This window comes from Luteimonas deserti (genome assembly GCF_013425765.1).
Lineage (GTDB): Bacteria > Pseudomonadota > Gammaproteobacteria > Xanthomonadales > Xanthomonadaceae > Luteimonas > Luteimonas deserti.
Genome location: NZ_JACCJZ010000004.1, coordinates 173015 through 230084 on the forward strand (window position 1 = coordinate 173015; position 57070 = coordinate 230084).

Annotated in this window: 48 protein-coding genes, 1 pseudogene and 1 riboswitch (2 of these 50 cut by a window edge); of the genes and pseudogenes, 14 read left to right on the forward strand and 35 right to left on the reverse strand. The window is 70.2% G+C overall.

The window, feature by feature from the left end; translation table 11 throughout:
- Both H0E82_RS01405 and H0E82_RS01410 read right to left on the reverse strand, forming a co-directional pair.
- Positions 1-1397, reverse strand: the 5' portion of a protein-coding gene (locus H0E82_RS01405; protein WP_180543187.1) for an NHL repeat-containing protein. The gene continues 715 nt to the left of window position 1, outside the view; the window shows 1397 of its 2112 coding nt (coding positions 1-1397); its start codon is at positions 1395-1397; the stop codon falls past the left edge of the window.
- A gap of 9 nt (positions 1398-1406) precedes the next feature.
- A complete protein-coding gene (locus tag H0E82_RS01410) occupies positions 1407-2576 on the reverse strand; it encodes a class I SAM-dependent rRNA methyltransferase (protein ID WP_180543188.1) in 1170 nt (389 codons plus the stop codon).
- 239 nt (positions 2577-2815) lie between these two features.
- On the opposite strand from H0E82_RS01410, the gene H0E82_RS01415 reads away from it, so the two are divergent.
- The gene (locus tag H0E82_RS01415; RefSeq protein WP_180543189.1) at positions 2816-3775 is read left to right on the forward strand and encodes a TerC family protein; all 960 of its coding nucleotides are present in this window, start codon (positions 2816-2818) and stop codon (positions 3773-3775) included.
- Between the two features lie 24 nt (positions 3776-3799).
- Here the strand turns inward: H0E82_RS01415 and H0E82_RS01420 are convergent, their stop codons facing one another.
- Positions 3800-5005 (reverse strand): GGDEF domain-containing protein, encoded by a 1206-nt coding sequence (locus tag H0E82_RS01420; protein WP_180543190.1) that lies wholly within the window; start codon positions 5003-5005, stop codon positions 3800-3802.
- Between the two features lie 131 nt (positions 5006-5136).
- Between H0E82_RS01420 and H0E82_RS01425 the strand changes: the two genes are divergently transcribed.
- The 3 genes from H0E82_RS01425 to H0E82_RS01435 are packed head-to-tail and all read left to right on the forward strand — an operon-like array spanning position 5137 to position 8293.
- Positions 5137-5925 (forward strand): rhomboid family intramembrane serine protease, encoded by a 789-nt coding sequence (locus H0E82_RS01425; RefSeq protein ID WP_180543191.1) that lies wholly within the window; start codon positions 5137-5139, stop codon positions 5923-5925.
- 48 nt (positions 5926-5973) lie between these two features.
- Positions 5974-6564, forward strand: a complete 591-nt coding sequence (locus H0E82_RS01430; protein WP_180543192.1) for a DUF4234 domain-containing protein — start codon at positions 5974-5976, stop codon at positions 6562-6564.
- A gap of 52 nt (positions 6565-6616) precedes the next feature.
- Complete coding sequence (locus tag H0E82_RS01435; protein ID WP_180543193.1) at positions 6617-8293, forward strand: M28 family metallopeptidase; 1677 nt, start codon at positions 6617-6619, stop codon at positions 8291-8293.
- Between the two features lie 7 nt (positions 8294-8300).
- Here H0E82_RS01435 and H0E82_RS01440 read toward each other — a convergent pair whose 3' ends face one another.
- The 3 genes from H0E82_RS01440 to H0E82_RS01450 all read right to left on the reverse strand — a co-directional run bounded on the left by H0E82_RS01440 (position 8301) and on the right by H0E82_RS01450 (position 11087).
- Entirely contained in the window at positions 8301-9431 is a 1131-nt protein-coding gene (locus H0E82_RS01440) for a hybrid sensor histidine kinase/response regulator (RefSeq protein ID WP_180543194.1), read from the reverse strand.
- 109 nt (positions 9432-9540) lie between these two features.
- Entirely contained in the window at positions 9541-10083 is a 543-nt protein-coding gene (locus H0E82_RS01445) for a pseudouridine synthase (RefSeq protein WP_180543344.1), read from the reverse strand.
- Positions 10084-10238: 155 nt separating this feature from the next.
- The gene (locus tag H0E82_RS01450) at positions 10239-11087 is read right to left on the reverse strand and encodes a class I SAM-dependent methyltransferase (RefSeq protein WP_180543195.1); all 849 of its coding nucleotides are present in this window, start codon (positions 11085-11087) and stop codon (positions 10239-10241) included.
- A 175-nt stretch (positions 11088-11262) separates the two neighbouring features.
- Here H0E82_RS01450 and H0E82_RS01455 point away from each other — a divergent pair, with 175 nt between their 5' ends.
- Positions 11263-12216, forward strand: coding sequence for an aldo/keto reductase (locus H0E82_RS01455; protein WP_180543196.1), 954 nt, complete (start codon positions 11263-11265; stop codon positions 12214-12216).
- A gap of 65 nt (positions 12217-12281) precedes the next feature.
- Entirely contained in the window at positions 12282-13307 is a 1026-nt protein-coding gene (locus H0E82_RS01460; RefSeq protein WP_180543197.1) for an NADP-dependent oxidoreductase, read from the forward strand.
- Positions 13308-14189: 882 nt separating this feature from the next.
- Here H0E82_RS01460 and H0E82_RS01465 read toward each other — a convergent pair.
- The 5 genes from H0E82_RS01465 to H0E82_RS01485 form a co-directional block, all read right to left on the reverse strand.
- Positions 14190-16421: an NADP-dependent isocitrate dehydrogenase gene (locus H0E82_RS01465; protein ID WP_180543198.1), complete on the reverse strand. Its 2232-nt coding sequence runs from the start codon at positions 16419-16421 to the stop codon at positions 14190-14192.
- Between the two features lie 242 nt (positions 16422-16663).
- Positions 16664-17131 carry a hypothetical protein gene (locus H0E82_RS01470; RefSeq protein ID WP_180543199.1) on the reverse strand — a complete coding sequence of 156 codons (468 nt, stop codon included), beginning with the start codon at positions 17129-17131 and terminating at the stop codon, positions 16664-16666.
- A gap of 299 nt (positions 17132-17430) precedes the next feature.
- Positions 17431-18252 carry an NADPH-dependent 7-cyano-7-deazaguanine reductase QueF gene (gene queF, locus H0E82_RS01475; protein WP_180543200.1) on the reverse strand — a complete coding sequence of 274 codons (822 nt, stop codon included), beginning with the start codon at positions 18250-18252 and terminating at the stop codon, positions 17431-17433.
- A gap of 102 nt (positions 18253-18354) precedes the next feature.
- Positions 18355-18864 (reverse strand): hypothetical protein, encoded by a 510-nt coding sequence (locus H0E82_RS01480; protein ID WP_180543201.1) that lies wholly within the window; start codon positions 18862-18864, stop codon positions 18355-18357.
- Between the two features lie 54 nt (positions 18865-18918).
- Entirely contained in the window at positions 18919-20247 is a 1329-nt protein-coding gene (locus H0E82_RS01485) for an amidohydrolase (protein ID WP_180543202.1), read from the reverse strand.
- A 132-nt stretch (positions 20248-20379) separates the two neighbouring features.
- Here H0E82_RS01485 and H0E82_RS01490 point away from each other — a divergent pair, with 132 nt between their 5' ends.
- The 3 genes from H0E82_RS01490 to H0E82_RS01500 are packed head-to-tail and all read left to right on the forward strand — an operon-like array spanning position 20380 to position 22366.
- On the forward strand, positions 20380-21351 hold the full coding sequence (locus H0E82_RS01490) for a transaldolase (protein WP_180543203.1): 972 nt from the start codon (positions 20380-20382) through the stop codon (positions 21349-21351).
- Positions 21348-22199: an acid phosphatase gene (locus tag H0E82_RS01495; protein WP_180543204.1), complete on the forward strand. Its 852-nt coding sequence runs from the start codon at positions 21348-21350 to the stop codon at positions 22197-22199. The genes H0E82_RS01490 and H0E82_RS01495 overlap by 4 nt, the downstream gene beginning before the upstream one ends.
- A complete protein-coding gene (locus tag H0E82_RS01500; protein ID WP_180543205.1) occupies positions 22196-22366 on the forward strand; it encodes an oxidoreductase-like domain-containing protein in 171 nt (56 codons plus the stop codon). The genes H0E82_RS01495 and H0E82_RS01500 overlap by 4 nt, the downstream gene beginning before the upstream one ends.
- A gap of 15 nt (positions 22367-22381) precedes the next feature.
- Here the strand turns inward: H0E82_RS01500 and H0E82_RS01505 are convergent, their stop codons facing one another.
- On the reverse strand, positions 22382-22789 hold the full coding sequence (locus H0E82_RS01505) for a hypothetical protein (protein ID WP_180543206.1): 408 nt from the start codon (positions 22787-22789) through the stop codon (positions 22382-22384).
- Between the two features lie 138 nt (positions 22790-22927).
- Positions 22928-23518 (reverse strand): hypothetical protein, encoded by a 591-nt coding sequence (locus tag H0E82_RS01510; protein ID WP_180543207.1) that lies wholly within the window; start codon positions 23516-23518, stop codon positions 22928-22930.
- Between the two features lie 1073 nt (positions 23519-24591).
- Here H0E82_RS01510 and H0E82_RS01515 point away from each other — a divergent pair.
- Both H0E82_RS01515 and H0E82_RS01520 read left to right on the forward strand, forming a co-directional pair.
- Positions 24592-25296, forward strand: coding sequence for a superoxide dismutase (locus H0E82_RS01515; protein WP_180543208.1), 705 nt, complete (start codon positions 24592-24594; stop codon positions 25294-25296).
- A gap of 86 nt (positions 25297-25382) precedes the next feature.
- Positions 25383-26276, forward strand: a complete 894-nt coding sequence (locus tag H0E82_RS01520) for a fructose bisphosphate aldolase (protein ID WP_328796924.1) — start codon at positions 25383-25385, stop codon at positions 26274-26276.
- 809 nt (positions 26277-27085) lie between these two features.
- Here the strand turns inward: H0E82_RS01520 and mntR are convergent.
- From mntR to H0E82_RS01605, 17 genes and pseudogenes are all read right to left on the reverse strand, one after another.
- Positions 27086-27583: a manganese-binding transcriptional regulator MntR gene (mntR, locus tag H0E82_RS01525; protein WP_180543209.1), complete on the reverse strand. Its 498-nt coding sequence runs from the start codon at positions 27581-27583 to the stop codon at positions 27086-27088.
- A 186-nt stretch (positions 27584-27769) separates the two neighbouring features.
- Positions 27770-27931 (reverse strand): annotated as a pseudogene (locus H0E82_RS01530) (acyl-CoA thioesterase); the annotation flags it as partial.
- A 46-nt stretch (positions 27932-27977) separates the two neighbouring features.
- On the reverse strand, positions 27978-28520 hold the full coding sequence (locus H0E82_RS01535; RefSeq protein WP_180543210.1) for a hypothetical protein: 543 nt from the start codon (positions 28518-28520) through the stop codon (positions 27978-27980).
- Positions 28521-28708: 188 nt separating this feature from the next.
- The gene (locus H0E82_RS01540; protein ID WP_180543211.1) at positions 28709-29113 is read right to left on the reverse strand and encodes an acyl-CoA thioesterase; all 405 of its coding nucleotides are present in this window, start codon (positions 29111-29113) and stop codon (positions 28709-28711) included.
- On the reverse strand, positions 29113-29457 hold the full coding sequence (locus H0E82_RS01545) for a thioredoxin family protein (RefSeq protein ID WP_180543212.1): 345 nt from the start codon (positions 29455-29457) through the stop codon (positions 29113-29115). The genes H0E82_RS01540 and H0E82_RS01545 overlap by 1 nt, the downstream gene beginning before the upstream one ends.
- Positions 29429-29923, reverse strand: a complete 495-nt coding sequence (locus H0E82_RS01550; protein ID WP_180543213.1) for a flavodoxin — start codon at positions 29921-29923, stop codon at positions 29429-29431. Before H0E82_RS01550 ends, H0E82_RS01545 begins: the two co-directional genes overlap by 29 nt.
- Before the next feature lie 35 nt (positions 29924-29958).
- On the reverse strand, positions 29959-31206 hold the full coding sequence (locus H0E82_RS01555; protein WP_180543214.1) for a hypothetical protein: 1248 nt from the start codon (positions 31204-31206) through the stop codon (positions 29959-29961).
- Between the two features lie 60 nt (positions 31207-31266).
- Positions 31267-32316: a ribonucleotide-diphosphate reductase subunit beta gene (locus H0E82_RS01560; protein WP_180543215.1), complete on the reverse strand. Its 1050-nt coding sequence runs from the start codon at positions 32314-32316 to the stop codon at positions 31267-31269.
- A 331-nt stretch (positions 32317-32647) separates the two neighbouring features.
- Positions 32648-35143, reverse strand: a complete 2496-nt coding sequence (locus H0E82_RS01565) for a ribonucleoside-diphosphate reductase subunit alpha (protein WP_180543216.1) — start codon at positions 35141-35143, stop codon at positions 32648-32650.
- Positions 35144-35334: 191 nt separating this feature from the next.
- Positions 35335-35546, reverse strand: a riboswitch (cobalamin riboswitch).
- A gap of 184 nt (positions 35547-35730) precedes the next feature.
- Positions 35731-36330: an FMN-binding negative transcriptional regulator gene (locus tag H0E82_RS01570; RefSeq protein ID WP_180543217.1), complete on the reverse strand. Its 600-nt coding sequence runs from the start codon at positions 36328-36330 to the stop codon at positions 35731-35733.
- 410 nt (positions 36331-36740) lie between these two features.
- Positions 36741-37928, reverse strand: coding sequence for a cell division protein ZapE (gene zapE, locus H0E82_RS01575; RefSeq protein ID WP_180543218.1), 1188 nt, complete (start codon positions 37926-37928; stop codon positions 36741-36743).
- A gap of 73 nt (positions 37929-38001) precedes the next feature.
- A complete protein-coding gene (locus H0E82_RS01580) occupies positions 38002-38670 on the reverse strand; it encodes an alpha/beta hydrolase (protein ID WP_180543219.1) in 669 nt (222 codons plus the stop codon).
- A 25-nt stretch (positions 38671-38695) separates the two neighbouring features.
- Positions 38696-40414, reverse strand: coding sequence for an ExeM/NucH family extracellular endonuclease (locus H0E82_RS01585; protein WP_180543220.1), 1719 nt, complete (start codon positions 40412-40414; stop codon positions 38696-38698).
- A gap of 89 nt (positions 40415-40503) precedes the next feature.
- Positions 40504-41019, reverse strand: a complete 516-nt coding sequence (locus tag H0E82_RS01590; RefSeq protein WP_180543221.1) for a c-type cytochrome — start codon at positions 41017-41019, stop codon at positions 40504-40506.
- A gap of 369 nt (positions 41020-41388) precedes the next feature.
- Entirely contained in the window at positions 41389-43074 is a 1686-nt protein-coding gene (locus H0E82_RS01595; RefSeq protein ID WP_180543222.1) for an electron transfer flavoprotein-ubiquinone oxidoreductase, read from the reverse strand.
- A 106-nt stretch (positions 43075-43180) separates the two neighbouring features.
- Positions 43181-43504, reverse strand: a complete 324-nt coding sequence (locus tag H0E82_RS01600; protein ID WP_180543223.1) for a DUF1820 family protein — start codon at positions 43502-43504, stop codon at positions 43181-43183.
- Positions 43505-43588: 84 nt separating this feature from the next.
- Complete coding sequence (locus H0E82_RS01605; protein WP_180543224.1) at positions 43589-44287, reverse strand: rhomboid family intramembrane serine protease; 699 nt, start codon at positions 44285-44287, stop codon at positions 43589-43591.
- A gap of 216 nt (positions 44288-44503) precedes the next feature.
- Between H0E82_RS01605 and H0E82_RS01610 the strand changes: the two genes are divergently transcribed.
- Together H0E82_RS01610 and H0E82_RS01615 are read left to right on the forward strand one after the other, a co-directional pair.
- The gene (locus H0E82_RS01610) at positions 44504-45832 is read left to right on the forward strand and encodes an OmpP1/FadL family transporter (RefSeq protein WP_180543225.1); all 1329 of its coding nucleotides are present in this window, start codon (positions 44504-44506) and stop codon (positions 45830-45832) included.
- 562 nt (positions 45833-46394) lie between these two features.
- Entirely contained in the window at positions 46395-46949 is a 555-nt protein-coding gene (locus H0E82_RS01615; RefSeq protein WP_180543226.1) for a hypothetical protein, read from the forward strand.
- A 48-nt stretch (positions 46950-46997) separates the two neighbouring features.
- On the opposite strand, the gene H0E82_RS01620 is transcribed toward H0E82_RS01615, so the two are convergent.
- The 5 genes from H0E82_RS01620 to putA all read right to left on the reverse strand — a co-directional run bounded on the left by H0E82_RS01620 (position 46998) and on the right by putA (position 56367).
- Entirely contained in the window at positions 46998-48842 is a 1845-nt protein-coding gene (locus H0E82_RS01620; protein WP_180543227.1) for a putative bifunctional diguanylate cyclase/phosphodiesterase, read from the reverse strand.
- Positions 48839-49321 carry a YfiR family protein gene (locus H0E82_RS01625; RefSeq protein ID WP_180543228.1) on the reverse strand — a complete coding sequence of 161 codons (483 nt, stop codon included), beginning with the start codon at positions 49319-49321 and terminating at the stop codon, positions 48839-48841. The genes H0E82_RS01620 and H0E82_RS01625 overlap by 4 nt, the downstream gene beginning before the upstream one ends.
- Before the next feature lie 35 nt (positions 49322-49356).
- Positions 49357-51315 (reverse strand): TonB-dependent receptor plug domain-containing protein, encoded by a 1959-nt coding sequence (locus H0E82_RS01630; protein WP_180543229.1) that lies wholly within the window; start codon positions 51313-51315, stop codon positions 49357-49359.
- A gap of 179 nt (positions 51316-51494) precedes the next feature.
- A complete protein-coding gene (locus H0E82_RS01635) occupies positions 51495-52412 on the reverse strand; it encodes an AEC family transporter (protein ID WP_180543230.1) in 918 nt (305 codons plus the stop codon).
- Between the two features lie 736 nt (positions 52413-53148).
- Entirely contained in the window at positions 53149-56367 is a 3219-nt protein-coding gene (gene putA / locus H0E82_RS01640; protein ID WP_235974123.1) for a bifunctional proline dehydrogenase/L-glutamate gamma-semialdehyde dehydrogenase PutA, read from the reverse strand.
- Positions 56368-56676: 309 nt separating this feature from the next.
- On the opposite strand from putA, the gene coxB reads away from it, so the two are divergent.
- Positions 56677-57070, forward strand: partial view of a cytochrome c oxidase subunit II gene (gene coxB / locus H0E82_RS01645; protein WP_328796925.1) — the 5' portion only. Its footprint extends 536 nt past the window's final position; only the first 394 of its 930 coding nucleotides appear in the window; the start codon lies at positions 56677-56679; the stop codon falls past the right edge of the window.

A 57070-nucleotide genomic window follows, 5' to 3' on the forward strand; every position in this document is an offset into this window, starting at 1 on the left:
CGGCCGACGCGGATGTGCATGTAGGTCAGCGCGTCGATCGCGACGTTCTCGGCCTGGTCGCCGAAACGGCCCGCGGCCAGGGGGCTCGTGACCTTTGCGTCGGCGATCGCCAACACCGGCGTGCCGACGTCGGCGCGGACGTCGAAGCCGTCGTGCAGATGGCTGCGGCTCTCGCCGCTGAAGTTGCCGCGCACCTCGCCCATCGTGCCGACGACCTCGTGCCAGCCGTCCTGGGGCGCCAGCGGCCAGCGGCCGCGGGTGTCGGGAAGCGGTGCATCGGGCGCCGGCCCGACGGCCGCGTCTCGCAGGTTCTGCTTCATGCCGGCGCGGTGGACGTGGGCGATGCGGTGGACGCGGTGCGCAGCGGCGTCGGTGAGCCACAGTGCGCCACGGGCGTCCAGCGCCATGCCGGCAGGACGCGCCAGGCGCTGGGCCATGTCGCGGCCGGTGAACACGTGCAGACGGCCGTCCGGCGCGCGCTGGAGCACGCGCCCACGGGCCAGTTCGCCGATGTAGAGGGTGCCGTCGCCGGCCACGGCCAGGGCCAGTGGCGCGCGCGGCGTGTCGTCCGGATCGCCGGGCTGCAGCAGCGGCGTCGACACCCCGTGGACATCCAGCAGGCGCACCGCGCCGTTGCCGGTGTCGGCGATCCACAGGCGTCCCGCGCGATTCGTCGCCAGGCCGGTCGGCGTGTCGAAGCGCGCTTCGCCGCCGGGGCCGTCGACGAAGCCCGGCCTGTCGCCACCGGCCAGCGTGGTCACCCGGCCGTCGCGGATCGCACGGATGCGGTCGTTGTGGCTGTCGGCGACGAACACCGTGCCGTCGGTCCCGACGGCGATGCCGATCGGGGCGTGGAAGCGGGCCAGATGCGCGGGCCCGTCGACGAAGCCCGCCACGCCGTCGCCGGCGAGCGTGCTCACCTCGCCCTGGGGCGTGATCCGGCGGATCGCATGGTTGCCGGTATCGGCGACGTAGAGCACGCCGTGGGTGTCGATCGCCAGGCCGGAGGGGGTGTGCAGGCGGGCGGCCACGCCGCTGCCGTCGACGAACCCCTCGCCGCCGCCGGCCAGGGTGTCGACGCGGCCGTCGGGCCGGAGGCGGCGGATCCGATTGCCGTCGCCGCCCTCGGCCACGTAGACGATGCCGCCCGCGTCGACCGCCAGGCCGAAGGGATCGTCGAAGCGGGCGCGATCGACCGGCCCGTCCACGCTGCCGCGGATGCCGTCACCGGCGATGCGGTCGATACGGGCGGGCTGGGCGAACGGGGACGGTGGTTCCCGCGCCGGGGGTGCAGGCGCGGGCCAGCGCAGCAGCACGGTCGCCGCCAGGGCCAGCAGCACCAGTGCCGCGACCGCCTGGAAGGCTGGCCGCGCACCGGGTCGCCACGCACGCGCCATCGACGCGGGTCAGTCCAGCACGCGGCAGAACACCGCCTTGAGATAGCGCGACTCGGGCACGCTGGCCAGAAACGGATGGTCGGCGCCGGCGCCGGCGACGCGCAGCACCTGGATCGTCCGGCCGGAATAGAACGAAGCCCGGCGCAGCATGTCGAGGAACTGGTCCTCGCTCACGAGGCCCGTGCACGAGAACGTCGCGAACAGCCCGCCGGGCTTCACCACGCCCAGCGCCAGACGGTTCATGTCGAGGTACTTCTTCAGTGCCGGAATCACCTGGTCGCGGTCGCGGGTCATCTTGGCCGGGTCCAGCACCACGACGTCGTAGCGCTCGCCCGCGTTCGCGGTGTCGCGCAGCCACGGGAAGATGTCGGCCTGCACGAAGCGCACGCGCGCGTCGTTGAGCCGCGCGTTGGCCTTGGCGATCTCGATCACGTCGGCATCGATGTCCACGCCGACCACTTCGGCCGCACCGCGCGCCGCGGCATAGACGCCGAAGCCGCCGGTGTTGCAGCACAGGTCCAGCACGCGCTTGCCGGCGACCTGACGGCTCAGCCATTCGCGGTTCTCGCGCTGGTCGGCGAAGAATCCGGTCTTGTGCGCGCCGGCCGGATCGGCGCGGAAGCGCACACCGTGCTCGGTGATGATCGCCGGGTCGGCCGGCACGCTGCCGCGGAAATCGAAGCTCTCCTGCTTCTGCACGTGCTCGTCGGCGAAGCTGTGGAAGCGGCAGCCGGGGAACTGCTCGCGCAGCGCCTCGAAGATCCATTCGCGGTGGCGGAACGCGCCGGCGCTGAAGAACTCGACCACCAGCAGATCCGCGTAGCGGTCCACCACCAGGCCGCTGATGCCGTCGCCTTCGCTGTGCACCACGCGCCAGGCGTCCGACACCGTGTCCAGGCCCAGCACGTCGCGGCGCAGCGACACGGCTGCGGCGATCTTGCGCGAGAACCAGCCCGCGTCGACCGGCACTGCGGGATCGGTCTCGAGGATGCGCACGGCGATGCGCGAGTGGCCGTTGTAGAAGCCGCGACCGATCCAGTCGCCCTCGACGCCGAGCACGTCGACGATGCTGCCGGGTTTCGGGCGCTGCGCCGGCTTCTCCACCAGGCGCTGGAAGATCCACGGATGGCTGGAACGCCAGGCGTTCTTCAGGTGTACGGTCGGGTGGGGTGCGTTCATCGCGGCAGTTTACCCGGCCACTTGATCGGGCCGGGCGACCTGCGCACAATCCGCCCCCGAAGGGGAGTAGCTCCCGACGTGCCGGCCGTCATTTCGAGCAGCGATGCTCCGGTTGCACGGCAGCCACCAGGCTGTGAGCGAGACCTTCGCCGCAATGGCGAAGGCGTGTCCCCGGTTCCGATGCCCGGTTCCCGAGACGTCCGCACCTGCGGTCGTCCTTCACGTCTACGGGAACTTCGATGGAAACGATCGGCAATCTCTGGTTATGGGCCGGCTTCGGCGGGCTCGTCGTGGTCGCGTTGCTGGTCGACCTGGTGCTGATGCGCCACGGCGGCGCGCACAAGGTCACGTTCAAGGAAGCGTTGTGGTGGAGTCTGGGCTGGGTGGCGCTGGCGCTGCTGTTCAACGCCGGGCTGTGGTGGTACCTGCACGAAACCGCCGGGGCGGCGCTCGCCAATCGCGTCGGCCTGGAATTCCTGACCGGCTATCTGGTCGAGAAGGCGCTCGCGGTCGACAACATCTTCGTCTTCCTGATGCTGATGACCTACTTCGCGGTGCCCGAGGAACAGCGCCAGCGCGTGCTGATCATCGGCATTCTGCTGGCGATCGCGCTGCGCGCGATCCTGATCTTCGCCGGCGCGGCGCTGCTGGCGCATTTCCACTGGCTGCTCTACGTGTTCGGCGCGTTCCTGCTGCTGACCGGCGTCAAGATGTGGTTCGCTGCCGGCAAGGAGCCGGATCTGGAAACCAATCCGCTGCTGCGCTGGATGACCGCGCACGTGCCCTTCGTGCGGCGCTACCACGGCAGCGCGCTGTGGCTCGGCCGGCCCGGGCACCGCAAGTTCACTCCGCTGTTCATCGTGCTGGTGATGATCGGCATCACCGACGTGATCTTCGCGGTCGATTCGATTCCCGCGATCTTCGCCATCACCACCGATCCCTTCATCGTGCTGACGTCCAACGTGTTCGCGGTGCTCGGCCTGCGCGCGATGTTCTTCCTGCTCGCCGGCATGGCCGAGCGCTTCCACCTGCTGCCCTACGGACTGGCGATCGTGCTGGTGTTCATCGGCATCAAGATGTTGCTGATCGACCTGTACAAGATCCCGGTGCTGTGGTCGCTGGGCGCGGTGGCGCTGGTGTTGGCTCTGACGGTCACACTGAGTCTGGCGCGACCGCCGAAGCCGGTGTCCGCACCCTGACCGTGCACGCGTGGCCGGCGTCCGCTAGGCGCGCGAAGGCAGTTCCACCTCGATGTCGCGATCGATCACCCGGTTGCGCCCGGCGCGCTTGGCCAGATACAGGCGGCGGTCGGCCACGGCCAGCAACGCGTCGGGGTCGGCGCTCCTGCCACCGCGCACCTGGGCGATGCCGATCGACAGCGTCACCGCGGCATCGCGGCCGTCCACCCGGACCGGCCGCGCCGCGACGGCCGCGCGCAGGCGCTCGGCACGCCGTCCGGCATCGCCTGGCGCGACGTCCAGCAGCAACAGGCAGAACTCGTCCCCGCCGAAGCGCCCGGCAATGTCGCCCGCCTGCAGCGTGGCGCGCAGGGCGCCGGCGACCGCGCGCAGGACCTGGTCGCCGACCGCGTGCCCGTGCTGGTCGTTGACGCCCTTGAAGCCGTCGACGTCGATCATCAGCAGCGCCGTCAGGCCGGCGTCCTCGGCCGGCGTCGCGAGACGGCGGTCGAGTTGCTCGAAGAAGGCGCGCCGGTTGTCGAGCCCGGTCAAGGGGTCGGCGGCCGCGAGGCCTTCGAGCACGCGCTGCTGGCGTTCGAGCTGCGAGAGCACGAAGGCGAAGGTGGCGAACACGGGCGCGAGCAGGAAGTACGCCAGCGCCAGTTGCTGCGCTGGGGTGATGCTGGCATCGAACGCGGGCCCGGACTGCGGACGCGTCCACTGCTCGAGCAGGCGCAGCGCGCAGACCAGGCCCGCGCCGGCATAGATCGCGATCACCACGCGTTCGGCGTTGCCGCGTTCGGCCGCGCGGCCGCTGGTCGCCAGTTGCCACAGCCCGAGCAGCAGCGAGGCCAGCGCGGCGGCCCAGAACATGCCGATATGCTGGGCCGCGCTCGTGCCCGGCCACAGAATGGCTGCCGGCAGCAGCACCGCCGGCAGGTAGATCACCAGCGATCCGCCGGCCGGTGCCTGGCCGCGGTCCTGCTGGCCGCGGGCGAGCGCCCGCAGCAGTGCCGCATGACCGGCCACGAGCAATGCACAGGCCAGGGCCTGGACGGTGCCGCCGAGCACCGTGGGCGGCACCGCGAACAACGGCCACGACAGCGCCTGCAGCGCCAGTCCGACGCCCCATTCGCGCAGGCCCCGGCGCTGGCGGATGCGTTCGCTGCGCCGGACCAGCCACACCATCGTGCCCAGCGCCGCGCACAGCAGCACGAACAGCGACAGGAACGTCACGCGCCACGGGTCCATGCGGTCTCCTGTCCGCGCCCACGCGCGAGGCGCGCACCGTAGCATCCGGCCCCCGCTGCCCGTGTCGCCCGGGGTCACGGAACGTGACGGTCGCCGCTTGTATCGCGCGCAGGCGTCGCCATTGAGGGGCGATGCACCTGTCTTCGCCCGAAGCTCCCATCGATCCCGAGGCCCAGCGCCGCGACGACCGCCGGCGCATCGCATCCGCGCTCAAGGCCAGCATCGCCTCGGTGCTGCTGCTGGTGATCGCATTCGGCGTGCAGGCGGCGCTCGACTGGCGGCCCTTCGCGGTGCGCCCGGGCGACTGGTCCGGGCTTGCCGGCGTGCTCACCGCACCGCTGCTGCACGGCTCGCCCGGCCACCTGATCGCCAATGCCAGCGCGTTGCTGCTGCTCGGCACACTGGCGCTCACCGTGTATCCGCGCGCCACGCTGCGCGGCCTGCCGTTGATGTGGCTGGGGTCCGGCCTCGGGGCGTGGTGGCTGGGCGACGCCGGGACCCACCACCTGGGCGCCAGCGGCGTGACCCACGGCCTGATGTTCCTGGTGTTCGTGCTCGGCCTGCTGCGCCGCGACCGGCCGTCGATCGCGGCCGGGATGATCGCCTTCCTGTTCTACGGCGGCATGCTGCTGACGATCCTGCCGCAGGAGCCGGGTGTGTCCTGGCAATCGCACATGGGCGGGGCGATCGGCGGCGTGCTGGCCGCATTCCTTCTGCGCCATGCGGATCCGCTGCCCCCGCGCCGGCGCTACAGCTGGGAAATCGAGGAGGAGGAGGCCGAGCGCGCGGCGCAGCAGGCGCGCGAGACCCTCGAGCCACCGTCGCCGCATGAAGTGCCCGTGTTGTGGACGCAGGCCGAGCCGCCGCGTGGCGTGGTCCTGCAGTTTCCGCGGCGTCCGTCCGACCGGGACGCCCCGTGAGCGCGCGCTGCCGCTAGACTCGGCCGCTCGCCACCATGGAGGACCACGATGCAGGACGCGTCCGACAACCTCTACGCCGCACCCGTGGCCGACGTCCGGCCACCTCCGGCGATCCCGGCGGCGGCGGCCGCCTTCCACGTCGTGTCGGGCCCGAAGCTGGTCGTGCTGTATGTCGCCACCTTCGGCCTGTACGGCATCTACTGGTTCTATCGCCACTGGGAGCAGGTGCGCCGCACCGGCGGCGAGACGCTCTGGCCGGTGGCGCGGGCGATCTTCTCGGTGATCTTCGCGCATGCGCTGGCACGCGAGATCGATGCACGCCTGCACGCCGGGCGCCGCAGGTACACCTGGGCGCCGGCCACGGTCGCCACGTGTTACGTGGTGTTCGAGATCGCCGGCAACATCCTGTCGCGGCTCAGCTGGCGGGAGATCGGCAGCCCTGCCACCGACCTGCTGTCGATGGCCTCGATGCTGCCGGTCGTGCTCTGCCTGCTGGCGATGCAGCGCGCCGCCAACACCGCCAGCGGTGACCCGACGGGCGAGGCGAACAGCCGGTTCACCGCGGCCAACTGGGTCTGGATGATCCTCGGCGGCCTGGCCTGGCTGCTGGTCGCCGCAGCGTGGCTGCTGCCGGGCTGATCCGCCCGCGCGACGCGTGTTACCGTCGCCGCCTCCCGCTCCGGACCCTGCCATGCGCCGCTTCGTCCTGTCCGTCTGTGCCGCATTGCTGCTGGTGGCCTGCGGCCGCGACGCGCCCGCGCCGGCCGTCGACGGCACCCCCGACGCGCAGGCCGTGGCCAACGACACGCCGGCGGGACAGCGCATCGAGGCCGACGTGCGCACGCTCGCCGACGACCGCATGGAAGGCCGGCTGACCGGCAGCGCCGGCTTCGACCTGGCCAGCCGGCACGTGGCCGCACGCTTCCAGGCGATCGGCCTGGAGCCGGCGGGCGACGACGGCGACTGGTTCCAGCGCGTGCCGCTGACCCGCGCAGTGGTGGTCCGTGACGGCGCCCGCCTCGACATCACGCGCAACGGTCGCACGCTGCGCCTGCGCTTTGCCGAGCAGTTCCTGCCGCTGCCCAATTTCAACGTCGCCGACAGCGCGGTGACCGCGCAGGCGGTGTTCGTCGGCCAGGCCATCCACGCTCCGGAACTGGGCCACGACGATTTCGGCGACATCGACCTGCGCGGCCGCATCGCGGTGGTCTTCGGCGGCGCGCCTGACACCTTCCCGCCGACCCAGCGTGCGCACTACAGCGCCAGCCGCGCCAAGGCCGAGGCGGTCGCGGCACGCGGCGCGGTGGGCCTGGTGATGGTCAACACCGCCGCCGACGAGGCCGGCCAGCCCTGGGCGCGGATCGCCGGCCGCTGGAACCAGCCGGCGATGCGCCTGCGCGGCACCGGGGGGGCGGCGGTCGACGGCTTCCCACAGCTGCGGGCCACCGCGCTGGTGGCGGCCACCGCGGCGGATCTGGTGTTCGCCGACGGTCCGCGCACCGCGGCCCAGCTGTTCGACGCGGCACGCGCCGGCACGCTGACGCCGTTCGCCCTGCCCGGGCGCATGACCCTGGCCAACCGCACCCGGATCGACCGGCTCGAATCGCGCAACGTCCTGGCGCGCCTGCCGGGGCGCGATCCGGCGCTGGCCGGGCAGAGCATCGTGCACACCGCGCATCTCGATCACATCGGCATCGGCCCCGACGTCGACGGCGACACGCTCTACAACGGCGCCATCGACAATGCCCTCGGCGTTGCGATCATGCTCGAGGCCGCGCGCGAACTGCGCGATGGCGACGCCGCGCCACGCCGCACGGTGGTGTTCGCCGCGCTCACCGGCGAGGAGCAGGGCCTGCTGGGCTCGACCTGGCTGGCGCGCTATCCGACCGCGGCGGTGGGGCGCGCCGTGGCCAACATCAACATCGACATGCCGGTGCTCACCGCGCCCACCCGCGACGTGGTCGCCATCGGCACCGAGCATTCCAGCCTGCGCGATGCGGTGACCCGCGCGGCCGCCGAGGTGGGCGTGGAGGTGTCGCCGGATCCCTTCCCCGAGGAGGTGGCCTTCGTGCGCAGCGACCAGTACGCCTTCGTGCGCGCCGGCGTGCCTGCGGTGTATCTCGATGCGGGCGTCGCGCCGGCCAATCCGGGGCAGGATCCGAAGATCGCCGCGACCTGGTTCCTGCGCAACTGTTACCACCGGCCCTGCGACCAGGTGGATCTGCCGATCCACTACGGCGATGCCGCGCGCCTGGCCCGGATGAGCGCGGCGCTGAGCCGTGTGGTCGGGGACGACGATGCGCCGCCGCGCTGGAATCCGGGAGATTTCTTCGGCGCGCAGTTCGGCGCCGACGCCGCCGCGCGCTGAGCGCGGTTCAGTCGGGATCGAAGCCGGTGGCGTCGTCGGCGTCGCCGACGAACTCCGGCAGCTCGATCACGAACCGCGCGCCGCCGCCGTCGCGGTCCTCGTACCAGAGCTGGCCACCGAGGTCGGCGATGATCTGCTTGGCCAGCGACAGGCCGAGGCCGCTCGAGCGGCCGTCGTCGGTGCCGGCATGGGCCAGGCGCTGGAACGGCCGGAACAGCGCGTGCTGCAGGTCGCGGGCGATGCCCGGGCCCCGGTCCTCGACCAGCAGTTGCCAGAAGCCGACACCGCCGCCGCGCATGGAGATGTCCACGTTGCTCTGCGGCGCGTACTTGATCGCGTTGGTCACCAGGTTTTCCGCCACCTGGCGCAGCACCAGGGTATCGGCGGCCACCAGCGGCGAGGCATCGGGCGCATGCGCACGCAGCTGCACCCCGCGGTCCTCGAACTGCAGCGCGTACCGGTCGACGAGCCAGTCGAGCACCTCGCGCAGGGCGCTGCCCTGTCGCGCCGCGGCGCGCTGGCGCGAGGTGTCCTGGGTTTCCAGATAGCGGCGGATGTAGCCCAGTGCGTCTTCCGCGCTCTCGTGGATCATGCGGTGGTAGCGCGGCACGCGCTCGGGCTTGGTCTCGCCCTTCATCAGCATGTCGCTGGCGAACCAGATGCTCGACAGCGGGTTCTTCAGATCGTGCGCGACCAGGTTCACCAGCTCCTGGCGCTCGCGCGCGATGCGCTCGAGCCGGTCGCGGGTCTGCTTGAGGCCCACGTGCGCACTCACCCGCGCGAGCAGTTCCTCGGGCATGAACGGTTTGGTGACGTAGTCCACCGCGCCCGCGTCGAACGCGCGCAACAGCAGGTCGCGGTCCTGGGCGACGGTGAGGAACACCACCGGCACGCGCAACAGCTCGGGATTCTTCTTGATCTCCGCGAGCAGCGCGAAGCCGTCCATATTCGGCATCAGCATGTCGAGCAGGACGAGATCCGGGCGCAGTTCGGGCAGTTTTTCGAGCGCTTCGGCACCATCGGCCGCGGTGAGCACCGAATATCCGTGGCGGCTGAGCAGCGAGCTCACCACGCGCAGGTTGGCGGGCTGGTCGTCGACGACGAGGATGCGGGCGCTGGTGACGGGCGTATTCGGCATGGGATCCGGTGAGCGGCCGAGCGGCGCGCGAGACACCGGGCGGAGGCCGCAGTGCGCCGCAGACGTTAACAGAAATGAACGCGCCCGGCGGTACGCCAGCGCGCTCGGCTCACGGCGCGATTTCGCGCCAGGCGCCGGGGGCCAGACCGTCCAGCCGCCAAGCGCCGATCGAAACCCTGACCAGGCGCAGTGTGGGCAGACCGACGGATGCGGTCATGCGCCGGACCTGGCGGTTGCGGCCCTCGCGCAGGGTGATCGCCAGCCAGGCGTCGGGCACGGTCTTGCGCACGCGCACGGGGGGGTCGCGCGGCCACAGTCCCGGCGCGGGATCGAGCAGGTGCACCTGTGCGGGCCGGGTGGGACCGTCCTTGAGCACGACGCCGTCGCGCAGGGACTGGAGCTGCGCCGCGGACGGATCGCCCTCGACCTGCACGTGATAGGTCTTGGGCAGCTTGTGCCGGGGATCGGTGATGCGGTGCGCGAGCGTGCCGTCGTCGGTGAGCAGCAGCAGGCCTTCGCTGTCGTGATCCAGGCGGCCGGCCGGATACACCGCGGGCGGGAGGCCGAAGCCGGCCAGCGTCGGCCGCGGCGGGGTGCTGCGATCGGTGAACTGGCACAGCACGCCGTGGGGCTTGTTGAACGCGACGAGCATGAGGATCGGGAGCAGGGCTTCGTGATCGGCGGGGAACGACGCGATCGCCTCGTCGGCGACGTCGGGACGGGCGCCCGCCCGGCGGCGCGCCATCCAGGCGGCCGCACGGGCTGCTGCAACGGGCCGCTACGCGAACCGCCGTCGCGGCCCTCGGCTCAGGGCTTCACGAACCGCAGGGTCATCCGGTCGCTCTCGCCGATCGCGGTGAAACGCGCGGCGTCCTGCGGCTCGTGGCGGTTGCTCGGCGGCAACATCCAGACGCCGTTGGGATGGTCGCGGGTGTCGCGCGGGTTGGCGTTGATCTCGCTGCTGCCGTCGACGCGGAAGCCCGCCGCCTGCGCCAGCGCGATCACCTGCGACTGGCCGACATAGCCGCTGCGATCGTCCGCGGGAACGTCGGCGCGGGCGCGGTGCTCGACGACGCCGAGCACGCCACCCGGCCGCAGCACGTCGTAGAAGCCCTTGAACATCGCCTCCGCATTGCCGGACATGCGCCAGTTGTGCACGTTGCGGAAGGTCAGCACCACGTCGGCCGAGGCCGCCGGACCGAAGCGCGGTGCTTTCGGATCGAAGGCCACCATGCGGGCCCGGCCGAACTGCGCCGGCGCCGCATCGAATTTCGCCTGCAGGCCGTCGCGCTGGCCCTGCTGGTAGTCGCGTGCCCGGCCCTCGGCGGCCGAGGCCGGATCCACCATCGCGGCGATGTACTGGCCGTTGTCGTGCAGGTACGGCGCCAGGATTTCCGCATACCACGCGCCGCTGCCGGGCGTGATCTCGATGACGGTCTGGCCCGGTCGCACGCCGAAGAAGCGCAGGGTTTCGGCCGGGTTGCGCGCGCCGTCGCGCGCGCGGTTCTCCGCGCTGCGCCATGCACCGGCGACGGCGGCATCGAGCCGCTCGACGTTGGCCGCGTCGAGATCGGACGCGCTGTCGGCACGGGTCTGGGGACCGCTGCATGCGGTGAGTGCGAGCAGGACGGCGCCGAGCAGAAGGCTGCGTTGCATGAGCGTGACTCCGTGACCAAAGGTGGCGCAAGGGTGCCACAAGCGGCCTCGCGCTGCGGACTGCGCCGCACGCGTTGTTGCGCGCGCCCCGCGGAACGGTGTTTTGCGGCCTGCTCCACGCGACGCTGCGCCGCCGCTGCCTATGCTGGCCGCCCCCCCGCCACAGGATCCGACCATGGCCGAACGCGCTCTCGGACGCTCGGGCTTGACCATCTCGCCACTGGCCTTCGGCGGCAACGTGTTCGGCTGGAGTGCCGACGAGGTCACCAGCCATGCCCTGCTCGACGCGTGCGTGGACCTCGGCATCCAGCTGATCGACACCGCCGATGCGTACTCGGCCTGGGCCGACGGCAATACCGGAGGCGAATCGGAAACCCTCATCGGTCGCTGGCTGGCGCGCAGCGGCCGGCGCGAACGCGTGCTGCTCGCCACCAAGGTCGCCAAGTGGGGACCTCGCAGGGGGCTGTCGCCGGACAACATCCAGGCCGCATGCGAGGACTCGCTGCGTCGGCTGCGCACCGACGTGATCGATCTCTACCAGGCCCACGAGGACGATCCCACGGTGCCGCTGGAGGACACGCTCGGCGCGTTCTCGCGTCTGATCGAACAGGGCAAGGTGCGCGCGATCGGCGCGTCGAACTACTCCGCCGCGCGGCTCGCCGAGGCGCTCGACATCGCCGGACGTCACGGTCTGCCGCGTTACGAGACGCTGCAGCCCGAATACAACCTGGTCGACCGCGCCGGCTACGAGGCGGCGCTCGAGCCGCTGGTGCGCGAGCACGGCCTCGGCGTGATCGGCTACTACGCGCTGGCCAGCGGCTTTCTCAGCGGCAAGTACCGCAGCGAGGCCGACGGGGCGAAGAGCGCCGCGCGCGGAGCGCAGGTGGTGCGGCGCTATCTCAACCCGCGTGGCAAGCGCATCCTCGCCGCGCTGGACGATGTCGCCTGCCGCCACGCCGCGACCACCGCCCAGGTGGCGCTGGCCTGGCTGATCGCGCGTCCGGGTCTCACCGCGCCCATCGTCAGCGCCACCAGCGTGGCCCAGCTGCGCGAGCTGGCGGCGGCGCGCACGCTGCTGCTGTCGAAGGCCGATATCGCCACGCTCGACGGCGCCAGCAGCGGCGGCTGAGCCTGCACCCGCCCGCGGCACGGCATGGCGCATGCTGCGGGTCCCGTCCTCACGGTGTTCCGCCCATGACGTCCGACCGCATCACCCGAATCGTGCTCGCCTCGCGCCCCGAGGGTGCGCCCACCGCAGACGATTTCCGTATCGAGCACGCGCCGATGCCCACGCCCCGGCACGGACAGGTCCTGCTGCGCAATCGCTGGCTGTCGCTGGATCCGTACATGCGCGGACGCATGAATGCCGGCCGCTCCTACGTGCCGCCGATCGAGATCGACGGTGTCATGGACGGCGGCACGGTGTCGGAGGTGGTCCAGTCGCTGCATCCGGCATGGGCGCCGGGCGACCTCGTGCTCGCGCACGCGGGCTGGCAGAGCCACGCCGTCGTCGACGGCGAAAGCCTGCGGCGCAAGCTCGATCCTTCAGGGCTGCCGCCGCAGACCGCGCTCGGCGTGCACGGCATGCCGGGCTTCACCGCTTACGCCGGCCTGCACGAGATCGGCAGACCGCAGCACGGCGAGACCGTCGTCGTCGCCGCCGCCAGTGGCCCGGTCGGCGCGACCGTCGGCCAGATCGCCCGCCTGCGCGGCGCGCGCGTGGTCGGCATCGCCGGTGGGCCGGACAAGGTCGCCCACGTGGAGACCGACCTCGGCTTCGACGTCGCGCTCGACCATCGCGCCGAGGATTTCGCCGAGCAGCTGGCGGCCGCCTGCCCGGACGGCATCGACGTGTACTTCGAGAACGTCGGCGGCAAGGTGTTCGACGCGGTGCTGCCGCTGCTCAACGATTTCGCGCGCATTCCGGTGTGCGGCCTGGTGGCCCACTACAACGCCACCGGCCCGGCGCCCGGTCCCGACCGCGTGCCGCAACTGATGTCGCTTATCCTCACCCGGCATCTGACGGTGCGCGGTTTCATCCAGCACGATTTCATCGCGCTGTATCCGGAGTTCGTGCGCGAGATGGGCCAATGGCTGCGCGACGGGCGCATCCGCTATCGCGAGGATGTGGTCGAGGGGCTGGAGCGCGCGCCGGAGGCGTTCATCGGCATGCTCGAGGGGAAGAACTTCGGCAAGTTGCTGGTGAAGATCGCGGACTGAGACCAGCGCGGTCTGGTGGCCGGACGCGTGGTGCGCAAACGACGCGAAGTGTGCGCCCCTTGTAGGTCTGCATCTTTGCGCAGGTTTACTCGTTCCGTGAGGTCTCGTGCCGACGCAGTGAACATGCTGTCGTCGGCGCCATTGCGGTTGCGGTTGCTGTTGCCTCGTCGGAGCAATGACTCACCGGCGCACCAGCAAGACCCGTAGGGCGCCGCCCATGGATGGGCGGCGTTTTTCGACCGAGCCAGGATGGCGAGTCGAAAAAATCCCGGAACGAATGAAGGTCCGGGTGAGCTTTCTCGGGGAATCGTTTTTCTTTGGTTCCGTTTCTTTTGTCGATTGACAAAAGAAATGAACTCGGCCGCGACAGCGGACGAAAGCGGTTGATGTTGCGTTGGTGCTGCCTGCGCAGAGCAAGTGCAGGGCTTCCACTCGCCTAGCGGCGAGCGGCTCACTTTTCTTTGTTGGCCCAAAGAAAAGTAAGCAAAAGAAAGGGCCTCCTCGACGAAGCGAACCCGGTGCGTCATTCGTTCCGGGATTTTCCGACTCGCCATCCTGGCTCGGTCGGAAAACGCCGCCCATCCATGGGCGGCGCCCTCCGGGTCTGGCGAGCGCGCAGACACATCATTTCTCAGCGAAGCCGAAGCCGAAGCCGAAGCGAGAGCTAAAGCCAAAGCAAAAGCTAGATCCAAAGCCAGGCGGAGCGAATTGTCCGTCGCACATCGACACGCGAACGATGTCGACCTCGCGCGCGGCGCACCGCCCGCGGCGATCTGCGGGCGCCACCCCACGGCACAGCACAACACCTGCGCGAACCCGCCACCCCACAACGCAACAGGCCCACCGAAGCGGGCCTGTCGATCACACATTGACGCGGACAGCTTACTGCTTAAGCGAATCGATCGCCGCATTGAGCGTCTTGCTCGGCCGCATGGCCTCGACCACCTTCGCCAGATCCGGATGGTAGTAACCCCCGATCTCGACCGGCGCGCCCTGCGCGCCGTTGAGTTCGGACAGGATCGCCGACTCGCCGTCCGTCAGTGCCTTCGCCAGCGGCGCGAACGTCGCCTTCAGTTCGGCATCGTCGTCCTGGTCCGCCAGCGCCTGTGCCCAGTACTGGGCGAGGTAGAAGTGGCTGCCGCGGTTGTCGAGTTCGCCGACCTTGCGCGCCGGCGAACGGTTCTCGTCGAGAATGCGGCCGTTGGCGACATCGAGCGCATTGGCCAGCACCTTGGCCTTCGGATTGTCGTAGGCGTTGCCGAGATGTTCGAGCGACGCGGCCAGGGCGAGGAACTCGCCGAGCGAATCCCAGCGCAGGTAGTTCTCTTCGACGAACTGCTGCACGTGCTTGGGCGCGCTGCCGCCCGCGCCGGTCTCGAACAGGCCACCACCGGCCATCAGCGGCACGATCGACAGCATCTTGGCGCTGGTGCCCAGTTCCATGATCGGGAACAGGTCGGTCAGGTAGTCGCGCAGCACGTTGCCGGTGACCGAGATCGTGTCTTCGCCCTTACGGATGCGCTCGAGCGAGAACGTCGTCGCCTCGACCGGCGGCAGCACGCGCAGGTCGAGACCGGCGGTGTCGTGATCCTTGAGGTAGGTCTCGACCTTGGCGATCACCTGCGCATCATGCGCGCGAGATGCATCGAGCCAGAACACCGCCGGCGTCTCCGACAGGCGCGCGCGGCTCACGGCCAGCTTCACCCAGTCCTGGATCGCCGCGTCCTTGGTCTGGCACATGCGCCAGATGTCGCCGCTCTCGACCGCGTGTTCGAACACCACGTTGCCGTCGGCGTCGGTGACCCGCACGGTGCCGTCGCCGGGGATCTCGAAGGTCTTGTCGTGGCTGCCGTATTCCTCGGCCTTCTGCGCCATCAGGCCGACGTTGGGCACCGAGCCCATCGTCGTCGGGTCCAGCGCGCCATTGGCCTTGCAGTCGTCGATGACCGCCTGGAACACGTCGGCATAGCAGCGATCCGGGATCACGGCCTTGGCGTCCTGCAGCTTGCCGTCGGCGTTCCACATGCCGCCGGAGTCGCGGATCATCGCCGGCATCGAGGCGTCGACGATGACGTCGGACGGCACGTGCAGGTTGGTGATGCCCTTGTCCGAATTGACCATCGCCAGCGCCGGGCGCTGCGCGTAGAGCGCGTCGATGTCGGCGCGGATCGCGTCCTGCTGGTCCTGCGGCAGCGAGGTGATGCGCGCGTACAGGTCGCCGATGCCGTTGTTGGCGTCGAAGCCGGCCTGCTTCAGCGCATCGGCGTGCCTGTCCAGCACGTCGCGATAGAACGCCTCGACGACGATGCCGAACATGATGGGGTCCGACACCTTCATCATCGTGGCTTTCAGGTGCAGCGAGAACAGCACGCCCTGGGTCTTGGCATCCTCGATCTGCGCCTCGATGAAGCTCGACAGCGCCTTGCGCGACATCACCGCGGCATCGACGATCTCGCCGGCCTGCACCTTCACCGCGTCCTTGAGCACGGTCGTCGCGCCATCCGCGCCGACGAGTTCGATCTTCAGCGCGCCGGCCTTCTCGATCGTCGCCGAGCGCTCGCTGCCGTAGAAGTCACCCTCGCTCATGTGCGCGACGTGCGACTTCGAATCGCCCGCCCATTTGCCCATGCGGTGCGGATGCTTGCGCGCGAACGCCTTCACCGACTTCGGCGCGCGGCGATCGGAATTGCCCTCGCGCAGCACCGGATTCACCGCGCTGCCCTTGGTGCGGTCGTAGCGGGTCTTGATGTCGGTCTCGTCGTCCGACTTCGGCGTGTCCGGATAATCGGGCAGATCGAAGCCCTGGCCCTGCAGCTCCTTGATCGCCGCTTTCAGCTGCGGCACCGAGGCGCTGATGTTGGGCAGCTTGATGATGTTGGCTTCGGGCGTGGTCGCCAGCTGGCCGAGTTCGGCGAGGTGGTCGCCGATCGTCTGCGTGTCGGTCAGGCGCTCCGGGAACTGCGCCAGGATGCGCCCGGCCAGCGAGATGTCGCGCGTTTCGACCGCGATGCCGGCGGGCCGGGTGAACGCCTCGACGATCGGCAGCAGCGACTGGGTCGCCAGGTACGGTGCTTCGTCGGTCAGCGTGTAGAGGATCTTCGGCGTATCGGACATGGAATGGCGTCTCGTCGGGGAGGGCGGGCGGCGCGGGCGCACGCGGGGCGCATGCGGGACGTGCGCCGGATCTGGAATCGCGACGCGCGCCGATCGCCCTGCATCGGTGCGCTGCACAGCGCCGGTCATTGTCGCGCGTTTGTCCGCGACGTGAAACGCCGCGGACCAGGACTGGACATACGGGACAGCATGGCCCTGCATGCCGGCGGCGCGGCGGCGCGGCGGCGCGGCGGCGCGGCGGATTACTTCACCGAGAAGCCGCGCGTCTCCACCGAGGTGCCGTCGAGCAGTACGTCGAGCGTATAGCTGCCGGTGGGCCAGCCTTCGGGATGCTGGATGTCGAACGCCACCACCTGCGGGCCCGCGGGCACGTCGGCGTCGGTGCTGCGCACCAGCTGGCTTTCGTCACCGTAGGTCCAGCGGGCGGTGAGGCGTGCGGCACTGCCGCCGTCGGTGCCCACCGACGCATAGATGGTGTCGGTGGTGGCGAACTCGGACGCGGGCGCGACCACGCGGTTCTCCTCGTCCACGGCATTGCCCAGTTCCACGCTGGTGACCGTGGCGGGGGCTGGCGGCTCGGGCGCAGGCGTGGGCGCGGGCGCCTGCGCGGCAGGCGGCGGGGTGGGGGCGGGCGCATCGCGGTTGCAGGCCGCGGTGGACAGCAAGGCGGCGCAGGCCGCGGTCAACTGCAGCAGGCGGAATCGGGTCATGGAGCGCTCCGGGACAGGTGGACGGGGAGGGATGCGGTGTCGTGCGCGCGCAGCCGGATGGCCGTGGACCGGGATGCACGCGGCGACGCTGGAGCGGGCACCGGGCACGGCGCGGGTCCAGATGGCGGCCGACCCTGCGCAGCCGCGTGGTCGATGCGAGGCCTCGCCTGGCGGGTGGGAACCGGGCATGCGGGCATGGCGGTGCCGGGCATCGGGTCACTCGGCAGGACGGGGGCAGGCAGGCTCCCATCCGCCGCGTTAAGAAACCATCGCTACTGGCGCCACCGGCGCCACCGGCGCTACTGGCGCTGCTCGCGGCGCACCGGACCCTGCGGGGTGCCGGGCGTGGCCCGCCAGGGATTGATGTCCAGGCCGCCCCGGCGGGTGTAGCGCGCCTCCACCGAAAGCGCCCGCGGCGCCCCCGCGCGCATCAGGTCGAGCGCGATGCCCTCCACGCACTGCTCGTGGAAGCCGGCGTGGCCACGGTAGGACACCAGGTACCGGAGCACCCCGGCCGGATCGAGACGCGGTCCGTCCCAGTCGATGTACACGCTGGCCCAGTCGGGCTGGCCGGTGACCGGGCAGTTGGACTTGAGCAGGTGCGACACCAGACGCTGACGCACGGGCGCGCCGTCCGCCAGGCGCAGATGCGTGGGATTCGGTGGGCCGTAATCGTCGATGTCGATGTCGAGGGTGTCGAGCTCGATGGCATCGTCGCCGCGGGCATCGAAGGCCGGCAGACCGAAGGCGACCTCGACCGGCGCGCCCGCGGCGGCCGAGAGATCGTCGGCGATGCGCGTGCGCACCGCATCGGGCGTGTCGAAGCGGCTGGCGTTGAGCGAATTGAGGTAGAGCTTCAGCGATTTCGATTCGACCAGGCTCGGCGAGTCGGCGGGCACCGTGAGGGTGGCGGTGGCGACCACCGGCTTGCCGCGACCATCCAGCCAGCCCAGCTCGTAGGCGTGCCAGCGGTCGTGGCCGGTGAACGGCAGCGCCGCACCGCCCGCCAGGCCGAGCTCGGCGCGCGCCGGTGCGCGCGGGATGGGGAACAGCAGGGTCGGGTCGTAGGCGTCGGGATAGGCGACGCTGCGTCCGAGGGTGGACTCGTGCGGGGTGCTCATGCGCGCATTCTATCGACCGGCGTTCGCGGGAACCCGCAGGCCCGGCCGGTCATGCATCGCGCGATCCGCGCCCCGCCCGCCGGCTGCGCCCTGCAGCCGGGGTCATGCGCCGGCTGCGGGCGGCCGCGGCATCCGCAGCACGTGCGGGCGCAGGTTGATCGCGGTGCCGGGCATCGCGCTGGTCAGGACGAAGGCGATCGGCATGCCCGGCTCGACGTCGCGCACCACCTCGGCGGCGAAGCCGCGCGCCCGCAGGAAGCCCGCTGCCGCCTGCGCATCGGCCTCCGGGTCGGCCGCCACCAGGCCGATACACGAGGTCACGCCGCCTACGCGGGCCACCACGTCCGGGGACGAGCAGTTGATGATGGTGCCGTCGGTGAGAATGCTGCGCTGTACCTGCGGCGAATCCACACGCATGCGTTCGCGCAGGCCGTGCCGGGCGAGCAGGGCGACGACGGCCTCGCGCGCCTCGGGCGAAGCGGCGGCGAAGATCCGCGAGCCCGGGTCGGGCACCGGCAGCGGATTGCGCCCCAGCGCGAGCAGCACGCTCCACGTCAGCAGCACCACGCCGCACACCACCGCCACGACCAACATCCACATCGGCACGAACATCGCGTCTCTCCCGGGGCACGTCGCCCACGGCATCAGGTCACGCGAAGGCGCGCCTCAACCGGCCGGCGGCGTGTCCAGGTAGTCCAGCGTCGCCTGCAGCATCGCGCGCAGGCCGAGGTCGAGTGCGGATTCGTCGACGTCGAACTTCGGCGAATGGTTGCTCGGCGCCGCGCCGGCGTCCTGGCCCACGGGCGTCGCGCCGACGAAGAAGAACAGCCCCGGTACCTCGCGCGCGTACAGCGAGAAATCCTCGGCGCCCATGATCAGCGGCATGTCGACCACCGGCTCGGCGCCCGACGCGGCCTGCAGGCTCGCGCGCATGCGCGCGGTCAGCGCCTCGTCATTGAACGTGACGGGATTGCCGTCTTCGGCCGGGATCTGGGTCTCCACCGTCGCACCGTTGGCGGCGGCCACGTGTTCGGCGATCGAGGTCAGCCGCTTGAAGACGTCGGCGCGCATGTCCTCGTCGAAGGTGCGGATGGTGCCGACCAGTTCCACCGAATCGGGAATGATGTTGTAGCGGATGCCGCCGTTGATCGCGCCGAAGGTCACCACCACCGGCTGCTTGCTGATGTCCATCTGCCGGCTGACGATCGCCTGCGACTGGTTGATGATCTGCGCCGCGGCGACGATCGGATCCACCCCGCCCCAGGGCCGCGAGCCGTGCGTCTGGCGGCCGACGACGGTCATGCCGAAGCGGTCGGACGCGGCCATCGTCGGCCCGGCGCGCACACCGATCTGGTTGGCGTTGAGCGTGCTGAAGACGTGCAGGCCGAACACCGCATCCGGCTTGAAGTCCGCGAACACGCCCTCCTTCAGCATCAGGCCGGCGCCGCCTTCCTCGCCCTCGGGCGCGCCTTCTTCGGCCGGCTGGAACACGAACAGGATCTCGCCGGCCAGCTGCTCGCGCATGCCCACCAGCGCCTCGGCCACGCCCATCAGGATCGCCGTGTGCGCGTCGTGGCCGCAGGCGTGCATCACGCCGGTGGTCTGGCCGCGGTAGGTGTCGGTGACCTGCGAGGCGAACGGCAGGCCGGTTTCCTCGGTGACGGGCAGCGCGTCCATGTCCGCGCGCAGCGCCAGCCGCGGGCCGGGGCGGGCGCCCTTGAGCACCGCAGTCACGCCGTGGTGGGCGATGCCGGTGCGCGGTTCCAGGCCCAGGCTGCGCAGATGCGCGGCCACCTTGGCCGCGGTGCGGGTCTCGCGGTTGGACAGCTCGGGGTGCTGGTGGATGTCGCGGCGCCAGTCCACCACGCGGGCCTGCACGGCGGCCGCGGCCCGGGCCACCTCCGCGCGCTGCGGCGGCGCGGGCGGCGCCTGGGCGATGGCGAATGCGGGCAGGGCGCAGCAGGCGCCGAGCAGGACGGATGCGAGACGTGGCATCGGCGGATTCCCAGGGACGGTGCACCCGATCCTAGAGGATTCGCCGCCCCCGCGCGGACCACGACGCCGGGGAGGTGGCCCTCGCGGGCGCCTGCGTCGACAATGCAGGTCCACACCGCACCCGAGGTCCCCATGACGGCATCGCCCTCCAAGCTCGACCAGCTGCGCGACCTCTCGGTGGTCGTCGCCGATACCGGCGATTCCGACGCGATCGCGCGACTCAAGCCGGTCGACTGCACCACCAATCCCACGCTCGTGCGCAAGGCGCTGGATTTGCCGGTGTATGCGACCCTGCTCGAGCGCGAGCTGGAGCGGGCCGCGCAGCTCGACGGCGACATCGAGCAGGTGGCGCGCCAGGTCGCGGACCGGCTGACCATCGGCGTCGGCCGCACGCTGGCCGGGCTGGTGCCGGGGCGGGTGTCGACCGAGGTGGACGCGGATCTGGCCTTCGACACCGAGGCCACCATCACCAAGGCGCGCCAGTTCATCGAGATGTACCAGGACGCCGGCGTCTCGCGCGAGCGGGTGCTGATCAAGATCGCCGCCACCTGGGAAGGCATCCGTGCGGCCAAGGTGCTGCAGACCGAGGACATCGACTGCAATCTCACCCTGATCTTCAACCGCGCCCAGGCGATCGCCTGCGCCGAGGCCGGGGTGTTCCTGATCTCGCCGTTCGTCGGTCGCATCCTCGACTGGCACGTCGCCCGCGGCGATACGCCGGCGACCATCGACGACGATCCGGGCGTGCGTTTCGTGCGCGAGGTCTTCGAGACGTTCAAGACGCGCGGTTCGCCGACCATCGTCATGGGCGCTTCGTTCCGGTCGACCGCGCAGATCGAGGCGCTGGCCGGCTGCGATCGCCTGACGATCTCGCCGGAGCTGCTGGAAGCGCTGGCGGCCGATCACGGCCCGCTGCCGCGCCGCCTGCACACCGCCAAGAGCAGCGGCGCCACCGCGGCGCCGGTGGATGCGGCCGCCTTCGAAGCCGCGATGGCGGCCGATCCGATGGCCACCGAGAAGCTGCGCGACGGCATCGCCGCATTCGCCCAGGACCTCGACACGCTGCGCCAGACCCTGGTCCGGCGCCTGCACGACCGTCGATGAGACCGCGCCGCATCCGCCTTTCGCGAGCCGCCGCCGCGGCGGCCGCGCTGGTGTTCGTGGCCGCCTGCGCAGGCCTGCCGGAGGCCTCCAGGGCGCCGGAAGCGGTGGTGGTGCCCGAGCGCAGCCCCGGCGTGTCGATCGGCTACCTCGACGGTCCGGCCTTCGACAGCGCGGCCTTCGTCCCGCCGCCGCCGCAGGCGGGCAGCGCCGCGCACGCACTCGATGCGGCGCTGGCCACGCGCGCCCTGGCGCAGGCCGGCACCCCGCGCTGGGATCAGGCCGCGGTGGATGCGGATCTCGACTTCCCCGCCGGCGGCGCCTTGTTCGCCTGCGCGCTGGGGGTGCCGGTGGACAGCACGGATACGCCGCATCTGGTGCGCCTGCTGCGACGCTCGCTCGCCGACGCCGCGGTGACCAACCGCGCCGCGAAGGACCGCTGGCAGCGCCCGCGTCCCTTCCTGGCCAACGGCGGCGCGGTCTGCACCCCCGCCGACGATGCGCGCCTGCGCGAGAGCGCCTCGTATCCCTCCGGCCACGCCAGCATCGGCTGGACCTGGACCTATGCCCTGATCGCCGCGGCGCCCGAGCGCAGCGACGCGCTGCTGCAGCGGGGGCGCGATTTCGCCGAAAGCCGGCTCGTCTGCAACGTGCACTGGCACAGCGACCTCGTGCAGTCGCAGACGGTGGGCGCGGCGACGTTCGCGCGGCTGCAGGACGACGCCTCGTTTCTCGCCGACCTGGCCGCTGCGCGGCGCGAGATCGCCGCGCAACGCGCACGCGGTGCGCAGCCATCCGGCTGCGCGGCCGAGGCGGCGGCGCTGCAACCGGCAGACCCCGCGCTGCCGTGACCGGCACGCCCGTCGACCCGCGGCCCCAGCCACCGGAGCCACCGCTGCCCAGCGACTGCTGCGACAGCGGCTGCTCGGTCTGCGTGCACGACACCTATGCCGAAGAGCTGCAGTACTACCGGGAGCAGCTCGCGGCCTGGCGGTTGCGCCATCCGGATGCGGATTGAGCCGCGGTCCCTGCGCTACAGCGTGTCGGTGACGTTCCGGCCGTTCCGCGTGTAGTCGAGCGCGGTGCCCGGTGGTGCGCCGAGGCGCGCCAGTTCGGATTTCAGCAGTGGCAGCCCGCGCTCGAGATCGTCCAGCTCGACGTCGATGCCGACCCAGGCGATCACCGGCGCGCCATCGGGACCCGGGTCTCCGAGCTGGCTGCCGCCCCCGGTCACGCCTCCCACGCCCGCACGCACCAGCGCCGCATCGAGCGGATCCTCGTACTTCTCGCCGCGTTCGACCGGCCAGATCGATTCGGGAATCCTGACGAAGACAAAGGTGGTCGGGGACTCATCCCCGCCGGCATCGCCCGCGCGGGTCCCCACCCAGAGCAGCGAGCACGCGCCGACGATCGCCAGCGCCGCATACAGGATCCACTTCATCGCACGCTCCCTGTCGAATGGCCGCGGCCCCGTCCTGCGCCGCGGTGGCACTGTGCCGCGGCGCGCGTGCGGGTGTCCATGCCTCACTGCGCTGGCGAGTGGATGTGCTCGCAGGGCGCGACCCGGCCCGTCGGCACATCACCGCGGTCGACGCACGGTTTCGCCCGGCAGCGGACTCTTCGGCGGCAGCCGCGGCGGATCGATATGCGGCTGTTCGATCCGCACCGGGATGCGATCGACGAGGCAGCCGTCGAGCACGTAATCGCCCGTGACCGCGGTGGTCGTGGCATTGCGGTTGATCTCGATCTTCACGAGTGTGTCGCGATCGGCATACACCGTGGACGGGCCGCCGGGCGTCGGGAAACGACCACTCCCGTCGATGATGGTCATCGGAACCCACGCGAAGGTCCGCCCGGTGGTCGCGCCGACTGCGGATGCCCGCAGTCCGGGCGCGCGCAGCGTGGTGCGGACGCGATCGATGCGCAGGATGGCATCGGTCGGCGAGAGGAACTCGCCGGTGGCACCGCTGAAACCCGGGCGCAGCACCACGCTGCCACGCCGTACGAAGGGGCGCGGGCAGAGGCGGACGTCACGGGCATGGTCGAGGGAACGGTCCAGGACGATGCGCGGCGGCGGTGCGGCCGTCTGGGCCGGCGCCGGGGCGGCGACGACCGACGCGAGGAGGGCCGACAGCAGAGCACGCAGGGCGGGTGGACTTGCAGTGTTCACGGGAGAGCTCCTTGCAGATCCGGAACCGGTGGCGGTGGCCGGGCCGTGGCGCACAGGTCGGGTCCGATGCCGACATCCGTCGATCGCTCGCTTCCGCTGAACGCGCCGCCGAGCGGGAACAGCGCCCGAGCGCCCCGCCTGCGGGCGTCGCCGACCGACAGGGCCTGCTCGCCGCCCCGGACCCCCGCGCCCCCCGCGATGCAGCCGCGCGGGCGCCGTGTACGCGCGGACTTCATCGCCATGTGCGACATCGCCGCAGACGTGGTGCGAACCTCACGACGATCTCCCGAGGGCCGGCCGAGTGCGCGGTCCCTGCTGGAGAACGCGGAGGTCCGAGAAAACCGGACAGGCGCCCGGCGTCGCACGTCGCACCCGGAGCGCAGCCGATGCGGCGCCACGGACAGCAGGTTGCGACCGAGCCGCATGTCGGTGCCCGACGGGACGCGCGTCGCGCAGCTGATGCTGCAGGTTCGGCATGTCGATGTCGCAGTCGATTCCGCGCGGGCAACGCGCGGTTCGCTGGCGCGGCGAAACAGCATCCGACAGCCCCTGCAAGCCCTCTTCTGCAGCGACCGAACCTCGACCGGCGACGACGCCATCCGGCGAAGATCGACGCCACGTCGCATCGTCTCCGCCACCCGTGCATCGGCCGCCCTGCAGCGCACGGCCTGCCAGCGTGCGCGCGTACACGCGTGCGACGCGGACCCGACGCGCATCGAACGCGCGGCGCCGCACGACGCAGTCCGCATGACGTGCTGCGCCTCCGACTTGCCGGGCGCGCACCCCGAAACCCGTGGTGCCGCGGTGCGCTGCTGCGCGGCAGGAATCGCCGCCGTGCACGGGCCGAGCACCGATCGGCTCGGCGGAGTTTGCGGCGACGCTCCGCGCCCGCTGCCCGGAACCCGGATCGGAAGCGCCGCCGCGGCGCTGGCGGACGTCATTCCGGCCGGTCCACTCGGGCGCTGCCACGCGGGATACACACCGCGGCGTGCAGGATCGGACATCCGGCGCCGTGGCGCCGCGTCGTCACCCATCCCAGCCTGCCTCCGGCGGGCGCCTTCCGGAGATCGATCATGCGTGTTGTCTCTCTGCTCGCCGCAGCCTGCCTCGCCACCTTCGCCATCGCGCCCGCCGCGGCGGCCGATACCGCCGCGCCGTTCTCGCTGCCGGACCTGCCGTACGCGGCCAACGCCCTGGAGCCGGCCATCGACGCGAAGACGATGGAGATCCACCACGGCCGTCACCACAAGTCCTACGTCGACAATCTCAACGGAAAAGTCGCCGAGTTCCCGGCGCTCGCGAATGCCGCGATCGAAGACTTGATGGCCAACGTCTCCAGCTACGACACCGCGGTGCGCAACAACGGCGGCGGTCACTACAACCACAGCCTGTTCTGGACGGTGATGGCCGCGCCGGGCACCGGCGGCGCGCCGTCGGCGGCGCTGCGTGCACGCATCGACCGCGATTTCGGCTCCGACGCGAAGTTCCGCGAGGCCTTCAACGAGGCCGCCAAGACCCAGTTCGGTTCGGGTTGGGCCTGGCTCATCGTCAAGCCCGACGGCAGCCTCGCCGTGACCGGCACGCCCAACCAGGACAACCCCCTGATGGACGTCGTCGACACCCGCGGCACGCCGGTGCTCGGGCTCGATGTCTGGGAACACGCCTATTACCTGCAGTACCAGAACAAGCGGCCCGACTACGTCGGCGCATGGTGGGACGTCGTGAACTGGAACGAGGTCAACCGCCGCTTCGAGGCCGCGACCGCGTCCGCGCGCTGAGCCGGACACGTCGCACCGGCCCCGCCGCACCGGGGCGGTATCATCACCGCCCCGGGTTTCGCACCGCTCGCACAGGATCTTCGAACGTGGCAATCAATCAGGAACAGCAGACCAGGATCGCGTCGGGCCAGGGCTTCATCGCCGCGCTCGACCAGAGCGGCGGCAGCACGCCCAAGGCGCTCAAGCTCTACGGCATCGACGAAAGCGAGTACGGCACCGATGCCGAGATGTTCGGCCTGGTCCACGCGATGCGCACGCGCATCGTCACCAGCCCGGCCTTCAGCGGCGAGCGCGTGCTCGGCGCGATCCTGTTCGAGCGCACGCTCGACGACCAGTTCGACGGTCGGGACGCGGCCACCTACCTGTGGGACGTCAAGGGCGTCGTGCCGTTCCTGAAGATCGACAAGGGGCTCGAGGATGAGGTCGACGGCGTGCAGATGCTCAAGCCGATCCCGGGCCTCGAGGACCTGCTGGCGCGGGCCAAGGCCAAGGGCGTGTTCGGCACCAAGGAACGCTCGGTGATCAAGCAGAACAACGCGGGCGGCATCGGGCGCGTACTCGACCAGCAGTTCGAACTCGGCCGCCAGGTGCTCGCTGCCGGGCTGGTGCCGATCATCGAACCGGAAGTCGACATCAAGGCCGCCGACAAGGCCGAGATCGAGACTACGCTGAAGCAGGGCCTGATCGAACGCCTGGATACGATCGATGCCTCGACGCCGGTCATCCTCAAGCTCACCTTGCCCGATGTCGACGGCTTCTTCCGCGAACTGGTCGATCATCCGAGCGTGCTGAAGGTCGTCGCGCTCTCCGGCGGCTACAGCCGCGACGACGCCAATGCGCGCCTCGCCCGCAATCCGGGCGTGGTCGCCAGCTTCAGCCGCGCGCTGACCGAAGGCCTGAGCGCGCGGCAGAGCGACGACGAATTCAACACCGCGCTCGATACCGCGATCGAATCGATCTACCGAGCCTCGATCGCCTGAGCCTCCCATCCGGGCGGTCACCGGAAGCCGGCGCGAATGCGTCGGCTTTTTCGTGCCGGACCAGCGGAGCGGCGTGCCGTGCAGGCGCGCCGCACTGCAGGCCGCGGTACGGCAGGCGACGGCCAACGGGTACCGTCATCGCGTACCCCTGGGCGTTCGCATTCGAATCACACGTCACCGCGCCGCGGCCGTCGTCCTGGCCCTGCGTTGCGTCCATCCCGGAAGCGCCGAGAGGCGCAGTGATGGGCGCAGGAGCACCGTGCGAGGTATCAGTCACTGTGCGCCCCGCGTACGCCGGCCGATATTCGTATCAGGTGGAGCGCGCGCAGCGATGGGGTGAACATTCCGGGGATGGTTGTTAGCGAAGCGTTCGAAACGCGGTGACCGGCGACGACATTCCCTGCAAGCGACTGAACCCGTTCGGGCTGAATACGCTGGCTACACCGGCGTCTCCACGCGGTGCCGATAGCGTCGGAACCCATGGCTTTGCCTGGAGTTCCGACGATGTCGCAGCCCACTTTCGTGACCCATTACATGGTGCGCCGACCCGCGCAGACGAGTCGCGCGTCGACGCCGGCGCGCCGTGTTCCCGAGTCCGCCATCCGCGCGATCCCGCTGCGGCGGTGCGATGCCGCTTCGTCCCGGAGCGACCCGGCCACCACCCGCACCGACGATCAGCGCCGTCCCCGATCCTCGATGTCGGCGCTCCGATTCAGTTGAGCCCATGGGATGCAGGCATGCAGTGTCACGGCTCGCTCCGTCCGGCATCCGGTCGACGATGCAGCACCGACCTTCGCTCGGCTGCGGCGTTAGCGATGCGTTCCGGCGACGAACGCCTCGAACAGCGCCAGGGTCTCCGGACTGACGTGGTGCTCGATGCCTTCGGCATCGCGACGGGCGATCTCGGGCGGTACGCCGAGCGCAAGCAGAAAGGCTTCGACGGTCTGATGACGGGCGCGGCTGGCGCGCGCCAGGGCTTCGCCGGCTTCGGTGAGATAGGCGCCGCGATACGGCTTCTGCCGTACGAGGCCGTCCCGCACCAGGCGCTGGAGCATGCGTGCGACGGTGGGCTGGGCCACGCCCAGACGCTCGGCGATATCGACCTGGCGGGCTTCGCCGCGATCGGCGACGAGGTCGGAAATCAGCTCGACGTAGTCTTCGACCAGTTCCACGCGGCGCGCTTCGCGCACCTGGCGGAAACTCTCCACGTGCACCCTGGCGTCGGGCAGCCCCGCGCTGGGTGAGGCGTGCTCCGGGGCGGGGCGGTCCAGGGCCTCATCGGCAGGCTTGGTCTTGCGAGCGGCCATGGAACCGATCCAGCAGATGAGGCGCCATTGTCGCCGATCGTCCTCAGCGGCGTCCGGGCCGGCGCGTGCCGCCGGCCCGATGCGCGCGCGCGGCTCAGCGCTTGCGGTTGAAGAAGGTCAGCACCGCGCCGCAGACGACACCGATGAACAGCCCCAACGCAATCCACTGCAGGATCGACAGTTCGCTCATGTCATGCCTCCCGGAAGCTGTGCCACCGGCGCCGGCCGGCCGCGTGCATCGAGGGCGATCATCACGAAGCGGCCGCGCGTGCACACTTCGCGTTCGCCGCTGAGCAGGTCCTCGGCGATCTGAAGCCTTCCAACAACTGAGCCATCTCCGCCGGAAATTCCGGTAGAACAACCGGGGGACAAGTTGACTGTAAGAGCCCGATGGTCAACGTGCGGTTCCTGCGAAATTGATCTGTATGGCGGTGATGCACTCCGAACGGCCATAGAAGAATTTGATCTCACCGGTTGTCGTTCGTTCCGACATCCAGTCGAAAAAACTCGCTTTCTGCAATCCTCCCGACAGGCCATGCTCCACTTGCTGCACGGTGCCAGTGTCGCCGATTGAAAAATCCTTACGAACTGATTCTGCTGCATAGCATGGCGAATCTTCGACACTCATGACGACCGATGAGGATTTAGAATAGTGAGGCAATCCTCTCCTGATGGAGACGTTGCTGAGTTTGAATGCGTCGCTGGTGATCAACGGTCCTAACTCAATCGTGGACTCGGGGGAGTCGATTTTTTCGCCGAACTTCGACACCAATGTTTGGTGCAAGGAGGCCGGCGATCTCGAAATTTCAGCGACAAGAGTGCTCAGATCATCTGCCAGGCTGCCATCAAGGACGGGGTTGGTTGCGCAAGCCGTAGCGGACAACAACAAAGAAGATGCCGCTATCGATAAAGATGATTTTCTGCGATTGATTTCCATCTCGAATCCCTCTCCATTGAGCTCACCCTAAGCATTTCTGTAACGTTCTGTATGGCTCACACATACGACGTCGCCGGCGCGCTACGTACGCGCCGATCAGCGCTTGCGGTTGAAGAAGGTCAACACCGCGCCGCAGACGATGCCGATGAACAGGCCCAACGCAATCCATTGCAGGATCGACAGTTCGCTCATGCCGCATCTCCGGGAAGTTGCGCCACCGGCGCAGGCCGGCCGCGCGCATCGAGGGCGATCATCACGAAGCGGCCGCGCGTGCACAGCTCGCGCTCGCCGCTGAGCAGGTCCTCGGCCACCAGTTCCACTTCCACCTGCATCGAGGTGCGGCCCACTTCCACCACGCGCGCGATGGTTTCCACCAGCTGGCCCTGCTTGATCGGCAGCTTGAAATCCACCTGCTCCGAGCGCGCGGTCACCACGGTGCGGCGCGCATAGCGCGAGGCGGCGATGAAGGCGGCCTTGTCCATCCACGCCAGCGCGGTGCCGCCGAACAGTGTGCCCAGATGGTTGGTGTGATCGGGAAACACGATCTCCATCATCCGCGCCTCGGTCTCGGGCGCCTCAATGAGCGGTGTCATCAACCCGCGTCCGCCGCGGCGAAATGCGCCGCCACGGCCTGCGCGATCTGCGGCGGTGCCTGGAAGCCCGGCAGGCGCGCGGCTTCATTGCCGTCCTTGAACAGCGCCAGCGTCGGCGTCTGGCGCAGGCCCAGGTTCCGGAAGAAGTCTTCGCCGATCGTTTCCATCTTCACCTTCAGCAGCGCGACGCCGGCGGCACCCTCGCTCGCGGCGAACTTCGCCAGCGACATGTCGAGCATCTTGCAGCCCGGGCAATCGTCCTTGTAGTAATCGACGAGCAGGCGCGGGTGCGCGGCCAGTGCTGCGGCGTAGTCGTCAGGGGTGGAGGCGTGGAGCGTCTGCATGGGGGGTGGTCTCGATCGGTGTGTCGGCAATGCCGAGGATGTGGTCGGTCCAGCGTTGGATGTTGGCGGCGTCGCGCTCGCCGTGCGGCATCTGCTCGATTTCCAGCCGCTGATAGGGGGAGGCGAAGAACGCGGCGATGCGCCGCGCCGCGCCGCAGTAGTACTCCTCGCCCCACTGCGTCTCGCCGGTGCCGAACACCGCGACGCGCTCCGGCTTGCCCACCGCGGCGACGAGGTCCTCGATGAAACGCTTCATCTCCGGCGGCGTGCGCCCGGCGTTGATGCTCCAGCTGCCGAGCACGTAGAGATCGTGTTCGGCGCCTTCGGGGCAGGCCTTCGCCAGCGTCTGGATATCGGCATCGATCCAGGTGATGGCATGGCCCAGCGCCTCGCACCGTGCGTGAATCGCACGCGCGACATCGCGGGTGTTGCCGCTGAGCGATGTGTGGGCGAGGAGGATGCGCATTTATCGCGTAGTTTTAAGGGGTTTTGTACTTACATTTAGGTACTGCTCACGTCGCCCCAGCGCAGGTAAAACGCAAAAAAAGGATCAGTGATGTGAAGCTTCTTATCGCTCTCGTCGAAGTCGATCACGGGCGTCGAGCTCTGGTCCGTTGAAGCAATGGTTGCCATGTGCTTCAGTACGCGAGCTACTTCATGCAGCTGTGGAATGTTGCCGCTAATTACTTCACGGATGGCCGCTCGCAGATCTTCATATTCAAGCGTGACCAGGTCGGGCTTAAGGTGCGCAAGCGCATGAATCACGAGCTGGTAGATATCTGCTTCGCCACCTGACTTCAGGGTTCTCTTTACGCGGTCGGATCTTTGCCTGGGGCCTTTGGCGAGCTTTTCGAAGATCGGTCGGCCGATGGTGTTGGCTACCTCTCTGTAGATCGGAGAGGGATCAAAATCTAAAGCAAGTTCCTTCGTCTTTGACTGCGCGATATGGCGCGCGATTCCACGACAGAACTCTTGCATCAAATGTGGGCTTCCGATCGCTTCTTTGGAGATCAGCGCCGCGATGGAATCGGGAACCTTGATGCCGAGCAGGGGGAATCCTTTGGTCGGGATGAAGGAGAGCTCCTTCTCATCCCAAGTGGGAATCGTCATGGGAAGCATCCTTCCCGTCATCTCACGCTCAACGCGCACCGCGTCGTATCGACGGTGAGGGATGGCGATTAGAACTACGGGCACCCCGTCAAAGACTAAGGGCTTTAGCGCACGGACGATTCCGCCCTGAAGATTCTTCGGAAGGTAGTGAAAATCATCAATAACCAAGGGGACATTGGCTTCGCGAAGTGCTGTAAGTGCGGCAACCCGATTTGAGACTTTGCGGGCACGGCCCGCGCTCGTACTCCTGTTTCGCTCGTGCTCGGCGCCAACCTCACCCTCGCCCTTGGCGACGATGAAATTTGCACTTGCCGTGCCTTTTCCAGAAATCGTGGAGGAACTCCCACTTTCGCTGGCTGAATGATGTTCCGTGTACGCATCTAGCTGCTCGAGAACAGATGTCCAGAGGTCGTCTTCGGCATCAACCATCCCGCCATCGACCCATACTGATTCATTCAGTGGAAGAACTTTTCGAGTAAGAACGGTCTTTCCTGACTTGGTGTGGCCGGTGACCGTTACAAGCTTGCATAGGTTGCTTTTTACCTCGGAAATTTGGTCCTCAATTTTCCAAGAGTCGCGAGGGTTGTACGTGTGACGCGGAAAGCCGCCAGGAACAAAGACGTCTGAATACTTAAGCATTAGAGATCCTTTCCATAGCATAGATATTTTAGTCAGATCAGGAAGAAGGTAGATAACGGTTCAAAGATCATCGAACCCGTTATCCGAATTCGTCTTCTTGTACGACGCATTCCGCATCTCGAAGAAGTCCGTCTTGGTCTCGGTGAAGTTGTCGGCGTAGGCCTTGATCCACGGCATCACGTTCTCGTTCGATTCGCTGTAGAGCTTCTCGATGCCGAGCATGCCGGCCATCTTGTTGGCGCGGTACTTCACGTAGCGGACCATTTCGTCGACGTCGATGCCGTCGATGCCGTCGAGCACTTCTGCCGTCCAGCGCGTCTCGAGTTCGATCGCGTGCTCGAAGGCCGTGTGTACGTATTCGGTGAGTTCGTCGCCCTGCAGGCTCTGGTTCTCGCCGACGATGGCGCGGATCAGTTCGCTGATGAACTTGCTGTGCGCCAGTTCGTCGCGGTTGATGAAGCTGATGATCTTGCCGGTGCCGGTCATCCGGTTCTGGCGGACCAGGTTGTAGAAGTAGGCGAAGCCGGAATAGAAGTTGATGCCTTCGAGGATCGACGACTGCACCAGCGAGCGGATCAGCGTTTCGGCCGAGCGCTCGCGCATGAAGTCGTTGTACGAATCCATGATCGGCTGGTTGCGCGCGATGATCGTGGGATGCGTGCGCGCGAGTTCGAACACGCGGTTCTGGTCGGCCAGACCGGTGATCGAGGCCAGCACGTAGCTGTAGCTCTCGTTGTGGATCACTTCCTGCTGACCGATGATCGCGGCGTTGGCGTGCGCGGCCGGGTCGGTGATGTATTCGGCGACGTTGTAGATGAAGCGCGTCTGCGGCGAATCCAGCGTGGCCAGCAGGCCGATGATCGAATCGTAGGCGTTCTTCTCGCGCGCCGAGAGCTCGCCGTACTGCTTGGCGTCGCCCTTCATGTCGACCTCGTCCGGAATCCAGAAGTTGGTCGAGAGCTCCTTGTAGGCGCGATAGAACGACGGATACGGAATGTCGTTCCAGTTGAGGATGCCGCTGGTCTGGCCGTTGATGATGCCGGTGGAGCGGTTGGGGTGACGCGGCTCGAGGATCTTGATGCGGTCGAGCGGGGTGGACGTAACGGCCATGTGCGGTTTCTCGTGTCTGAAGTCTCGCGCGACGTCGAATCGCGCGACGGAAAAGTCTCGCGCGGTGAGGGATCGCGCGACGGTGTCGGAGTCACTTCCGGCTAATGGACGTTCCGTCAGCCGATGCGGCGCGTCCGGAAAGTGACTCTGACACCTTGCTGTTTCTTGAAGCTCGCGCGATGCGGGGATCGTGCGAGTGCCGGCTTTCGAAGCGTCGCGTGGTGGGGCACCGCGCGTACGGGGTCGGAGTCGTGTTTTCGGGTATCGACCGCGCGCGTACCGGACGCCATCGGCCGGAAAACGACTCCGAGCCCTGTCGGGTGGATCTACCTCAGCTCGAACACCACTCGCACTCGGCGATATCGATATCGTTCGAACGCACGTAGTACGTGGTCTTCATGCCGAGATTCCACGCGGTCATGTGCAGGTCGAGCAGGGTGCGGGCGGGGATGGTGCTGGGCACGTAGAAGTTGAAGCTGATCGCCTGGTCGACGTGGCGCTGACGACGCGCGTTCTGGCGCACCGATGCGAACTGGTCGACCTTGTAGGCGCCCTTCTCGTAGTAGGGCCAGGTCTCGAGCGACAGGCCGGGCGCGGCGACCGGGCGACGGTAGTCCTTCTTCTCCTCGTAGTAGAACGCGGAGTAGATCGGATCGATCGACGCGGTGGAGCCGGCGATCTGCGCGGTGGACATGTTCGGGGCGACCGCCATCAGCCAGCCGTTGCGCATGCCGTTGACGCCGACCTGCGCGGCCAGATCCAGCCACTGCGGGCTGTTGTAGTCGCGATCGCGGAAGTACGCGCCGGTGTGCCAGTCGCTGCCGGCGAACACGGGATAGGCACCCTTTTCCTTGGCGAGTTCCATGCTGGCCTGCACGGTGAGGAAGTTGATGCGCTCGTACAGCGAATCGCTGAAGTCTTCCGCTTCCTTCTCGTTCCAGTGGATGCCCTTCTGCGCCAGCAGGTGATGCCAGCCGAAGGTGCCGAGGCCGATCGCGCGGTACTTCTGGTTGGTGATCGTGGCCTGCGGCACCGGCAGCTGGTTGAGATCGATCACGTTGTCGAGCATGCGCACCTGGATCGGGATCAGACGCTCGAGCACGTCGGTGATCAGGTCGCCCTGGCCCTGCTGCGGCACGACCGCGCGGCCCAGGTTCACCGACGACAGGTTGCAGACGACGAAGTCGCCGGCCTGCTTGGTGGTGACGATCTGATTGCCGGAGATGATCTCCTGCATCATCTTCGTCGGGCTCATGTTCTGCAGGATCTCGGTGCAGAGGTTCGACGAGTACACGCGGCCGACGTGCTTGTTCGGGTTCTTCCGGTTCACCTCGTCGCGGTAGAACATGAAGGGATTGCCGGTCTCCAGCTGCGAGACCATGATCCGCTTGAAGATGTCGATCGCCTTGACCGTCTTGCGGCTGATGCGCTCGTCGGCCACCACTTCTTCATAACGGCGACGGAAGCTGCCGTTCGGGTCGCCCTTCTTCTCGTCGAAGAAATCCTGCAGGTAGAAGCCCTTGATCTTGTGGACCTCGTGCGGGTCGAACAGGTACCAGTCGCCGCGACGCTCGACCGCTTCCATGAACAGGTCGGGGATGCAGATCGAGGTGAACACGTCGTGCGCGCGCAGGCGCTGGTCGCCGTTGTTGAGCCGCAGGTCGAGGAAGTTCTCGATGTCGCGGTGCCACACGTCGAGATACACCGCGACCGCGCCCTTGCGCTGGCCCAGCTGGTCCACCGACACGGCGGTGTTGTTGAGCTGCTTGATCCACGGCACCACGCCGCCGGAGGAGTTGGGCACGCCGCGGATGGCCGAACCGCTGGAGCGCACGTAGCCCATGTACGCGCCCACGCCGCCGCCGCCCTTGGAGACGCGGGCGATGTCGGTGTTGGAGTCGTAAATGCCCTGCAGGCTGTCGTCGACGGTGTCGATGAAGCACGACGACAGCTGGCCGCCGACCTTGCCGGCGTTCTGCAGCGTCGGCGTGGCCACGGTCATGTACAGGTTCGACAGCGCCCAGTAGGCCTCGCCGACGAGCTGCATGCGGCGCTCGCGGCCGCCCTTGGTCTCGTTCTGCATCAGGTACAGGGCGATGGTGAGCCAGCGCTCCTGCGGCAGTTCGAACACGGCGCGCGAGGTGTCGGTGGCCAGATACCGCGTGGCCAGCAGGTAAAGGCCGTTGTAGGCGAAGAGTTTGTCGCGCTCGGGCTCGATCATGCGGCCGGCTTCCTGCAGCTCGTCCTTGGAATAGGCGCGCAGGATGTCGTTCGAGTAGATGTTGCGGTCGGCCAGCGATTCCTGCAGGCCGACGTAGGAGCCGTACTTCTGCTCGGCGTCGTAGAAGCGGTTGCGGCTGGCGCGCTTGTACAGGCGGTGCAGGTACAGGCGGGCGGCGAAGAATTCCCACTCCGGCGCGGTGACATCGACGCGGGCCTCGGCCTCGCGGATCAGGTGATCGGTGAGGTCGTCGGCGTTGACGGCCTCCTTGCGCTCGACGAAGCCGAACACGCTGCGCTTGTAGTCGGCGATGTCGAGCTGCGGGAATTCGGCATGGGTGCGGTCGATGCTGCGCTCCAGGCGCGCGCGATCGAACGGAATGCGGCGGTTGCCGGCTTCCTTGGTGATCCAGGTGGAGACGCCGGCGTCGGCGTCGGTGGATGCGGCGATTGCGGTGTTCATGGCGGCACTCGGGGGCGGCGGCACCAGATCGTCGACGGCGGCATCGACGGCAGGCGGCGTCACGGGAAGGGTGGGCGGGGCGAGGGTCGGGCTGGCGTCTGCGGCGGCCGATGCATCGGTCGTGACGGTGTCGTGGCTGGTCATGCGTCCTCTCTGTGTCCAGTGCATTCGCGCACACGACCGGCCCGCCCGCGTCGGGGTCCGGCGGCTGAAGGCGCATCACAGGGTGGTCGGGCGGCGTCGCAGGAACCGCGATCGGGCGCATGGCGCCATCGCTCTCCCCCTCCGCAAGCCCGCCCCCCACGGAGCGACCGCAGCCGGCACCGCGCGCTGTGCTGATCGCGCGGCTGTCGGCAGGTCTTCGGACTCATGGGCGCGACGGCAACGCCGTCTCCTCGCCCGCCGCTTCCCGGATCGCTCCAGTGCCATGGCGGGGTTGTTCCCAATTACCGCTGCGGGGCAGTGCCGGAGTGGCGCGAGGCGTCACCGGCTTCCCGTTTTAATCCACTGCCCCTGGAGGCGCGGAACCGACCCGGCCCAAGATAGTGGGGTGGGTCGGCAGCGTCAACGCTAAATGTAGTGAAGAGGCGGCAGGCCGCGTCAGGACGGCAATCGCGTTTCGTCAAGCCCCAGGCAGGCGCCTGCCGATGCAGATCGGGCCGCGCCGGGCAAGTGCCGGCAGGGGTGTCGGGCCCCCGCATCGGGTGCCCGATCGGCCCGCACGGCCGGGGTCAGTCGCGCTGGGCGCGCATCCAGTCGCGCAGGGCGGGATGGTCCAGCCCCTGGACGATCTCCTCGAACGTCTGCGGCGTTTCGTCCTGGCCCAGCTTGAAGGTCGCCCGCGCCTGCTCGACGTGCGCATGGAAGGCGATGATGTGCGGGCGCTTCTGCGGATAGAGCGGCCCCATCCGGTCGGGGGTCCAGGGCTCGGGATTGCCGGCCTCGAGCGCCGCCGCCAGGGTTTCGAGCGCGTAGGCGTTCTCGTCGGGGACGAACTCGATGCGCACCGAGAAACGTGCGACCGCGTAGTTCCAGGTGGCGCCCCAGGCGGGGCTGGTGACCAGGCGCGGCGGGATGTAGCCGTCGGGGCCCTTGAACAGCAGCAGGGCGCGCGGATCGGCGCGCAGGGCCTCGACCTGCGGATTGGCGCGGGCGAAATGACCGAGAAACGAGACGATCCGGCCGGCAGCGTCGAGTTCCGGGAGCAACGGCAGCGGGGTCGCATCGAAGGGCCCCATCGCGCCCCCGTGGCCGATCACCCAGGCCAGCGGATAGGCCCGCACGAGGGCCAGCACGTCGGTGTCGCTGCGCGGATCGAAGGGGCCGCTCATGGGCGGACGCCGGTGTCGCCTGCCGCAGCGCCGGCGCATGCACGCGGGGGCGAGGCGCCGGACACCTCACCGGCCGCGGCCGGAGGCCGTGCGCATCCGCGACCGTGCGGCATGGCGCGCCCGGTGCCGGCCCGGGCGAGGGGGGCGCCGACCGTGGCGGACGACGCTGGTGTTCTGCAGGTGGCCATCGGGTGCTCCCGGACTGCGGTCCGACGCATCGTAGCGATGCAGGGTGCGCGCCCGGATCAAGGCGGACGCCGCGATCCGCTCGCATGGACAGGCCGCCGGAGAGCCGCCGACGGCATGCGCCGAAGCCGGTGGGCGGATCCGAACACCCCGCCTGCAGGACCGACGCGGCGAGCGATGGATCGGGTGGGCGTCCGCGGCGGGCGCTGCGCCCCGGCCGATGCTCAGCCGCGGTGTTCGCGCTGCAGATACTCGGCGCTGCGCATCTCGATCAGACGCGAGGCGGTGCGCTCGAACGCGCCGGCCAGGCGTTCGCCCGAGTACAGCGCCGGCGGCTCGGCCGCGGCGGTGCACACCAGGTTGACGTTGCGGTCGTAGAGCTCGTCGACGAGCGTGACGAAGCGGCGGGCCGCGTCGTCACGGGTGGCGTCCATGTGCGGAATGGCGCCGAGCAGCACGGTGTGGAACTCGGTGGCGATCTGGATGTAGTCGCCGGCCCCGCGCGGACCCTCGCACAGCGCGTCGAAATCGAACCAGGCCATCCCCGGCGTGCGCGCACGCACGCGGATGCGGCGGCCGTCGATCTCGATGCCGGCGTCGCGATGCTCGTCGTCGCCACCGAGTTCGTGCCAGCGCGTGTCGAGCCAGGCATCGGCGCCGGCATCCAGTGGCGTGCGGTAGACCGGCGAGCGGGTCAGCGCGCGCATGCGGTAGTCGGTGTCGCTTTCCAGGAACACCACGCGGCAGTGACGCTGCAGCAGGTCGATCGCCGGGAGGAAGCGCGCGCGCTGCAGGCCGTCCTTGTACAGGTCCTTGGGGTCGACGTTGGAGCTGGTCACCAGCACGATGCCGTCGGCGAACATGCGGTCGAGCAGGCGCGCGAGCAGCATCGCATCGCCGATGTCGCTGACGAAGAACTCGTCGAGCACCAGCACGCGCAGCCCGGCGTCGCGCCAGCCGCGCACGATCGCCGCGAGCGGGTCGCGTTCGCCGGCATGGGTGCGCAGCGCGTCGTGGACCTCGCGCATGAAACGGTGGAAGTGCGTGCGGCGCTTGCGGCCGAGCGCGGGATCGGGCACCGCGTGGCGCGCAGGATCCCGCGCGGCACGCGCAGCGGGGTCGACGGCCGCCGCGCCGCGCATCGGCTGCAGCGGCAGGCCGTCGTGGAACAGGTCGATCATGAAGGTCTTGCCGCGGCCCACGCCGCCCCACAGGTACAGGCCCGGTGCGGCCTCGGGCGCGGTGGCGCCGAGCAGCCGTCCGAGCAGGCCGCGGCGCGGCGCCGGTGCGGCGAGCGCGACGTGCAGACGATCGAGCTCGACCAGCGCCGGCTGCTGTGCGGGATCGGCCTGCCAGTCGCCACGGGCCACGCCCTGGGCATAGCGCTGCGACGGCAGCGGCGCGGTGCTCATCGCCGACGCAGCCGGGCCGCGCACGCGCACGCCCGGACGCCGGCCGTGGCCGGAGCGCGCAACGGCCGGCCCATCAGCCCGCGGCGTCCGGCAGGTGGTCGCGCACGCCGTGCTTCACCGCGCCGCGTAGATCCATCAGCTTGCGGTGGAAGAAGTGGCTGGTGTCGGGCATGCGCACCAGCTCGGCCTCGGCGCCGCTGTCCTCGAGCCAGTGGTAGACGGCCTGGGGATCGACGATCTCGTCGGCCTCGCCCTGGATCACCAGCCAGGGACAACGCGGCAGGACGATGCTGTCGAAATCCCAGCGACCGGCCGGCGGCGCCACCGAGAGCAGCAGGTCGGGGCGCAGGGCGTCGCTTGCGCGCAGCGAGACGTAGGCGCCGAAGCTGAAACCGGCCAGCCACAATGCGTGGCCGGGCCGTTCGCGGCGCACCCACCCGGCCACGGCGGCGAGATCGGCGGATTCGCCATCGCCCTGGTCGTAACGACCTTCGGACGCGCCGGTGCCGCGGAAGTTGAAGCGCACCGTGGTGACGCCCAGCTCGCGCAGCGCGCGGCCGACCATCGTCACCACCTTGTTGTGCATCGTGCCGCCCTCGGTGGGCAGTGGATGGCAGACCACGGCCACCACCGGGCGGGCCTCGACCTCGTCGCCGGGCAGGTCGATCGCGGCCTCGAGGGCGCCGGCGGGGCCGGCCAGGGTCAGGGAGCCGGAAACGGTGGGAAACGGGGGGAACGTCATGCGTGAATGATAAGCGTCGCCACGTTCACTCCGTGCGCAGGCGCAGGCCGACGACCAGCGGATCGTGGTCGGAGCTGCGCCACGGCCCGCGCGCTTCGCGCTCGCGCATGTCGGCCGGCTCGTCGGCATTGCTGTGCCATTTCGCCGCGCCGGCCACCCGTGCCGCCAGCGCGGGCGTCAGCAGCAGGTGATCCAGGCGCCCGGCCTGGCCGTCGAAGACGAAGCTGTGCGCGGGCGCGCCCGCCGCGGCGAAGGGATCCTGCCAGCCCGCGTCACGGAAGACCCGGATCGGGTCCTCCATGGCGTAGGCATTGAAATCGCCGACCACCGCCACGTGCTCGCTGGCGCCGGTCGGTGCGGTCGCCAGCCAGTCCCGCAGGCGGCGAGCGGAGTCGGTGCGGGTGGCGTTCCAGCAGGCCTGACCGTCGCCGCGGTCGCGATCGGCGCCGTCGGCCTGGCCGCAGCCCTTGGACTTGAAGTGCACGGCGACCACGGTGAAGGCGGCCCCGTCCACGCCGCCGGCGTGCACCGGAACGAAGGCCTGCGCCAGCGGAACCCGGCTCAGGCGGTCGAAGGGCCCACCGGTCAGGGTGGCGGGGCGGCCGTCCGGTCGCACCCGCGTGGCCCGGTAGATCAGTCCGACCCGGATCGCATCCGAACCCGGCCCGACGCCGGCGTCGACGAAGCGCCAGTCGCGCGCCGGCCCGGCTGCGTTGAGCGCATCCACCAGGTGGGCGATGCTCGAATCGCGGTCGAACCCGTCGTTTTCCAGTTCCATCAGCGCGGCGACGTCGGCATCGAGCGCGGCGATGGTGGTCACCAGCCCGTCGAGCTGGCGCGCGAGTTCGGCCGGCGTCGCCACGCCGCGCGGCGTCGGGAAGCCACCGCCGCGGCCGTCGCCATTGAACAGGTTCTCCAGATTGAACGCGGCGAGGCGCACGTCGCCGTCCACCCGGGGCGGCGCGGGGCGCGGCGCGGGCTGCACCTGGACGGGTGCGGTGAGCTGCAGCCGCCAGGCCCCGTGGCGGTGGTCCACGATGCCTTCGACGCCCGTGAGCACGCTGCCGCTGCGCAGGGCGCGCGCGGTCGCGGGGAGGTACCACGGCGCGCCGTCCTCGGGCGCGGCCTCGCGGCCGTCGTCGAGCAGCACGCGGCGCTGCGCGTTCGCGGCCTGGACCGTCGCGGCCTGCACGCCCGGGTGGGCGAGCTCGGTCGGGACGAACAGCCGACCGTCGAAGCTCGCGACCAGACTGCCGCGGCGGGCGAGATCGTGCTGGCCGCTGAGGGTCAACGGGGCCTCGATGCGGACCCAGCGGCCGGCGAGCGACGGCCAGTCCTCCGGCGGACCGGACAGGCGCAGCGGGGTCAGTGCGGGCGCCGGCGTCGCGAGGGTCTCGACCTTCGCGGGCTGCAGCGTGGGCAGTCCGTCCGCCCGGCGCAGTGCCCCGGTCACGCGGACGTGGGCGCCGGTCGCCGGGACCGGCTGGCCGTCCACCCCCTCGACGAACACAGCACGCGGCGCATCCCCGCGCGCGCCGGGCGACTCGACGAACCAGCCGCCGAGCCCATCGGCGAACGCGCCGGTCACCCGCCCCTCGAGCACGACGTCGGTGAGGCCGCCGACGCCCGCGGGCGTGTCGACCACGGGCGACGCGTCGGAGGCGGGCGCGGTGGCCCGGCACGCGGCCAGCAGTGCACAGGCCAGCAGGCTGGCGAGAAGACGGGGGCGAAGGCGGACGGACATGCTCGATCTCCAGCGACCGGCGGGGGCCGGATGCGACGACGCCGCCCGGGCGGGCGGCGTCTGGGGTGGGGCGGACGCCCGCAGGCGGCTTACTTGAGGTTGTCGACCATCCAGTCGACGGTGACCTGCATCTGCTCGTCCGACAGTGCCGGATTGCCTCCGCGCGCGGGCATCACGCCGGCCTCGCCGACGAAGCCCTCGATGGAGTGGCGGTACAGCGTCTCGGTGCCCTGCGCCAGTCGCGCGGCCCACTGCGCGCGCACCAGGGTCGGCGCGCCGCCGGCGCCGGAGGTGTGGCAGCCGGCGCACAGGTTCTGGTAGATCGTGCCGCCGTCGAGCGTGCCGCCATAGGCGACCTGGGACGCCGCGGCCGCGGCCGCAGCGGCCGTGGCGGCCGCCTGGGACGCCGCACCGGTGGCCCCCGCATAGACCGCGCCGACCGGCGCGATCCGCGCCTCGGTCCGCTTGGCCACATTGGGCGGCGTCTCGGTGGGCACGGACGAGTGCAGCATCCACGCGCCGATGATCAGCCCCAGCGTCACGATGCTCAGGAACACCAGGACGAGCGAGAAACGCTTGAGGAATTCGAGATCGTAATTACGCACGAAACACCCTTGGCGGCATGGCCGTCTGGCCACAGCTGCGGCCGAGTATACGGGCAGGGTTTCCAACTTGTCTCCGGCCGGGGCGGCGCACGCGCGCGATGGCGCGGCGTGCGGGCGGGGCATCGGGAGGCGTTGCAAGGCGGCGACCGGCCGCGTGCGAACCGGCGGTGTCGCATGCGATCCACGCCGCCGGCGCACGGCGCGCCGTAGGCATGCAGGTGGCCAGGCAGGCCGCGGCGGTGACGTGCCGCCGAGCGCGGGGTACCTGGCGCGACCGGCGCGGCATCACGGTGGCCGTCGCCTGCGCGATGCGCTCGCCTCCGTGCATCTCGATGCGGACGGCGCCGTCCGCCACCGCCGCGCGCTGCGCTACATCCCCGCGTAGTTCGGCCCGCCACCGCCCTGCGGCGCGACCCAGACGATGTTCTGGGTCGGATCCTTGATGTCGCAGGTCTTGCAGTGCACGCAGTTCTGCGCGTTGATCCGCAGGAACGGGCCGTCGGGGCCATCGAGGTATTCGTAGACCGCGGCCGGGCAGTAGCGCGCCTCGGGGCCGGCGTAGGTCGCCAGGTTCACATCCACCGGCACCGACGGATCCTTCAGCGTCAGATGCGCCGGCTGGTCCTCGTCGTGGTTGGTGCTCGACAGGTACACCGAACTCAGCCGGTCGAAGGTCAGCGTGCCGTCGGGCTTCGGGTATTCGATCTTCGTGTGCTGCGCCGCCGGTTCCAGGCAGGCGTGATCCGGGCGGTCGCGGTGGATCGTCCACGGCGGCACGCGGATGCCGAGCTTGGGCAGCAGCCACTGTTCGATGCCGGTCATCAGCGTCGCGGTGGTGCGGCCTTTCTTGAACCACTGCTTGAAGTTCTTGGCCTGCGACAGCTCCGCATGCAGCCAGCTGGCCTCGAACGCCGTCGGATACGCGGACAGTTCATCGGCACTGCGGCCCTCGCCGAGTGCGGCGACCGCGGCCTCGGCGGCAAGCATGCCGGTCTTGATCGCGGCGTGGCTGCCCTTGATGCGGCTGGCGTTGAGCGTGCCGGCCTCGCAGCCGACGAAGGCGCCGCCGGGAAACACGAGCTTGGGAATCGACAGCAGGCCGCCGGCGGTGATCGAACGCGCGCCGTAGCCGACGCGCTTGCCGCCCTCGAGATACGTGCGGATCGCCGGATGCGTCTTGAAGCGCTGGAATTCCTCGAACGGACTCAGCCACGGGTTGCGGTAGTCGAGCCCGACGACGAGGCCGATCGCGACCTTGCCGTCCTCGGCGTGATAGATGAAGGAGCCGCCGTAGGTGTCGTCGGTCAGCGGCCAGCCGGCGGTGTGCACCACCAGGCCGGGTTCGTGCTTCGCCGGATCGACCTGCCAGAGTTCCTTGATGCCGATGCCATAGCTCTGCGGGTCGCGGCCTTCGTCGAGTGCGAACTTCGCGATCAGCTCGCGGCCCAGCTGGCCGCGCGAGCCCTCGGCGAAGATCGTGTACTTCGCCAGCAGTTCCATGCCGAGCTGGAATTCGGCCGTCGGCTCGCCGTCTTTGCCGACGCCGAGGTTGCCGGTGGCCACGCCGCGGACCACGCCCGCGTCGGTGTAGAGCACTTCGGCCGCGGCGAAGCCCGGGAAGATCTCCACCCCGAGACCTTCGGCCTGCGTGGCCAGCCAGCGCGTCAGTGCGCCGAGGCTGATGATGTAGTTGCCGTGGTTCTTGAAACAGTCGGGCAGGAAGAAATCGGGCGTGGACTTCGCGCCGGTCTCGTCGAGGAACAGGAATTCGTCGCGGGTGACCGCCTGCTTCAGCGGTGCGCCCTTCTCCTTCCAGTCCGGGATCAGTTCGGTCAGCGCGCGCGGATCGACGATCGCACCCGAGAGGATGTGCGCGCCCGGCTCGGAGCCTTTTTCCAGCACGCAGACCGAGACCTCGCGCCCCGCTTCGGCGGCCAGCTGTTTCAGGCGGATGGCGGTCGCCAGGCCGCCGGGGCCGGCGCCCACGACGACGACGTCGTACTCCATCGATTCGCGCGGGCCGTGGGTGTCGAGCAGGTGCTGGGGAGTCGTCATCGTTGCCTTGGGCGGTGTGCCTGGGTGACGGGCGGGCCAGCATCGCAGCCGGCACGCGATGGTTGCGTGGGCGGGCGAGTGTAACGCGGGGTCCGCGGGTGCCCGCTCAGCGCGGCCGGGCGGGGAACGGGAACGGCGTGACCACCTTCTCGCCCGATTCCGCGTCACGGATGGCCGACTGGCCCTTCTTCTCGACATCCTCGATCCGCAGCACGCTCTGCATCGGCAGGTGCAGGGTGCGGGTATTGCGGAACTCGTCGCGCAGGCGTTCCTCGGTCGGGTCGACCACGAGGCCGTCGTGCACGTCGAACACCAGGTCCGACACCTCGACGAAGCCCCACAGCCGCCCGCTCTCCACGCGCTGCGCATACAGCTCGTAGACCTTGCCGTGGCTGAGGAAGGTGACCTTGTGCAGCGTCCTGGCAGTCATGCGGGCAGTCTACGGGCGTCGGGTGGTGCGGACGGAGGTGGCGACGGTGCAGGCGTTTCCCAATCCCCGGATCCTGCGTGGCACTCAATACCCCTTGAGCCGGCGCAGGCGCTGCCCGATCGCATGCCGCGACACGAGGGCGAACACGATGCCGAGCAGGAAGCCCGCCACGTGCGCCGCCCAGGCCACCGCGCCGTAGGCCGGCCCGATGTAGGCGAAGAACACCTGCAGCACCGCCCAGATGCCGATCAGCAGCGATGCCGGCGCGCGCACGAATTCCAGGAACAGGCCCAGCGGTACCACCACGCCGAGGCGCGCGCGGGGAAACAGCGCCAGATAGGCCCCGATCAGCGCCGAGACCGCGCCGCTCGCGCCGATGATGAGACGGTCGGGCGTGCCGATCGCCAGCACCGCGGCGAGGTTGGCGAGCGCGCCGCCGATCAGGAACAGCACCAGCAGGCGCCAGGCGCCCATCAGGCGTTCGGCGGGCAGGCCGAAGATCAGCAGGAACACCAGGTTGCCGAGCAGATGCGCCCAGTCGGCGTGCAGGAACAGGGCCGTGACCAGGCGCAGCCACGGACCGGGATCGAGCCAGTTGACCTGCACGCCGTCGGCGCCGACCGGTGTGCCGTACAACGCACCCCAGTCGAGCAGCAGCGTGTAGTGATCGCTGGCCGAGCGGGTCACCGCCCACAGGAAGGCCAGCCACAGCACCGCGCACAGCATCGGCACGGCCCAGCGCAGCGGGGCCTTGGCACGTCGGTGGGGGATGGAAATGAACATCGCGGGCCATTGTCGGCCGCCGCCGAGGACGCGGTAAAGCGCGGCGCGCGCCGCGGCGTCCGGCGGGTGGCGCACTGCGTCCGGACGGGGAGGTACGGTATAGTCCGCGCGCGCCGCGTTCGGGAGGGGATGTCCGGAAGCTGACGACGACCAAGGGGGGCCGGGTCGCGTCCGCGGAGCATCCACTACATGCCTCATTCGGAGAGAACGCGACACATGGCTACCACCCCCCGCATCATCCAGTGCACCGCGCTGGCACTCGGCGTCGCCGGCGCGCTGGCCTTCGCCGCCCCGGCGCACGCTGCCGGCTTCCAGCTCAAGGAAAACAGCGTCAAGTCGCAGGGCACGTCCTTCGCCGGCACCGCCGCGAAGACCGGCGACAGCTCGGTCGTGACCAACAATCCGGCCGTGATGACCCAGTTCGACCGCACCACCGTGCAGGCCGACCTGACCGTCATCGACCTCAACTATGAATTCCAGGGCAGCGGCACCGATCCGCTCGGCCGTCCGCTGACCGGCGGCAACGGCGGCAACGCCGGCGACGTCACCCCGGTGCCGGCGCTGTCGGTCGTGCACAAGCTCGACAACGGCGTCGCCCTCGGCGCGATGATCAGCGCCCCGTTCGGCCTGAAGACCGAATACGACGCGGGCTGGGTCGGCCGCTACGCCGCGCAGACTTCGGACGTGCGGATCGTGGACCTGACCCTGTCGGGTGCGATCGACATCAGCGACCGCTTCTCGGTGGGCCTGGGCGTGATCGCCTCGCGCGCCGACGTGACCCTGTCGCGCGCCGTCGATTTCGGCGGCCTGCTGGCCGGTGCCCGTGTTCCGGGCTTCCTGCCGGGCAGCGCTGACGGCCTGGCCGAGATCCAGGGTGACGACAACGGCTTCGGCTGGCTGGTCGGCGCGCATTTCCGTCCGACCGATACCGTGTCGGTCGGCGTCAGCTACCGCTCCGAAATCGACTACGAGCTGGCCGGCACCGCCGACTGGACCGTGCCGGGCAATGCCGCCGCGGTGCTGGGCCAGGCGCAGCCGGGTCTGTTTCTCGACGGCCCCGGCGGCGCCGACCTGACCACCCCGTCGATCCTCAACATCGGCGCGACCTGGCAGGTCACCGATGCGCTGATGCTGTCGGCCACCTATGCCGAGACCGGCTGGTCGTCGCTGCGCGAAGTGCGTATCCAGTTCGAGAACCCGGATCCGGACTCGGTCGAGCCCTTCGAATGGCGTGACACCTACTTCGCCGCCCTCGGCGCCGAATACGCGCTCAACGAGACCTGGACGCTGCGTGGCGGCGTCGCGTACGACGAAACCCCGACCAGCCTCCAGCACCGCACCCCGCGCCTGCCCGATGCCAACCGCATCTTCTATTCGGTCGGCGCGACCTGGGCGATGAGCGACGCGTTCGACGTCAACTTCGCCTACACCCGCATCGAGCCGCGCAGCCCGCGGATCGACACCACCAGCGGCGGCAGCCGCGTCGCCGGCGGCTTCGACGGCAACGCCAACCTGTTCGGCGTGTCGGCGCAGTACCGCTTCTGATCCTCCGGATCGACGCGACATGGAGAGCCCCGCTTCGGCGGGGCGTTTTTTTACGGTCCGCCGGAACCCGCTGCGGCGTCGGGACCTTACCGCTGCAGGCACCTGCATGCCTGCAGCGCGGCGATGCGGGGCACGATCGGTCGCGCACATCGCCGCACACGACGCATCGCGCACGCGGGCGCCTGCGTCTCGAGGGCCGCGGCGATGTGCGCCCCGGCGTGTCATGCGGGACCGGCCTGCAGTCACTGGCCCGGGGCCTCGGCGGGCGGCCGTGCGCCCTCGCCGCGCGCGACCGCGCGCGGCAACGAAGCCGCGCCTTCGCGCAGCGGCGGGTGGCTCGCACCAGGCAGCGGTCCGTCCTACGCCGTGGCATCGCGTCACGTCCAGCGCGCGGTGCGGATGCGCCGGGCCGCGCGGCACGCGGCACGTCTGCCGACCTCGACGCGCGCCCACGGCGGGTCGGTCCCTGCCGGCCGCCGATGACGCCGGGGCACCTGACCGCAGTGCAGACTGCGCGGGTCCAACGTCGGCATGCCCGGCGCCACCCGTCCGGCATCCACTGATGATCCCGTCCGATGATCGCCGTCCTTCCGGGCACCACGCGCCATCAGCGACGCCCTGGCCGGGCCTGAGCGCGCACGACACCCTGACCGTCCCGGTGTGCGGCCCCGACTGGGCCTTGCCGTGCGGCGAGCGCATCGTCGACGGTCTGGTCTTCGTACCCAAGGCCGAGCTGCACATCACCCTGGCCGGGCGCGATGCGATCGCCGCGATCCGGGCCCGGCATGGCGGACCCGGCGCCGAGACATTGCTGCGCAGCGCCTTCGCCGCGTGCGACTGGCGCTACCGGCGCACGCGGCGCTTCCTGCGTCTGCGCAGACCGCAACCGCCCGGGCCGGATGCCGGATCGATCATCGAGCTGCTCGAGTTGCCGGGCCTCGCGACGTTCTACCGCGCGCTCGCCGACACCGGCACACCGCGCCCCGTGCCGCCGGCGCACGTGACCCTGTGGACCCATGCGAGGCCCCAGGGCATCGGGGTCGCGGACTCCGATGCCCTGGCGGCACTGTGCGTACGCGAGGTGTCGTTGGACGAACTCGGGCTCACGCGCATTTGAGCACGTCCCGAGCGTGCACGCCGCACGCGCCGCGCGCCCCGCGGGACGTCAGCCCGGAACCGCCTCGGTCGCGTCCGCGTGCCAGCGGGCGAGCACGTCGTCCGGTGGCACCGGGCGGGCGATCCGGTATCCCTGGATCTGGTCGCAGCCGGCAGCGCGCAGAAAGTCGTGCTGGGCCTGGGTCTCCACGCCTTCGGCCACCACGCACAGGCCGAGGCCGTGGGCCATCGCCAGGATCGCGGTGGTGATGGCCTCGCCGTCGCCGGGAATGTCGCGTACGAAGGTCATGTCGATCTTCAGTGCGTCGATCGGCAGGCGCTGGAGGTAGGCCATCGACGAATAGCCGGTGCCGAAATCGTCGATCGCCAGGCGCAGGCCGCGCGCGCGCAGGCGTGCGAGCAGGCCGATGGCGAGATCCGCCTCCTCCATCAGCACGCTTTCGGTGATCTCCAGCTCGAGGCAGGCGGGGGCGAGGCCGAATTCCCCGAGCAGCGCGTCGATGAAGTCGGGCAGCTGCTCGTCGCGGGTCTGGCGGACCGACAGGTTGACCGCGACCCGCACCCCCGAGAATCCGGCCCCGCGCCACGCCGCGAGCTGACGGCAGGCCTCGCGCAGTACCCAGCGGCCGATCGGCACGATCAGACCGGACTCCTCGGCGATCGGCACGAACACCGCAGGGGACACGGGCCCCAGTGTCGGATGGTCCCAGCGCAGCAGGGCCTCCACGCCGGTCAGCGCGCCGCTGCGGGTGTCCACCTGGGCCTGGTAGTGCAGCGCCAGTTCGTCCTGTTCCAGGGCGCGGCGCAGATCCGTCTGCAGCCGCAGCCGTTCGGCCATCGCCTCGCGCAGCCGCGGATCGAAGAACGCGACCCGGTTGCGACCGTGGCGCTTGGCCTCGTACATCGCCGCGTCGGCGTTGCCGGCGAGATCGTGGAACTCGCTCGAATCCTGCGGGTAGAGGCTCACCCCGGCGCTGGCGGTGACGTAGAGCTCGTGGCCGGCGATGCGGAACGGGGCGGCGAATTGCGCCAGCACCCGTTGCGCGACCACGTCCGCCTCCGCCGCGGTGGCGACGGGATGCATCAGCACCGCGAATTCGTCGCCGCCGAGCCGGAACAGCTGGTCCTCGGCGCGGATCGCGGACGCCAGGCGGGTGCCCACCTGGCGCAGCAGTTCGTCGCCGCCGAGGTGGCCCAGCGTGTCGTTGATCTCCTTGAAGCGGTCCATGTCCAGCTGCAGCAGCGCGTGCCGCGACTGCGCGCGCGCATCGCGCGCGCGGTGCAGGGTGGCGTTGAAGGCGTTGCGGTTGAGCTGGCCGGTGACCGGATCGTGGTGCGCGAGATGGTCGAGCCGGGCCTCGGCCAGGCGCATGCGCAGCCGCATCCGGCGCAGCAGCGGCAGGCTCAACGCCAGCGCCACCATCGCCGCGACCAGGAAGGCGCCGGCGAACGCCAGCAGGCGGCTGAACACCCGCTGCAGCGAGACCTCCAGCACCACCGCGCCGAGCGGCGCGCCGGCATGTTCGATCGGCGCCGAGACCCGGGTGCAGTCCAGCCCGCAGTCGCCCATGCCGTCGACCGCGCCCACGGCCACGTAGGTGGCCAGCACCGTTCCGGTCTCGTCCTCGATGCGCGCCGCGCGCACCGTGGATGCCGCGCTCAGCGCGTCGAGCATCTCGGCCGCCACCACCCGATCCTCGAACAGCACCGCGGCGGCACTGTTGAGGGCGACGATGCGGGCCTGGGCGCCGGCGTCCTCGACCAGTTCCCGGCGCAGGCCGACGTACTGCAGCAGCGCCAGCACGACGCCGGCCATCGTCAGCACCAGGACCGAGGCGAGCAGGCTCGAACGTTCGAAACTGCGGCCCAGCCGATCGGCGTCCTCGCGGGTCACAGCACGCGCCTGGCCAGGCGCAGCAGCCGGCTGCTGAAGGTCACGCCGGCATCGCTGGCCACTGCGGCGTCCACGTCGAAGCGCAACCGCGCGCCGTCGCGGCCCAGCGCCACGGAGGTCACCGCGTCGGGCAGCACGCAGCCGTCGCAGACCACCAGCCGGCCGGGCTGCGCCGACACCGCCGGCGACGCGGCGGCGCGCACCAGCACGTCGCAACCGGCCGGCATGTCCCGCGCGGCGCGGAAGCTCAACCGGCGCTCGGCGACCTGGCGCCCGTCGAGCGTCGCCAGCGCCGCGGACAGCCCGGGGTCGACTGCGGTGCAGACCACCAACACCTCGCGGCGCAGCGGACCGTCCCAGCTGGCGAAACTGATGATGTTGTAGACGAACGCCGCCTTGAGCGCGTTTTCCTCCACCTGGGCCAGCGCCGGCGCGCACAGCGCCAGCAGCACGGCGAGCGCCGCGCCCGCCGGGCGCACGCGGCGCCGGGACCGGGGAACGGGGCGCGCAGCCATCAGAAGCGCCAGAGCAGGTCGAGGTGGGCCGCGCGGCCGCGACGCGGGATCGCGTCGGGCAGGAACTCCGGACCCACGGGATCGGCGTACCGGCGGTCGAACAGGTTCTCGACGCCGAGCGCCAGCTCCAGGCGACTGCCCGGCACGGCCCACAGCAGGTTGGCATCGGTCACGGTGGCGCCGCCGACCGTGCCGTCGCGGGTGGCGCGGCGCGAGGTGTAGCGGCTGCCCAGGGCGAGCGAGACCGTCTCGCCCAGCGGCGCGGTGACGTAGGCCTTCGCGAGGTGTCTGGGCGAGTTCACCGGCTGACCGTGTTCCTCCCAGCCGTCCACCTTGGCGTAGGCGTAACTCGCACGCAGCTGCACGCCGCCGGACCAGCGGTGCAAGAGGCTGGTTTCGAGCCCCTTGCTGCTCGCGGTGGCGGCGTTCCGCAGGGTCAGCATCTCCCCGTCTTCCACGAGGCTGATCAGGTTGTGCAAGCGGTAGCTGTACACGCCGACATCGACCTGGGTCGCCGCCCCGAGCTCGTGGCTCAGCAGCAGCTCGACGGTGCGGATGTGCTCGGCACCGAGTCCCGGGTTCGCGCGCTGTCCGCCCGGGCCCTGGGCTTCGTAATAGCGCTCGTAGGCATTGGGGGCGCGGAAGGCCCGCCCGGTGATCGCCTTGAGCGTCGTCCCCGGGCGCAGCGTGCCGACCAGCGCCAGGCGGGGATTCAGGCGCACGTTGCCGCCGTCCTCGCTGTCGAGCCTCAGGCCGGTCGACAGCGACCAGTCCGGAGTCCAGCTCCATTCGTCGTTGAGGTAGACGCCCACACGCTCGGCGGCCTGGTGCGAGTCGAGATGGACCTCGTACGGCGCGGGGTCGAAATTGCGCTGGTCGACGTCGCGCTTGACGACGACCTCGACGCCGGCGGCGATCACGTGGCGCTCGAACGCGCGCGTGACGAGGCCGGTCTCCACGGCCAGCGACCGGCCCCGCGCGACATCGCGGTTGATCACTTCGTAGACGTAGTTGCCCACGTAGCGGAAGTCGAGGAGGCGGCCCTGGACGTAGGCGTCGGTCACCGGGCTCAGTGCACGGGTCCAGTCCACGCCCAGCACCGCCCAGCGGTCGTCGATGTCCGACCCCGGGGCGCCGAACACCTGTTCGTAGTTCGCGGTGGGAATGTCCTTGGTGCGCTGGCCGGCGATCAGCGACAGGTTGAGATCGCCGCTGCGGTGACGCACGAACAGCCGGCGCGCCCGCATCCCGTCGAGCCCGCGGGCGACACCGTCGCCCGTCTCGTCGGCGTAGACCGGCAGCGCGAGATCGTCGCCCGCGCTGCGTGTGACATCGGCCGACAGCAGGGTCTCGCCCAGCGCCCCGCGCACGGCCAGCGAGGCGCGCACGGCACGCTGCCCCTGGCTGCCGGCGATCAGGTCCAGTTCGCCGCGCTCGACCGAGGCGGCGTCGCGGGTCATCACGTTGATGACCCCGAAGAACGCGTTCGAACCGTACAGCGCCGAACCCGGGCCGGGCACGTACTCGATGCGTTCGATCAGCTCGACGTCGAGCGGAAACTCCCAGCCCACCGGGCCCTGGCTGTAGACCGGGTCGTTCATCCGGTGTCCGTCGACCAGGAGCAGGAACCGCGTGCCGAAATCGCCCGGGCGCAGGATGCCGCGTGCGCCCAGAAACGTGTAGCCGCGATCGTCGCTGACGTGCAGGCCCGGCAGGCTCTCCAGCGCCTGGGCCAGGGTGCGCCAGCCGTGACGGCGGATGTCGTCGGCGGTGATCACGCGCACGGCGGACGGCGCACGGCTGGCCTTCTGCTGGAACCGCGACGCCGTCTGGACTTCCATGTCGAGCAGCTGCTCGAACGGAATGGCGGTGAGATCCGCGGTCCCGGGCTGGGCGAGCGCGCCCGTCGCGGTGGCGGCCAGCAGGGCCGCGCACAGGCGGGCGATGCGGCGGGGCATCGGCGCCGGGGGCGGATGCGCGCGGGTCATTGGATGCATCGGTCGTCGGCAGGTCGTTGGGCGGGGGCGCCCTCGGTTCCGGTATCGGCCCCGTGTGCCGGTTCTTGACCGCCGGTGCGGCGGGACGCGTCCTTCCGGCGTGGCGTGCCGGGCCGGCGCGCGAGACCGGCCGCGCCCGGTCAGGCGGCGATGCGCGCCAGCAGCCAGGCCCAGGCCGGCAGTGTGAGCATCGACAGCAGGATGCCGTAACCCACCAGGGCCGCCGCCAGCCGCGGCGCCAGGCCCGCGGCGATCGCCAGCGCGGCCGCCGTGATCATGCTCGGCATCGCCGCCTCGAGCACGTTCGCCTGCAGCAGGGTGCCGGACATGCCGAACGCCAGGGACACCGGCAGCGCGATGGCCGGCATCACCAGCAGCTTGAGCACCAGACCCGTGGCCAGTGGACGCAGCTCCTGCGCCGGCAGGCGCAACCGGATCGACAGACCCACCGCCAGCATCACCAGCGGCAGCAGGGCATTCGCCAGGCTGCGCAGGCCGCTGTCGATCCAGCCCGGCGGCTCGGCCGGCATCACGGTCAGTGCGACGGCCAGTGCCCAGAGCGGCGGGAAGCGTAGCATCCGTCCGATGATCTGGCGCGCCGTCGGCGGCGTGTCGCCGGCGTAGCGCGCGATCACCGCCAGGCCGAACGTCGATAGCAGCACGAAGGTGCCGAACTGGTCGTAGACCACCGCATAGGCCACCGCGTCCTCGCCCAGCAGCGCGCCGATCATCGGATAGCCGATGAAGCTGCTGTTGCACAGCGCCACGCACAGCAGCACGACCGCGGTCTCGTCCCGCGCGAAATGCAGCAGGCGTGCCAGCGGCCAGACCAGGGCCACCGTCGCCGCCGTCAGCACCCACGGGGTCAGCGCCAAGCCCACGAGCGCGGGATCGAACCGCAGCGACGGCACGTGCACCAGGACCGCGGCCGGCAGACAGACCAGCAGCACCACGCGATTGAGCACCTCGGCGGCGCCGTCGGGGAGCACGCCGAAACGCGCGAACAGCATGCCCAGCGCGAGCATCGCCAGGATCAGGGCAAAGGCATCGAAGGCCATGGGCCGTCAGGACTGCGGGGGAGGCGGCATGGTAGCGGCAGGCGATACGCCCGAGGCACGGCCCGGCTGCGACGTGCCGCGGTCGACGGGGACGCGCCGCAGGTCAGACGTGCGCAAGGCAGCGCGGCAACGGACATCGACCATCGCGCAGGTCCGTCCGCGCCGGGCGCCCGACCGGCGCCACGCGCTGCGCCAGGCCGTGGCGCCTGCGGGCGACGCCGCCCGGTCGTTCGATGCGCGGTCGGCAGGTCATGCCCGGCTCGGACCTGCGACGTCGCACCGGCGTCCACGGGCCGGGCACGGGCGTCCGCGCGCAGGCGGCGACGCCTGCTGCGCGGGCCCGCGCCTGCCCGTCAGGACGGACATCCGGCCCCGTCGAGCGCCCACCACCGTGTCAGGCGGTGGCGATGCGTCCGTTCCGCCTGCACTCGCGGGCGGGCGTGTCGCGCGCGACGGGTGCTTCATGCGCCGCCTTCCCCCGTGCCCGCCTGCCGCGGCACGGCGGACCGTCGCAGCCGCGGCAACACACCCGGCCCGCCGGAGGCGGCGGGCGTGCGCCCGCGGACGAAGCCGTGCTCCGTCCGAGGCGCTCAGTCGCTCCGGCCCGCCGAGGCGCGGCGGGCGCTCACCTTCGCAGTCGCGCGAGGCGTGCCCCGCGAGCCGTGGCTGCTCATGCGGCCCGCCCGGGCCGGCAGGCGTTTCGTTCGCGCACGACGCGGGGCTTCGTCAGCCGCGCTCACTCACCCAAGGTCAGCAGGGAGGCGTTGCCGCCGGCGGCGGTGGTGTTGATGGTGACCGTCTTCTCGGTGGCGAACCGCGGCAGGTAGTGCGGGCCACCGGCCTTCGGACCCGTGCCGGACTGGTTCTGGCCGCCGAAGGGCTGCACGCCGACCACCGCGCCGATCTGGTTGCGGTTGACGTAGATGTTGCCGACCTTCGCGCGCTGGACGATGCGCTCCACCGTCTCGTCGATCCGCGAGTGGATGCCGAGGGTCAGGCCGAAGCCGGTGGCGTTGATCGCGTCGACCACCGCATCGAGCTGGTCGGCGCGGAAGCGGATCACGTGCAGGGCCGGGCCGAAGTTCTCGCGGGTGAGCTGATCGATCGAGGCCAGCTCCCACGCGCGCGGCGCGAAGAAGGTGCCGTGCTCGGTGCCGGCGCCCAGCGGGGCCTCGGCGATGAAGGTCGCCGTGCCCTGCATGCGCGCGGCGTGCTCGTCGAGCAGGCACTTGGCATCGGTGTCGATCACCGGACCGACGTCGGTCGACAGTAACGCCGGATCCCCGACCGTCAGCTCGGCCATCGCACCGGCGATCATCCCGACCACCTTGTCGGCGATGTCGGCCTGCACCAACAGCACGCGCGCGGCCGAGCAGCGCTGGCCAGCCGAGGTGAATGCCGAGGCCAGCGCGTCCTTGACCAGCTGCTCGGGCAGGGCCGAGGAATCGGCGATCAGCGCGTTCTGGCCGCCCGTTTCGGCGATCAGCACGCCGATGGCAGCGTCGCGCGCGGCCATCGCGCGGTTGATCGCACGCGCCGTGTCTGTGGACCCGGTGAAGGCCACGCCCGCCACGCGCGGGTCCGACGTCAGCGCCGCGCCGACCGTCGCGCCGTCGCCCGGCAGGTACTGGAGCACGTCCTTCGGGATGCCCGCCTCGTGCAGCAGCTTCACCGCCTCGAAGCCGACCAGGGTGGTCTGTTCGGCGGGCTTGGCGATGACGCTGTTGCCGGCGGCCAGTGCGGCCGCGATCTGCCCGGCGAAGATCGCCAGCGGGAAGTTCCACGGGCTGATGCAGACGAACACGCCGCGGCCCGCGAGCTGCAGCGCATTCGACTCGCCGGTGGGCCCGGGCAGGGCTTCGGGCACGAAGGCGCTGCGCGCCTGGCCGGCGTAGTAACGCAGGAAATCCACCGCCTCGCGCACTTCGGCCACGCCGTCGGGAATCGTCTTGCCGGCCTCGCGCGTGCACAGCGCGATGAACTGCGGCATGCGCTGCTCGAGCAGGTCGGCGGCGTGTTCGAGGATGGTCGCGCGCGACGCGACGGGCGTGGCATCCCAGCCCGGTTGGGCGACGACCGCGTTGGCCAGCGCGCGCTCGACGGTGGCGGCATCTGCCGCGAGCCATTCACCCACGCGCACCCGGCGGTCGGCCGGATTGGTGACTTCGACCGCCGGGCCGGCGGCCTGCGCGCCGGGCACCAGCGGTGTGGCAGACCAGCTGGCCGGCGCGGCCTGGATCTGCGCGGCGAGTTCGGCCAGCTCTGCGTCGTTGGCGAGATTGACGCCCATGGAATTGCTCCTGTCGTGCGACTGGCTGCGGTAGAGGTCGACCGGCAGCGGAATGCGGGGATGAGGAATCGATTCGAAACCGGCGACGACCTCGACCGGGTCGCGGATCAGGTCGTCGATCGCGACGTCCTCGTCGCTGATCCGGTTGACGAAGCTGGAGTTGGCGCCGTTCTCGAGCAGGCGGCGCACCAGGTACGGCAGCAGGTCCTCGTGCGAGCCCACCGGCGCATAGACGCGGCAGGGCACATCCAGGCGCGCGGCCGGAATGACCTCGGCGTAGAGGTCGTCGCCCATGCCGTGCAGCTTCTGGAACTCGAACGGCGCGCCGTGCCCGCGCGCGGGCAGCAGGCGCGCGGCGATGCGGTGCACCGCGGCGATGGTGTGCGCGTTGTGGGTGGCGAACATCGGATAGACCGCGTCGGTGGCGGACAGCAGCCGGCACGCGTTCGCGAGGTAACTGACGTCGGTATTGGGCTTGCGGGTGAAGACCGGATAGCCGGGATGGCCCTCCACCTGGGCGCGCTTGACCTCGCTGTCCCAGTAGGCGCCCTTGACCAGGCGCACCGGGATGCGCCGGCCGAGCGTGCGCGCCAGCGCCGCGATCCAGTCGATGACCATCGGTGCCCGCTTCTGGTAGGCCTGCACGACGATGCCGAAGCCGTTCCAGCCCGCCAGCGACGCGTCGCCGAGCACGCGCTCGATCAGGTCGAGCGAAAGTTCGAGGCGGTCGGTCTCCTCGGCATCGATGGTCAGGCCGATGCGGTAGCGCTGCGCGCGCCGGGCGAGATCGAGCAGGCGCGGCGCCAGCTCGGCGAGCACCCGCTCGCGCTTGGCGTGCTCGTAGCGCGGATGCAGGGCCGAGAGCTTGACCGAGATCGACGGCGCGCCGATCTCGTCGACGAACGCGGCCGATCCGTCGCGCTGCCGCGGGGCGGACTGGCCGATCGCGTCGATCGCGTCGCGGTAGGCCTTGAGGTAGCGGTCCGCGTCGCGCTGGGTCAGGGCGGCCTCGCCGAGCATGTCGAACGAGTAGCGGTAGGCCGCATTGCCGCCCTTGCGGCTGCGCGCCAGCGCCTCGCCGATCGTCCGGCCCATCACGAACTGGTGGCCCATGATGCGCATCGCCTGGCGCACCGCGAGCCGGATGACGGGCTCGCCCACCCGGCCCACCAGCCGCTTGAACGCGTTGTGCGCGTCGCGCTTGGTCTCGTCGGCGAGATCCACGAGCCGTCCGGTCAGCATCAGCCCCCAGGTCGAGGCATTGACCAGCACCGAGTCGGACCGGCCCATGTGCTTGCGCCAGTCGGCCTCGCCGAGCTTGTCGCGGATCAGGCGGTCGGCGGTGTCCTCGTCGGGAATGCGCAGCAGGGCCTCGGCCACGCACATCAGCAGCACGCCTTCCTCGCTGCCGAGGTCGTACTGCTGCATGAAGGCCTCGATCGCGCCCCGGTCCCGGGCGCGGGTGCGCACCCGCCGTACCAGGTCGGCGGCGGTCGCCTGGATCGCGGCCCGGTCGGCCTCGCTCCAGTCGGCGAGGGGCTGGCGGGCCTGGGCGAGCAGGGCGCGCACGTGCGCGGCCTCGTCGAGGCTCCAGGCGGCGGTGATCGCCGCGCGCAGCGGCACGAGGGTGGCCGCCGGGGAGGCGGGCGACAGGCTGGCGTTCAAGGCGGAAACCGGCGGTGACAGACGCGGAATTCTAGCCTGCCCACCCGCCTGCGACTGTGCGTCTCACGGTCGTTGTACCGGGCCGCGACCCGGTCCGGCCGCCTGCCGACGCCTCATGGCGCGTTGCAGCACGGCGCTGTCAAGAGGGCCGGCGCAGACTCGGCTTGCCCCTGCCGATTGCCGACAGCTACCATTCATGGGTTATTTGCAGTACGCCGCCGCTCCTGCGCACGCACCACCGGTCGTCCCGACGGTCGCGGACCGGACGCGTTCCCGCCAGCCAACGCCAGCTCAGGCATGGGGTCCGATGTGAAGCAAGCCCGTCGTTTCAAGCAGTGCGTGTGGGGACTCGCCGCACTGGCGCTGTCCGCGAGCGTCGCGGCCCAGTCCGCCGATCCCCGGCCGTGGCAGCTGAACATGGGGCGGGGCGTCACCGCGACCTCGCAGCACGCCTACGAGGCCCACATGCTGGCGCTGTGGATCTGCGTGGCGATCGGCGCGCTGGTGTTCGGCGCGATGGCGGTGGCGATGTTCCGCTTCCGCAAGTCGCGCGGGGTCACCGCGGCCACCTTCACCCACAACACCACGGCCGAGATCATCTGGACGGTCGTGCCGATCCTGATCCTCGTGGCGATGGCGGTGCCGGCGACCCGCAAGCTGATCCAGATGTACGACACCCGCGACTCGCAGATGACCGTCAAGG

Coding starts and splice junctions, on each gene's coding strand:
- H0E82_RS01410 (WP_180543188.1), bottom strand. CDS start 2,576: ATGAACGCACCCCACCCGACCGTACACCTGAAGAACGCCTGGCGTTCC.
- H0E82_RS01415 (WP_180543189.1), top strand. CDS start 2,816: ATGGAAACGATCGGCAATCTCTGGTTATGGGCCGGCTTCGGCGGGCTC.
- H0E82_RS01420 (WP_180543190.1), bottom strand. CDS start 5,005: ATGGACCCGTGGCGCGTGACGTTCCTGTCGCTGTTCGTGCTGCTGTGC.
- H0E82_RS01425 (WP_180543191.1), top strand. CDS start 5,137: ATGCACCTGTCTTCGCCCGAAGCTCCCATCGATCCCGAGGCCCAGCGC.
- H0E82_RS01430 (WP_180543192.1), top strand. CDS start 5,974: ATGCAGGACGCGTCCGACAACCTCTACGCCGCACCCGTGGCCGACGTC.
- H0E82_RS01435 (WP_180543193.1), top strand. CDS start 6,617: ATGCGCCGCTTCGTCCTGTCCGTCTGTGCCGCATTGCTGCTGGTGGCC.
- H0E82_RS01440 (WP_180543194.1), bottom strand. CDS start 9,431: ATGCCGAATACGCCCGTCACCAGCGCCCGCATCCTCGTCGTCGACGAC.
- H0E82_RS01445 (WP_180543344.1), bottom strand. CDS start 10,083: ATGCTCGTCGCGTTCAACAAGCCCCACGGCGTGCTGTGCCAGTTCACC.
- H0E82_RS01450 (WP_180543195.1), bottom strand. CDS start 11,087: ATGCAACGCAGCCTTCTGCTCGGCGCCGTCCTGCTCGCACTCACCGCA.
- H0E82_RS01455 (WP_180543196.1), top strand. CDS start 11,263: ATGGCCGAACGCGCTCTCGGACGCTCGGGCTTGACCATCTCGCCACTG.
- H0E82_RS01460 (WP_180543197.1), top strand. CDS start 12,282: ATGACGTCCGACCGCATCACCCGAATCGTGCTCGCCTCGCGCCCCGAG.
- H0E82_RS01465 (WP_180543198.1), bottom strand. CDS start 16,421: ATGTCCGATACGCCGAAGATCCTCTACACGCTGACCGACGAAGCACCG.
- H0E82_RS01470 (WP_180543199.1), bottom strand. CDS start 17,131: ATGACCCGATTCCGCCTGCTGCAGTTGACCGCGGCCTGCGCCGCCTTG.
- queF (WP_180543200.1), bottom strand. CDS start 18,252: ATGAGCACCCCGCACGAGTCCACCCTCGGACGCAGCGTCGCCTATCCC.
- H0E82_RS01480 (WP_180543201.1), bottom strand. CDS start 18,864: ATGTTCGTGCCGATGTGGATGTTGGTCGTGGCGGTGGTGTGCGGCGTG.
- H0E82_RS01485 (WP_180543202.1), bottom strand. CDS start 20,247: ATGCCACGTCTCGCATCCGTCCTGCTCGGCGCCTGCTGCGCCCTGCCC.
- H0E82_RS01490 (WP_180543203.1), top strand. CDS start 20,380: ATGACGGCATCGCCCTCCAAGCTCGACCAGCTGCGCGACCTCTCGGTG.
- H0E82_RS01495 (WP_180543204.1), top strand. CDS start 21,348: ATGAGACCGCGCCGCATCCGCCTTTCGCGAGCCGCCGCCGCGGCGGCC.
- H0E82_RS01505 (WP_180543206.1), bottom strand. CDS start 22,789: ATGAAGTGGATCCTGTATGCGGCGCTGGCGATCGTCGGCGCGTGCTCG.
- H0E82_RS01515 (WP_180543208.1), top strand. CDS start 24,592: ATGCGTGTTGTCTCTCTGCTCGCCGCAGCCTGCCTCGCCACCTTCGCC.
- mntR (WP_180543209.1), bottom strand. CDS start 27,583: ATGGCCGCTCGCAAGACCAAGCCTGCCGATGAGGCCCTGGACCGCCCC.
- H0E82_RS01535 (WP_180543210.1), bottom strand. CDS start 28,520: ATGGAAATCAATCGCAGAAAATCATCTTTATCGATAGCGGCATCTTCT.
- H0E82_RS01540 (WP_180543211.1), bottom strand. CDS start 29,113: ATGACACCGCTCATTGAGGCGCCCGAGACCGAGGCGCGGATGATGGAG.
- H0E82_RS01545 (WP_180543212.1), bottom strand. CDS start 29,457: ATGCAGACGCTCCACGCCTCCACCCCTGACGACTACGCCGCAGCACTG.
- H0E82_RS01550 (WP_180543213.1), bottom strand. CDS start 29,923: ATGCGCATCCTCCTCGCCCACACATCGCTCAGCGGCAACACCCGCGAT.
- H0E82_RS01555 (WP_180543214.1), bottom strand. CDS start 31,206: ATGCTTAAGTATTCAGACGTCTTTGTTCCTGGCGGCTTTCCGCGTCAC.
- H0E82_RS01560 (WP_180543215.1), bottom strand. CDS start 32,316: ATGGCCGTTACGTCCACCCCGCTCGACCGCATCAAGATCCTCGAGCCG.
- H0E82_RS01565 (WP_180543216.1), bottom strand. CDS start 35,143: ATGACCAGCCACGACACCGTCACGACCGATGCATCGGCCGCCGCAGAC.
- H0E82_RS01570 (WP_180543217.1), bottom strand. CDS start 36,330: ATGAGCGGCCCCTTCGATCCGCGCAGCGACACCGACGTGCTGGCCCTC.
- zapE (WP_180543218.1), bottom strand. CDS start 37,928: ATGAGCACCGCGCCGCTGCCGTCGCAGCGCTATGCCCAGGGCGTGGCC.
- H0E82_RS01580 (WP_180543219.1), bottom strand. CDS start 38,670: ATGACGTTCCCCCCGTTTCCCACCGTTTCCGGCTCCCTGACCCTGGCC.
- H0E82_RS01585 (WP_180543220.1), bottom strand. CDS start 40,414: ATGTCCGTCCGCCTTCGCCCCCGTCTTCTCGCCAGCCTGCTGGCCTGT.
- H0E82_RS01595 (WP_180543222.1), bottom strand. CDS start 43,074: ATGACGACTCCCCAGCACCTGCTCGACACCCACGGCCCGCGCGAATCG.
- H0E82_RS01600 (WP_180543223.1), bottom strand. CDS start 43,504: ATGACTGCCAGGACGCTGCACAAGGTCACCTTCCTCAGCCACGGCAAG.
- H0E82_RS01605 (WP_180543224.1), bottom strand. CDS start 44,287: ATGTTCATTTCCATCCCCCACCGACGTGCCAAGGCCCCGCTGCGCTGG.
- H0E82_RS01610 (WP_180543225.1), top strand. CDS start 44,504: ATGGCTACCACCCCCCGCATCATCCAGTGCACCGCGCTGGCACTCGGC.
- H0E82_RS01615 (WP_180543226.1), top strand. CDS start 46,395: ATGATCCCGTCCGATGATCGCCGTCCTTCCGGGCACCACGCGCCATCA.
- H0E82_RS01630 (WP_180543229.1), bottom strand. CDS start 51,315: ATGCCCCGCCGCATCGCCCGCCTGTGCGCGGCCCTGCTGGCCGCCACC.
- H0E82_RS01635 (WP_180543230.1), bottom strand. CDS start 52,412: ATGGCCTTCGATGCCTTTGCCCTGATCCTGGCGATGCTCGCGCTGGGC.